At 45.5% G+C, this 57,671-nt stretch carries 34 protein-coding genes (2 of these 34 only partly in view); 22 read left to right on the plus strand and 12 right to left on the minus strand.

The annotated features are described in order from the left end of the window. The 7 genes from FTD44_RS03590 to FTD44_RS03620 form a co-directional block, all read left to right on the plus strand. Positions 1 to 2,010, plus strand: the 3' portion of a protein-coding gene (locus FTD44_RS03590; protein ID WP_222165187.1) for a hypothetical protein. It extends 1,443 nt beyond the left edge of the window; 2,010 of the gene's 3,453 nt are visible here — the last part of the coding sequence; its start codon lies off the left edge, out of view; it ends in the stop codon at positions 2,008 to 2,010. Between the two features lie 38 nt (positions 2,011 to 2,048). After that, positions 2,049 to 3,506, plus strand: a complete 1,458-nt coding sequence (locus FTD44_RS03595; RefSeq protein ID WP_222165188.1) for an MBL fold metallo-hydrolase — start codon at positions 2,049 to 2,051, stop codon at positions 3,504 to 3,506. Positions 3,507 to 3,552: 46 nt separating this feature from the next. Beyond that, complete coding sequence (locus tag FTD44_RS03600) at positions 3,553 to 12,924, plus strand: LysM peptidoglycan-binding domain-containing protein (RefSeq protein WP_222165189.1); 9,372 nt, start codon at positions 3,553 to 3,555, stop codon at positions 12,922 to 12,924. A gap of 176 nt (positions 12,925 to 13,100) precedes the next feature. Further along, positions 13,101 to 13,823 carry a 3-ketoacyl-ACP reductase gene (locus FTD44_RS03605; protein ID WP_222165190.1) on the plus strand — a complete coding sequence of 241 codons (723 nt, stop codon included), beginning with the start codon at positions 13,101 to 13,103 and terminating at the stop codon, positions 13,821 to 13,823. A gap of 142 nt (positions 13,824 to 13,965) precedes the next feature. Further along, on the plus strand, positions 13,966 to 14,409 hold the full coding sequence (locus tag FTD44_RS03610; RefSeq protein WP_222165191.1) for a GNAT family N-acetyltransferase: 444 nt from the start codon (positions 13,966 to 13,968) through the stop codon (positions 14,407 to 14,409). A 208-nt stretch (positions 14,410 to 14,617) separates the two neighbouring features. Further along, a complete protein-coding gene (locus FTD44_RS03615; RefSeq protein WP_222165192.1) occupies positions 14,618 to 15,094 on the plus strand; it encodes a DUF4822 domain-containing protein in 477 nt (158 codons plus the stop codon). A 149-nt stretch (positions 15,095 to 15,243) separates the two neighbouring features. After that, positions 15,244 to 16,104, plus strand: a complete 861-nt coding sequence (locus FTD44_RS03620; RefSeq protein WP_222165193.1) for an AraC family transcriptional regulator — start codon at positions 15,244 to 15,246, stop codon at positions 16,102 to 16,104. A 135-nt stretch (positions 16,105 to 16,239) separates the two neighbouring features. On the opposite strand, the gene FTD44_RS03625 is transcribed toward FTD44_RS03620, so the two are convergent. Continuing rightward, positions 16,240 to 16,608: a DoxX family membrane protein gene (locus tag FTD44_RS03625; RefSeq protein ID WP_222165194.1), complete on the minus strand. Its 369-nt coding sequence runs from the start codon at positions 16,606 to 16,608 to the stop codon at positions 16,240 to 16,242. A 123-nt stretch (positions 16,609 to 16,731) separates the two neighbouring features. Here FTD44_RS03625 and FTD44_RS03630 point away from each other — a divergent pair, with 123 nt between their 5' ends. After that, positions 16,732 to 17,376 carry a sigma-70 family RNA polymerase sigma factor gene (locus FTD44_RS03630; protein ID WP_222165195.1) on the plus strand — a complete coding sequence of 215 codons (645 nt, stop codon included), beginning with the start codon at positions 16,732 to 16,734 and terminating at the stop codon, positions 17,374 to 17,376. Positions 17,377 to 17,398: 22 nt separating this feature from the next. Here the strand turns inward: FTD44_RS03630 and FTD44_RS03635 are convergent, their stop codons facing one another. The 3 genes from FTD44_RS03635 to FTD44_RS03645 all read right to left on the minus strand — a co-directional run bounded on the left by FTD44_RS03635 (position 17,399) and on the right by FTD44_RS03645 (position 22,187). Continuing rightward, a complete protein-coding gene (locus FTD44_RS03635; protein ID WP_246625322.1) occupies positions 17,399 to 18,643 on the minus strand; it encodes an amidohydrolase in 1,245 nt (414 codons plus the stop codon). 25 nt (positions 18,644 to 18,668) lie between these two features. Next, entirely contained in the window at positions 18,669 to 20,003 is a 1,335-nt protein-coding gene (locus FTD44_RS03640) for an amidohydrolase (RefSeq protein WP_222165196.1), read from the minus strand. Positions 20,004 to 20,222: 219 nt separating this feature from the next. Next, a complete protein-coding gene (locus FTD44_RS03645) occupies positions 20,223 to 22,187 on the minus strand; it encodes an FG-GAP-like repeat-containing protein (protein WP_222165197.1) in 1,965 nt (654 codons plus the stop codon). 160 nt (positions 22,188 to 22,347) lie between these two features. Here FTD44_RS03645 and FTD44_RS03650 point away from each other — a divergent pair, with 160 nt between their 5' ends. Further along, the gene (locus FTD44_RS03650) at positions 22,348 to 22,704 is read left to right on the plus strand and encodes a hypothetical protein (protein ID WP_222165198.1); all 357 of its coding nucleotides are present in this window, start codon (positions 22,348 to 22,350) and stop codon (positions 22,702 to 22,704) included. 38 nt (positions 22,705 to 22,742) lie between these two features. Further along, positions 22,743 to 23,108, plus strand: coding sequence for a hypothetical protein (locus FTD44_RS03655; RefSeq protein WP_129022325.1), 366 nt, complete (start codon positions 22,743 to 22,745; stop codon positions 23,106 to 23,108). A gap of 66 nt (positions 23,109 to 23,174) precedes the next feature. Here FTD44_RS03655 and FTD44_RS03660 read toward each other — a convergent pair whose 3' ends face one another. Genes FTD44_RS03660 through FTD44_RS03670 form a run of 3 tightly spaced genes read right to left on the minus strand, consistent with a single transcriptional unit; the run spans position 23,175 to position 24,619 of the window. Next, complete coding sequence (locus FTD44_RS03660) at positions 23,175 to 23,375, minus strand: KTSC domain-containing protein (protein ID WP_222165199.1); 201 nt, start codon at positions 23,373 to 23,375, stop codon at positions 23,175 to 23,177. Positions 23,376 to 23,377: 2 nt separating this feature from the next. Then, positions 23,378 to 24,124 carry a DNA-formamidopyrimidine glycosylase family protein gene (locus FTD44_RS03665; RefSeq protein WP_222165200.1) on the minus strand — a complete coding sequence of 249 codons (747 nt, stop codon included), beginning with the start codon at positions 24,122 to 24,124 and terminating at the stop codon, positions 23,378 to 23,380. 24 nt (positions 24,125 to 24,148) lie between these two features. Then, entirely contained in the window at positions 24,149 to 24,619 is a 471-nt protein-coding gene (locus FTD44_RS03670) for a hypothetical protein (RefSeq protein ID WP_222165201.1), read from the minus strand. A 398-nt stretch (positions 24,620 to 25,017) separates the two neighbouring features. Between FTD44_RS03670 and FTD44_RS03675 the strand changes: the two genes are divergently transcribed. Then, complete coding sequence (locus tag FTD44_RS03675) at positions 25,018 to 25,368, plus strand: DUF7674 family protein (RefSeq protein WP_222165202.1); 351 nt, start codon at positions 25,018 to 25,020, stop codon at positions 25,366 to 25,368. 82 nt (positions 25,369 to 25,450) lie between these two features. Here the strand turns inward: FTD44_RS03675 and FTD44_RS03680 are convergent, their stop codons facing one another. Next, positions 25,451 to 25,771, minus strand: a complete 321-nt coding sequence (locus FTD44_RS03680) for a c-type cytochrome (protein WP_222165203.1) — start codon at positions 25,769 to 25,771, stop codon at positions 25,451 to 25,453. Between the two features lie 202 nt (positions 25,772 to 25,973). Here FTD44_RS03680 and FTD44_RS03685 point away from each other — a divergent pair, with 202 nt between their 5' ends. The 3 genes from FTD44_RS03685 to FTD44_RS03695 all read left to right on the plus strand — a co-directional run bounded on the left by FTD44_RS03685 (position 25,974) and on the right by FTD44_RS03695 (position 30,986). Beyond that, positions 25,974 to 28,874 (plus strand): sensor histidine kinase, encoded by a 2,901-nt coding sequence (locus FTD44_RS03685; protein ID WP_222165204.1) that lies wholly within the window; start codon positions 25,974 to 25,976, stop codon positions 28,872 to 28,874. Further along, a complete protein-coding gene (locus FTD44_RS03690) occupies positions 28,871 to 29,611 on the plus strand; it encodes a LytR/AlgR family response regulator transcription factor (RefSeq protein ID WP_222165205.1) in 741 nt (246 codons plus the stop codon). Before FTD44_RS03685 ends, FTD44_RS03690 begins: the two co-directional genes overlap by 4 nt. A 178-nt stretch (positions 29,612 to 29,789) precedes the next feature. Beyond that, complete coding sequence (locus FTD44_RS03695; RefSeq protein WP_222165206.1) at positions 29,790 to 30,986, plus strand: T9SS type A sorting domain-containing protein; 1,197 nt, start codon at positions 29,790 to 29,792, stop codon at positions 30,984 to 30,986. A gap of 210 nt (positions 30,987 to 31,196) precedes the next feature. Here FTD44_RS03695 and FTD44_RS03700 read toward each other — a convergent pair whose 3' ends face one another. Then, positions 31,197 to 34,862 carry a PA14 domain-containing protein gene (locus FTD44_RS03700; RefSeq protein WP_222165207.1) on the minus strand — a complete coding sequence of 1,222 codons (3,666 nt, stop codon included), beginning with the start codon at positions 34,860 to 34,862 and terminating at the stop codon, positions 31,197 to 31,199. A 1,274-nt stretch (positions 34,863 to 36,136) separates the two neighbouring features. Between FTD44_RS03700 and FTD44_RS03705 the strand changes: the two genes are divergently transcribed. The 3 genes from FTD44_RS03705 (at position 36,137) to FTD44_RS03715 (ending at position 45,861) form a co-directional block, all read left to right on the plus strand. Then, on the plus strand, positions 36,137 to 39,802 hold the full coding sequence (locus FTD44_RS03705) for a beta strand repeat-containing protein (RefSeq protein ID WP_222165208.1): 3,666 nt from the start codon (positions 36,137 to 36,139) through the stop codon (positions 39,800 to 39,802). 95 nt (positions 39,803 to 39,897) lie between these two features. Then, complete coding sequence (locus tag FTD44_RS03710; protein ID WP_222165209.1) at positions 39,898 to 40,617, plus strand: hypothetical protein; 720 nt, start codon at positions 39,898 to 39,900, stop codon at positions 40,615 to 40,617. Between the two features lie 714 nt (positions 40,618 to 41,331). After that, positions 41,332 to 45,861, plus strand: coding sequence for an Ig-like domain-containing protein (locus FTD44_RS03715; protein WP_222165210.1), 4,530 nt, complete (start codon positions 41,332 to 41,334; stop codon positions 45,859 to 45,861). 58 nt (positions 45,862 to 45,919) lie between these two features. On the opposite strand, the gene FTD44_RS03720 is transcribed toward FTD44_RS03715, so the two are convergent. Beyond that, positions 45,920 to 48,859 carry a DNA polymerase III subunit alpha gene (locus tag FTD44_RS03720; protein WP_222165211.1) on the minus strand — a complete coding sequence of 980 codons (2,940 nt, stop codon included), beginning with the start codon at positions 48,857 to 48,859 and terminating at the stop codon, positions 45,920 to 45,922. Continuing rightward, the gene (gene dinB, locus FTD44_RS03725) at positions 48,849 to 50,018 is read right to left on the minus strand and encodes a DNA polymerase IV (RefSeq protein ID WP_222165212.1); all 1,170 of its coding nucleotides are present in this window, start codon (positions 50,016 to 50,018) and stop codon (positions 48,849 to 48,851) included. The genes FTD44_RS03720 and dinB overlap by 11 nt, the downstream gene beginning before the upstream one ends. 67 nt (positions 50,019 to 50,085) lie before the next feature. Here dinB and FTD44_RS03730 point away from each other — a divergent pair, with 67 nt between their 5' ends. Next, positions 50,086 to 50,901 carry an XRE family transcriptional regulator gene (locus tag FTD44_RS03730; protein WP_222165213.1) on the plus strand — a complete coding sequence of 272 codons (816 nt, stop codon included), beginning with the start codon at positions 50,086 to 50,088 and terminating at the stop codon, positions 50,899 to 50,901. A 46-nt stretch (positions 50,902 to 50,947) separates the two neighbouring features. On the opposite strand, the gene FTD44_RS03735 is transcribed toward FTD44_RS03730, so the two are convergent. Further along, positions 50,948 to 51,973 carry an NAD(P)-dependent alcohol dehydrogenase gene (locus FTD44_RS03735; protein ID WP_222165214.1) on the minus strand — a complete coding sequence of 342 codons (1,026 nt, stop codon included), beginning with the start codon at positions 51,971 to 51,973 and terminating at the stop codon, positions 50,948 to 50,950. Positions 51,974 to 52,275: 302 nt separating this feature from the next. On the opposite strand from FTD44_RS03735, the gene FTD44_RS03740 reads away from it, so the two are divergent. The 4 genes in view from FTD44_RS03740 to pdeM are tightly spaced (at most 10 nt apart) and all read left to right on the plus strand, a layout consistent with a single transcriptional unit that may run on beyond the window. Then, positions 52,276 to 53,271: a ligase-associated DNA damage response exonuclease gene (locus FTD44_RS03740; protein WP_222165215.1), complete on the plus strand. Its 996-nt coding sequence runs from the start codon at positions 52,276 to 52,278 to the stop codon at positions 53,269 to 53,271. Between the two features lie 10 nt (positions 53,272 to 53,281). Continuing rightward, positions 53,282 to 54,862 (plus strand): ATP-dependent DNA ligase, encoded by a 1,581-nt coding sequence (locus tag FTD44_RS03745; protein ID WP_222165216.1) that lies wholly within the window; start codon positions 53,282 to 53,284, stop codon positions 54,860 to 54,862. Then, positions 54,862 to 57,324 (plus strand): ligase-associated DNA damage response DEXH box helicase, encoded by a 2,463-nt coding sequence (locus FTD44_RS03750; RefSeq protein WP_317196823.1) that lies wholly within the window; start codon positions 54,862 to 54,864, stop codon positions 57,322 to 57,324. The genes FTD44_RS03745 and FTD44_RS03750 overlap by 1 nt, the downstream gene beginning before the upstream one ends. Next, positions 57,321 to 57,671: the 5' portion of a ligase-associated DNA damage response endonuclease PdeM gene (gene pdeM / locus FTD44_RS03755; protein ID WP_222165217.1), read on the plus strand. 297 nt of this gene lie beyond the right edge of the window; only the first 351 of its 648 coding nucleotides appear in the window; its start codon is at positions 57,321 to 57,323; its stop codon lies beyond the right edge, outside the window. Before FTD44_RS03750 ends, pdeM begins: the two co-directional genes overlap by 4 nt.

Here is a 57,671-nt window from a genome sequence, read left to right on the forward strand (position 1 = left end):
ATCATCAATCCCTGGCGTAAAAAAACAATTGAAACAGCTGCATTACCGCAGCTTATTGCAAATCACCAAAAGCGCAAACAACTCAAAACCGTTCCCGGGAAGCCATCCACCACACCACAGGGATTAATGGTATATGTTGATGAGGGAAGCCAGAGATGGACAGACCTTATCCTGGCAAAAAACTATAAGGGAACTGATCCTAATCCAAAGCCTGAAAACGTACTCACGATGGATTTCACGGACCTGAATCCACGATTGCAGAGTGCCTTCCAGACCAATCAGCAGTTCCTCGTGATCAGCTTTAATAAACCATTGCCGGAATCTCCTGCAGAAGGGATACTGGGCAACTTCAACAACACCATTCAACTGGAGGGCTGGCCCTTTATGCTGAATGTACCGGAAGCCAATACTTATGGTCAATACAACAATGTACTGATATTTAAATTCTGTAGCGGAACGGTAATGGATCGTGTACAGAATCCGGCCTTATGGACCAATAGCAACGATTTCAACGAGACAGGGCAAAACGAGCTGAGCACGCTATCAGACTGGCTTACCGCTTATGTACAGGATGGTGTGAATCGTGGTAAGGATAAGGTTAATCCTGATCCTGACTTTGTCAATTTTGCTAAAATCGCCACTGATCCGGACTGGAATGGTATCCTGGCGCTGAAGACAGACATAAGTCTGTCTAACTTTCCGGAAGCGCTACAGGGGCTGCTTGCAGGCATAGACCTGTCCAAATTTAATGCACATCATTTCGGTATTAATGCCAACCATGTATCTGCGACAATTAATGATACCACAAAGCTGGTAGACATTACGATGGATAACCGGAGCTCTATGTTCTGTCTTATCTATTACGTAGATCCGGCATTTGCACCTTATACCAATGACATCAACGCCTATAAGCAAACACTCGATTTCAACCCCGTCAGCAACTTCGATTTTAAGACCCTGATGCTGAAAGTGCTTTTTGAAAATTCGAAAATAAAAAGTTTTAAAAGTTATATCCAGCTCAGTATTTATGAGCTCTTTGGCAGCCCAACGAAACAAACACCCGGCAGGGATAATATCCTGATCCTGTCTGGTAGTTATGAGGACCATAACGGTGCTCCATCTTATACTTTCAATGGCTTTGATGATGATTTGATACCGGTAGACAACCCGGTATTCGGTGCGGTGGAAGTATCACGCTCCAACTTCAGTACGCTGACACCAACCTTGATCAGCCAGCAGGAGAAGCTGGTATTTGCTCAATTTTCCTTGTGGGGTTATATAAACTTCAGCAATCCATCAGGAATGGACGTACTGTCCTTTGGCTCTCCAGGTACGCCGGCCAAGGCCCAGGAAGGGCTGGCCTATTCTCAGCTGCTGATTAATATGAATTTCAGCCTGGATACACCCGCCATAAAAAAATTCGAGTTCAACATAAGCCAGATCACGTTCGACATTCCTTCCAGCCTGCCCCGTAGGACCAGCCTGTACAATCACTTCCCTATTAAGCTGACCGGTATGGTGAGCGGCGATGCTGACAATCTTCCAGCCAAGCTGAACTTTATTCCGATCGCTACTCCAGACGTAAGTTCATCGGGTATACCCTCGGGTAAATGGTACGGACTTATCTATGACTTAAATCTTGGCACACCCGGTGCCCTGGCAGGTAGTGCGGGTTTTAAATCCAGTATGATGATAGCCTGGTCTGTAAGTGACGGTACAATATTTACCGGAATTAAATTGCCGGGACTCAGCTCCCAGAGCAAATTACTGAGCCTGCAGGGTGTTTTAAAACTGGATATCGGAACGATAAAACTGCTCATGGCCAAAACAGACGACAGCGCCAATGCTACTACGGCATTCCTGCTGATGATGAATAATATCACCCTGAAGTTCTTAAGCAAAACCTTTCCTTCCGGGGGCAATATAGATTTCTATCTCTTCGGCGATCCTGATACCACTACCCAGCCCTCGAGCCTGGGCTGGTACGGTGCATACCAGAAGAAAAGCTAAACGAAATAAATATCAATGCCATAAACCATCTCCCTATTATGAACAATACCGCATTTACGTCAAGGGCCAGTGAGTATAAAAGCAGTATGTGGCTTTTATACATAGCCACTGCGCTGATCCTCTCTATAACAGCTTGTAGTCCGAAGCTATCCAAAACACCGGTAGCTACGCCGCCACAGGCCAGCATTGCTTCCGGTAAATTGATGGTGGGTAGCCCTGCGGTTAAATTAGAAATTCATCATATCAATATCAACAATGGCGATGCCTCTGTGATAAGGATCATTCATGCAGATGGAACAGAGACCAAAGTGCTGATCGATGGGGGTCAAATGTCTGCAGACGAAAGACTGATCCCATATTGTAATGCGATGTTCAAGGATGTCAGTTTCAAATATGTTATCCTTACACACTATCACAATGATCACTACAATGGACTTTTAGCTTTAGGAAACGGTAAGATTCGTGGAGACTATTATATAGACCTTGGCGGATATAACATGGATGGATTTGTGTCTGGCGGAAATTTATCCAAGATTCAACCTGCTGACAATACCTGTCCATGGACAGATACAACCGGCATATTCGGTGGTACCATGAGCGACTATATTACTGCAGTAGGTAAGGCTGCAGATAACTTCGGATTAAAGCGCTACGGTCCTATGACTACTGCATCTGACAAAATCAGTGACCTTATCGGTGTAGTAGTACCCATAGATACTTTTGTGATCGGAACAAAGAAATATCCCATCAGTATGCGGTGTGTAGCCCTATGGGGGTTTACCATGGGTAGCACAGGTACTGCTGTAGACAACTGGAAGAAGGGCGCCAGTAAAAACGATCCATGTATTGCATTTGTGCTGGAATGCGGAGAATTCCGCTATTTCTTCGGAGGAGATATGGGAGGAGATCCATCAGGAAGCTATATAGACCAGGAAACAACACTGGCCGGAGGATTTCAATATTTGTATAAAGGGGCAAAATCGTATTATAATCCGGGAGTGGCTTATGATGGCCATGTCTGCGGCTTTAAAGCCAACCATCATGGAAGCGCCCATAGCAATAACAGTACATTCTTAAATGGCATGAAACCAGGTGTGTGTGTAACCTCTGCCGGAAGTAATGATGGATGGCATCTACCTTCTATTGACTTTTTAAACAGGCTGAATGCAACAACTCCCCTAACCCCCGCTACGGATATACCTACCTATGCTCCATCCTTTACAAAAGCCCAGGGGTTCTTTTTTACCAATCTTTTCAATTTTACTGGTGGAAATAATTCTCTTACTGTTGCTAATGGACTTTTTGCAGCACGCAATAAAACGGGGTATCAATATGGCAATGCAACGGGAAATTTCAAGAGAAGTTATCAGGTAATCGTCGCTTTGAATAACAGCGTGATCGACTTCAGTAAAAAAAGCACCTATGGAGTTGTCTCCGTGGATGATGCTTTTAATGTAAGCCCATTGCTTACCGTAATTGGTTGCCACCAGCGATAATAGCAGCTGGAAAACCATATTTCAAAACCATGAATACAATCGTATTATGAGCCTGCAACAAATCGCTTCTGATCTTAAGAAAAAGGTCAGTAACCAACAACTCTCATTGGACAACAGCATTATCAAGCAAGACAGTTTTGCTTTTGTGCTTTCCTATTTCACTAATAATATCATTAATCTTACAGGTATCAACGATCCTGATAAACAGATTGCGGTAAAGGATAGTATACTGACCATTACAGCCAGTCAATCTCAGTATAACCTGAGCACCAATGTAACCATAACCCTTACGCAAAAGGATGATGACAGCATCCGGAGCGATTATAATACCAACTTTACCAATATTACATTCAGCGGACTAAGCAGCTGGGGTATTATTCCTACTATGGTATTCGATCCCTCTGTGCTGCCCGTGCTGCCTTTCGATACGGTAGGGATGAGCATCAGTTCGGAACAGGGCGTACAAACCTGGACGGCTGCCAATTCCAAAAACACGATGGATCTGATCGGCACTATCGGTCTTAAATTAAGTGGCATCGGGTTTTCCATCTTAAGATCGCCCAACCCGCTGGAAGGTGGATATGATACATCATTTTCACTCAAAGGAACATTCCTTTTGGGTAAATCAAACCTGAGCATTACGGTACAGGTTCCGGTCAGTATAAGTACTCCCAGAGGGCAATGGCTGATCGGCCTCCAATCTACGTCTACACTGGCCGATGGTATTGCTGATCTTACACAGATTGCCTTCGGCAATAACCTGTTTGCTTCTCTACCCCCGGGCTTCCAGGATGCTCTGCAGTTCAGCATTTCAGAACTGATGATCGTTTTCTCTTTAAACACCAAAGAGGTTAAATACATAAAAGTCAGCATTAACAGACCGGAGGACAAACCCTGGCAGGTAGTGGATGGATTTACCATCTTAAGTGCCGGTGCTACATTCAGCCTGGACAAACAGGATACAGGCTTTTCACTCTCGACCTTTATTTTTGGTAAATTCCTGATCGGTAAGCCGGAGTCTTCAACTAAGGTATACCTGAATGTGGAGATGTCTATACCCGGTGGTAGTAATGACTGGGTTGCCACCATCAGCGGATCGATCAATAACAATGGTTTTGATACGGTGTTTTCCTCCCTGCCCACAAACAGCGGACAGCCTATGCCTGCATTCCCTGTCGGCCTTTCGCTGGAGCAGATCACCCTCGACTACCTGACCATTGCTTTTAACCCATCCTCCAAAACACTTACAGCAGTAAGGTTTAGCGTAACCAGTATACTGGAGCTGAATATATTTGACCTGCTGAAAGTACAGAACCCCTATGCGGCACTGGACATTACCAATCCCAGTCTGAGTACACAACGTACCATAACGGGTAAGGTAGGTGGCAGACTGGAAGTGGCGGGTATACCTTTCGATGTACTGGCCAACAAACCAGCCGCAAATACCGGATGGACCTTCTCTGCTGCCATGCCGGCCGGGACATCTATTCCCCTGCTGGACCTGGCTAAAAAATTCCTGCAGACCTTAAATATCACTTCGCTGCCCGACTGGGTCAATAAGGCTTCTTTGGATATTTCAGGAGTAAAGCTTTCTGTATATATGCCTACGGCTGATGCTAAGGATCAGAATAAAAAGTACCATGTAGAAGGTTCTGTAAAATGGGCCATTAATGTAAATAGCTTTGTGCTGCCCACGCTGACGGCGACCGTAGCCATGGATTATACCAACGGCAAAGCTACGGGTAATATAGCCGTAGATGCTATTCTGCTGGGATTACCATTTAAAGTAGGGTACAAATTCGGCACCCCGGATACAGCGGTATACCTGGAGTGGCTGGGCATACAGGCCGATTACAAACACGACAGCACTACCCAGACCGATACCATCAGTATCACCTTCGCCAACATGTCGGTGGGAGAGATCATCACACACCTGATTGCCTCTTTCGAGCCGGGCTTTACATTACCAGCTCCGTGGAATGCCTTAAACTCTATCAACCTGAGTGGCCTCTCGCTCATCTATACTCAGAATAAAACAGATGCGACCAAGAATAAAATCGTCATTGCCTATACTAAAAAGATAGACCTTACTTTTATCCAGATCAACACAGTAACCATCACCAAAGATAATACGGGGGTATTCCTGGGTTTTGACGGCACCTTCCTGGGCATGAAGATCACTTCTGAGTCCACAGACCCTGAAGTACAAAAACTTGCCGGTAAGGGAACAGATGTACGGGATATGGGCAGCATACCGGTACCGGGTATGGGGGCACAGTACTTCGATCTTGAATATCTCGGTCTCGGCCAGCGCGTAGCCTTATATCCATATAAAGACCTGAAGACAGTTGAACAGGCTACAGATGCTTTAAAAAACGTCTTCAAAGCGCCAGTGAAACCTGCACCGGGTCAGCCTCCGATACTGCCTATCAAAGCGAAACCAAAGGATCCTAATCCGCAACCCTCGCTGATCTTCAGTGAGCAGAGCAACTGGCTTATCGCGTCCAGGTTTACCATTATCCAGGCGATAAAACTGGGCATCATTTTTAATGACCCTAACTTATACGGATTGCTGGTACAACTGGACGGGGATAAAATGAAAGCCCTTAACGGCCTCAAATTCCAGATCCTGTACAAAAAAGTAACCGATTCTGTAGGTGTCTATCAGGTAGAGTTAAAACTACCGGACGCTGTACGGGAATTGCAGTTTGGTGCCATCTCTATCACCCTGCCGATCATTGGTATTGATATATACACCAACGGCAGCTTCAAACTTGATTTCGGATTTCCCTATAACATGGACTTCTCCAGATCCCTTACGGTGCAGGCATTCCCCTTTACCGGTTCCGGCGGATTCTACATTGCCTACCTTAATAATGTACCCTCAGACAATGTCCCCAAAACCACGCTGGGTAAGTTTAACCCTGTTATAGAATTCGGTCTGGGCCTGCAATTGGGTATAGGGAAGTCTATTAATAAAGGCATCCTTAAAGCCGGTTTCAGTATTACAGTAGTTGGTATTTTCGAAGGGGTCATTGCATTTTACAGTCCTAATACCGGTACACTGGGCAAAGACGAAACCTATTATAAAGTGTCTGCTACAGTAGGTATTGTAGGCAGGTTGTATGGTGAGATTAATTTTGCCATTATCTCTGCCTCACTGGACATTACAGTCTATGCCTATGTGCAGATGATTGTGGAAGCTTATCGCAAGATACCGATCTACCTGGAAGCCGGTGTATCAGTATCGCTGCGGGTATCGATTAACCTCGGCCTGTTTAAAATACACATCAACCTGCACTTCTCTACTACCGTAAGTGCATCCTTCACGATAGGATCGGACAGCCAGGCACCATGGGATGTATCTGCACCTAAAGACAAGAGACTGCGCCAGCATATTGCCGGTACATTATCGGATCAGCTGTACGCACCAGTCAATCTGAAATGGCAGCCGCTGATATTAACCGCTGCCGAAAAGCAGGATGAGCAGATATCTTTATACTTCTTCCCGCAACTCACGGTTGCCACCGACAACAGCACCCAGGCGGTACAATTTGCCAATATGCTGTACATCGATGCACCGGAAGATGGCAGTACCCAGGATGCTTCTTTAAACAAACTGGTCAAAGGTGTACTGTACTGGTGTATCAATGCGGCAATCAACAGCAGCAAGAGCAATACGACACTGGATGACCTGAGAAAGGCAACGGTTACCAAAGACATTCTAAAGCAATTACATGCTTATCTTTCCGATACAGCAACCAATCCAAGTCCTGTTACCTATACTGATATTGAAGCATTCCTGAAAGCATACTTTACGATCAACCTCATGGATCCGGATGCTGCAGTAGCCAGAAACGCTTCCGGAATGCTGCTTACCGTTAATGCCAGTATCTTCCCTATGTTCCCGCTGCTGGAATTATCCTGGCAGCTGAATGGAAAGGATACTAAGCTCTCTGGCTATACAGTAGATGACACGTACATGAAAGCGGTGGCAGACGAGATCGCAAAACTGCAGGTAAATTACCGGAACAAACTGGAAAAGGATACCGATAGCGCAGAACAACAGGCTCATGGTGCCGCTCATGAACAACTGCTGACTGCCGGAACACAATCCATGCCCACACTTGTATTCCAGGACTATATTCTGCTGGTAGCTAAAGCTGCATTGCAGGATGCGATAGACGAATTTGATAAATATACCTACGCGACAACCAAAAGCCTGAAAGATATAGTCACTTACTTTAACAGGCTCAGCTATACCCCGCCCTCACCAGCCGATCCGGTTAAAAATGAACTGACTCCGGGTATAATTGCTGCGGCTAATAGTGCAGTATTATTCAACAAAGACCGTATTCTCAATATTGCCGGAATCAAGTACCAGGTTAAGCATGGAGATACGGCTAAAATCATTGCTGATCTGTATCAGATCTCTGTAGCGCAATTAAACAATAAACAGAACAACAATATACAAGGGCTGATTGCGGAAAATACTAAGATACAAATAACCGGTTTTGCAGACTACCCGGTTGCAGCAGGACAAACAATTGAACAAATTACCCAGAGCATGACCGCCACTTCTGGTTCCGCGAAGCCCTCAACGGAGCAGGTATGGAATGCTGTCGCTACACAAGCGGTACTGCTGAGCCTGGCCATGCTGCAATTGCCGGACCTGAGTTATACTACCAAAGGCGATGACTCGTTTGAGCAACTGGCTACGCTGTACGGTATCTCTATTGAGGACCTGGCAAATGATACTGCAAATGCCCAGATCGAAAACCTGTTTGCGGCAGCAAGTCTTTCGATTCCGGAACTGGAAGTACTGAATGTAGAAAATGTGGCAGATACTTTTGACACCACAGATAATATCGCCCGTATTTCCGGTATGGCAGCACGCTATTTCCTGCATGGTATGCGCCTGCCAGTGCCCGGCAATATGAATACTGTTTCGGCACTCTATGCACTGACCGGACAACAGTTCAGCCTGCCGGCACTGAAGATCGGAGACAAATTAAGCATCAAGCTGACCAAGACCAGCGATACGGCTGATCCTTGCTGGTTGCAGCTGAATAATTCCTGTACCACGACCAGTCTCAGCATACCTATAAACGATAATACCATAAGCCGTATACAGGATCTGGCCACCATTTCACTGAACCCTGATACTACGCCTAAACCGCCACAGGCGATGCCATTAGGCAAACAAACAGAAGAGACCTTTACACTGAAACCGGGGTTCAGCTGGCAATATCCCGGCAAGTTGACTTTACCGATCGGCACCGCTCCGGTACAACTGGCAGGGCAGCCTTCTATCTGGGGATGCTCCGATGCGCTGATGAGCAGGATGCTTGCCCCTACAGATAAAAGCAATCTTGGTCTTGAAGTGATCAGACTGGTCAGAGAAAGCGCAGAAGGTGGTTTCAAACAGGAGCCGGTGAATTATGCATTCTCAACCGTACTGGAAGTATCGATACAGGAAATCACCGCTTCTGACGGCACACAAACGGGCAATACTTATGAAGTGATTGGCGCCAACGATACCAGTATTGTATTGCTGGAGCGCCTGATACAATACATGAATATTACGGGTAATGATAGTTTCATTCAACAGATACAGGTATTATATCCGCCGGATAATACGGGCAATACCCCGACCGGCATGCAATCTGCGGCCAATGGTAACATCACCCTTGCACTGATACAGGCCAACCTGTCTACGGAAACTAATCCGGCTGTATTCGGGGCACCATTGATGATGCAGGAGGAATCTAAAAATACGCTCAATAGCTTTAAACAATTTATCAGCTATCTATGGCAATGCAGCATTGTACGTACCGGTGGCTACTATCTGTATTACAAAACAGGTACCGGAGATGGTTTGCCCACAACTATTTTCAGTAAAGGCCGCACGGCCAAGATCAGTGTGCTGATTACGTATAAGGACAGCCTGTCTGTAAACTTTGTAAATAGTGTAGTTATTGCTACCCCTATCGATACCTCCAATACTACGGTTTATGTGAAAGCGGATAAATTAAGTACACTGACGGCCCTCACGACACCGGGCAATGCAGGCTTTATTCTGGAGCGCACTAAACCGGATGATTATGTACCGATCAACCCATACCCGATACCAGCAACTCCGGATGCGAAAACACAGGATACCAATTACCTCAATTCCCAGTTCAACCTGGTTGGGTATCGTTTGATAGAGAATGATACGTTTAAAGGAGTGTCTTCTTTACTGCCTGTTGGCCCAACCCACGAACCCGGAGACAAGCAACTCAACAAATTAAAAGCCTTACCAGATAAGGCACTCGCCGAGGAGAACTGGAAATATAACAGTATTATTCCATTGGCCAAAAATGTAAAAGACGCCAAACGCATACAACCGGCAAAGAGTACTTATCCTGCTGCTATAGATGATCCATATGCCGGTATCGGCAGTAGTGTGCAAGCGCGTTTGAACTGGCAGGATATGTTCGGTAATACCATCAATACGCCATTGTCCGACGGTACACATGATATCACTTTAGACAATTTATATACCGATAACCTGTATACCCTGTCCCAATGGCCAAGTGTTACTGCTTACTATTCTTTCCCTGCTACGAACAATGTACCGCAGTTATTGGTCGATATCATCCTGGACCCTTACCGATACACGATTTCGGATAAAGTAACTATGGCGGATGCCATCAGTAATGCGCAGATTGACCTGGTTACTTATCAGAAAATATACTTCCAGCTTATTCAGAAAGACATTAGCATCACACTGGAAAGCAGCATCAACAGTGAAGCGGTGCAACCTGCGTTCGCCGTGCAGGCCAGTATCTTGTCCGGCTATGCCGGAGATATATGGGCGTATCTGAATGCGGTAGTATTGAACCCGGAAACAGCTGTGGCTCCGTCATGCATCTCTTTTAAAAATCCAATAGCACTACAAAATAGCGCGCGGATATTTGAACTGACCGTGAATCTAACGATTAAGCGAACCGCTCATGTAGATCCGTTGTTTGCCGCAGTATTGCCGGTAAGCATTGCGGCTATTGCCTTAAAACCGGTTACCCGGGCAAGCGGTTCCGACTCATCCGACAACAATAAAGTCACTTCACTTACGGCATTTGCTACAGAATTCGAAGGTACATTTAAAGACCTTCCGGCTGCAGGCAATTTCCTTAAAATAGCCACAGGCCTGGACAGGCTGGACAGCGAGGATACGGATAATAAAGTATGGGTAGTGCATTTTGACACGAACGGGCAGGATGGTATCTATTACACCATCGACAATACACAGCAATATTTCTATGCTCCGGTACCATTAGCGAATAACCTGGAAACCTATGACAAAGTAAGCATCAACGAGTACAAATCCGGCGAAAATTACCCTTACGGTACACCACAATTAAAGACATTCTCTGATATTGACCTGGACAACTGGGGCAGAACTTGTCTGGAGGCAATTGACAGCTTCCTCACTGCTGAATATGCGACGCCAGCATTCCTGATTGATAATGGCATCAGCCTGCAAAAAGTACTGGATGCCAAAGAACTGATTGCAGAAGGCATTGCCGGAAATGTTGACATCATCATTCAACCGGAAAACCCGGATGAAAGCAGCAGAAAGCAAGCCAGCGAAAAACTGAAACAACAGGTGCTGATACAGTTATCCAATGCTTACAGGATCAATACGATTGTACAAAATGCAGTGACGGTGAAACATGGATTCGAGGGCAGCAATGAACCGGTAGCCCAGGGACCGTTTGTACCTCAGCTATATGGCTCAATGTCCGGTACCCTGAGCGATACCCTTATTGCCAAACATGCTCTTCTGGGTGCTGCAGAAGTACCCTCTGAAGAGTATACGCTGTCGACTGCAAAAATACCTTTAGGTAATGGCAAGTCCTACCTCACCTATCTGTTCGATGCCAAAGAAGCGGATAAACACAGCAGCTTTAACTTCAGTGATATGACCTATAAGGTGTCCTATATTGAGCATCAGATAGACAAGGTGGACAACATGGGCGATTACCATGCCTCATCCTGGCTCACGATGATTATTCCGCTGGAGTCTTCTATGACCGCAGTAGGGCCGGTGCAGATACCGGTTGCATTGAGAAGTTATCCTACTCCTCCTTCACTTACCGACCAGCAGATCGTTTATGCCGCATCGGGAGGTCCCGATACCCAAACGACTCTTGAACAAGCAGCATTATGGGACTATTCATTCAGTTACCTTCCGCCAAAAGCCGGACAGGACCAGATACATGCGCAGTTGCAATTTAATACCGGCGGGCAGGGCCAGTTGAAGCATCAGTACTTCCAGGATGGAGACGGTAATTATGACCCGACTTTGCTCCCTGCAACATTAGCACAGTTCATTTCCGTTTATCCGGAGATTAAGAAAGATCTTGTTTCGGTATTGCTGCAATCACCGACCGATCCAAAAGCGGCCAAAGCGGTAACTGCCTTTGCTCAGCTGATCAATAATGTTGGTACGGCCTGGAAACAATGGAAACAGGTTAAGGATGGCTTCAGACTAATGCAGCAAAATGCCCTACCCATTCTTACCTATGATTACGACATCATTGAATCTCCCTCAGACAATACACCTGAAGCCAAACTGGTCATCAAAGTATTGCCATCCGGAACCGCACCGGCATTGACAATGGACTTACCCGGATATACAGCCGAAACGGACGGCAGTGGCACATTCTACAAAATGGTCAACAATAAAAAGGTTTATCTTAAATACGCAGATAAAACGACTGTTGCCAATCGCGACCTGAGCCTCTGCAACCAGAGCATACTGGAAGTACAGAATGCCTGGTCTGGTGTTATCCTAACCAGGAATGAAGACCTCGTCAGGAAAACAGATGGTACGTATAAAAAGACAATGGACGCATTTATTTACAAAACGCCACTGGTGAGGTTCTATAATGAACTGGTTCCTCTACTCGTTTGTAATGAAAGTATTTATATTGCTGAAATTACCAATCCCGGTAAACCGCAACAGCTCAACCTTGCCAGGCATCTGCAAAACCTATTCAGAACTTTGCTGAGTAACAGCAATAACCTCAACCAGATGATCAAGGTAGAATGCCTGTATCAATATAACCTGAAAGGGATTGACGATTTTAATCAGATCACAATACCGGTATTACTGGCCACTCCTACATTATTCACTTTAGAAACCGATTGGAATATCGGAACTGAAGGGGAGTACTGTAAGGATAGCAATAGCTTTACCTGTAACATAACGACTACAGTGCTGTCCTGGTTTGCGAACAATCATCCGTCGCGGAATAACGGTTGCCTGAAATGGATTATAGAGCTGTATGACGCTTCCGGAAATAAGCTGCCTATTCTGAAACTGGACAACCTTCTATTGCCAGTTAAATACGTCAGCGAGTTAAGTTGAGTCTATTTCAAAGCGGATAATAATTGACCCGATGCATTTAAAACAAAGCGCTGTTGTGATACAATAGCGCTTTTGTTTGTAAGGCTACGCTTAAAAGGCAAATGTTATGATTGGCAAAATCTATTGGTATACAACGTAAATATTGGGATTTTTGCAGCTTAAAGATTTATCATCATATGCAATCATTACAAGGAAAAACAGCAATTATTACCGGTGCAGGTAAGGGTTTAGGAAAAGCTATGGCTGTAGCCTTAGCTGCTGAGGGCGTCCATTTAGGACTGATCGCCAGAACGGCTTCTGACCTGGAGACACTGTCTGAAAGCTTAAAAGCTATAAACCCTGACATTACCGTAGCCTATGCCACAGCTGATATCGCGCAATATAATGAAGTAAAATCAGCAGTCGCCTCCATTACTGCTGATCTTAAAACCGTAGATATGCTCATCAATAGTGCCGGCATTTTCAAAGCGGGAGGGATATTGGAACTTCCGGTAGAAGAGTGGGAACAGGTCTTCAATGTAAATGTACTGGGCACTTATTATGTAGTACGCGAGGTACTGCCATTTATATTGCAGCAAGGCCAGGGTGATGTGATCAACATTGCCTCCACTGCCGGTACGAAAGGAAATGCTAAACTGAGTGCTTACGGTGCATCGAAAGCAGCCGTAATTAATTTCAGCGAAAGCATGATGCAGGAACTGCGCAAATCGAACATCAGGGTGAGCACATTAAACCCGAGTACCATCGCTACCGACATGGCATTAAATGCAAACCTCACGGACGGTAATGAAGAGAAAGTATTGCAGCCGGAGGACTTTGCATTCCTGGTTGTCAATAATCTAAAACTGCCACAACGCGCTTTTGTTAAGGATCTGGGCCTATGGTCTACCAACCCTTAACAGGCTGCATACATCAGCAATGCCGATCTGAATACAAATAATCTGATAGAGTGTCACTCCTGTTTAGTGGCACTTTTTTTATGCAGTATTGTTAATGCATTTCAAGTTTTAATAATACTTTTAAATGCTAAAACACCAACCCATGCTCATCAGAGAAGCTCATATAAGTGATATACCCTCAATACAAATAGTACGGAATGCAGTTAAGGAAAATATGCTTTCTGATCCGGCATTGGTAACGGACCAGGATTGTGAACTGTTTATAACCCTGCGGGGCAAAGGATGGGTCTGTATTGCAGATGATCAAATCGTAGGGTTTTCTATTGCAGACCTTGTGGAAAATAATGTCTGGGCACTATTTGTACATCCGGACTATGATAAACGAGGCATCGGGAAACAGCTGCATGATATTATGCTGAAATGGTATTTCAGCCAAAGTACTGCAACAATATGGCTGGGTACTGCACCAGGAACACGTGCAGCCTCATTTTACAGAAAGGCCGGCTGGACAGAAGTGGGCACACATGGAAATGGAGAAATTAAGTTTGAGATGCCCTTCGAAAAATGGGAACAAATTAATGCATAAATACATCGTCATAAAAGAGGGACAGGCCGAAATGCCTGTCCCTCTTTTATGATATCCTCAATGCAGTATCAGTACCTCAGTATACATTCTTTAAGATGTACACCTGCAATTGATTTCCCTGTAATAAATTCTTCAAGCAATGGCATGATATCAGCAAAGCAATTGCATATGGTCCGCGTAATTTTATCAGACAATAAATTAATTACATATGAACGTATTAAAGAAGATTTCAATGGTTATCCTGCTGGCTTTATGCAGCACCCTGATCTTTAGCTGCAGCAAAGATGATGCGACACCGGATACTGTATTGACCCCGAGCCAGCTGCTGTCCAGAACCCCGTGGGAGACCACCAATGCCCAAAATAACAACGGACAGGATGTTGCGCTGACGGATGCTAATGTATCCAACTTTGTTGGCTTTGCTTATTTTAAAGAAGATGGTACGTTCACGATGTACAATCTTGATGACACTCCTAAAATGCATGGTGACTGGAGCGTATCGGCCGATGGCAAAACACGTACCATCGTTGCCAAGAATGATGCGGGCACGGTATTGTTTACCCGCGTGGTGGATATTACGGTACTGAACAAAGTAGAATTTACCTACAGGATATATCCTAACAGCAATGACCAGACGGTATACTTCGACATCATTCATACCCCTACCACGCATATCGAGCCATAAGCGGCTGCAACATAGCATACAGTTCCTCCACTGAACTGTTTAATCAGAGGTAATAAATATAAAAACATGAATTAGCGGCATGAATATGCCGGTTAATTCATGTTTTTTCATAAATTTCATACATTAATGGAACGCAAAATATATTGCAGATGATGAAGGTGCATAATCCAAAAGCTTATGTCCCTCTTATAGGGCTCCACGAATTCAGGAAAGGACAATCTGCCGGAAGTGCAGAATTGCTCTATAATGAGCTTGAAGGAGAACGGCATATCGACAAGCCGCATAAACATGATTTCTTTATCATCATCCTGTTTGACCGCGCGGGAGGGGTACATAATATAGATTTCCAAGACTACCCTATCGGTGACAGACAGATCCACCTCTTATTCCCAGACCAGGTGCATAAATGGGATATAGAATTGTCTACAACCGGCTACCAGCTCATGATCGACCGTATTTTCTTCGAGCGCTTTGCCCCTTATTTCCGCTTTGCATATACCAACTATATGAAGCAGCCCGTCATCCCCTTGAGCGATCATACCTTCCAGTTACTGAAGTATGAATTTGCCGCCATCAAAGATGAACTGAATGCTGCAGATCCGCTGCAGGATATCATTATAGCCCGTGCAGCCGTAATTGCATCTGTGGTGAGCAAAGAAGCAGAACAAGTACTGACAGAAGCAAAAATATACCAGTCTAATCCGAGACTAACCCGCTTCAGCATACTCATAGATGAGCATTTCAAAGAGGAGAAACTGGTGGCTTTTTATGCCGCGCAACTCAATATCTCGGCCAACTACCTGAACATTCTCTGTAAGAAAAACCTGGATATATCGGCCACACAGCTGATCCAGCAAAGGGTAATGCTGGAAGCCAAGCGCCTGCTGCAATCTACAGACCTTTCCATTAAAGAGATTGCCTTTGAACTGGGCTTTGTAGACCATGCTTATTTCTCCAATTTTTTCAAAAATCACCTGGGCATAAGTCCTTCCGAATTTCGGGACAAATAAGTGATACTTCCATAAACAAACCGGCGAAAATCGAAATGATTTTCGCCGGTTAAGCAATACAAATTTCAGAACAGTTATCCCAGGCTGTATATAATCTCCCGCTCAAATCAATCTTAGCTGCTCTTCATTGTGTTTTTATTTCTGGTCCTGCATTGTAGTCAGTGAGGCTAAGGTATATGCACCTATGGCCATTACGATATCTCTTACCGCTACGTCGAAGTAGTGACCGCTGAAGATCAGTTGCAGCGCAATACAGAGAAGCCAGACCATAACGATATAGGCACCCAGTTTAGGACGGGTCAGTACCAGTATACCGGCAATGATCTCTATGATCCCGACCAGCCTCATGAATGTTTCCGGTTCAAAAGGGATCATTGATTTTGCCTTGCCTAAATAATCGACCCAGTTGGTCAGCAGGTTCGTAAATTTATCCAGTCCGGCTACAATGGGAACCAGGCCATACGTGCATTTCAAAGTAGTCTGAAGACTTTTAATAGTTGCCATGATGTTTAATGTTGATCTGTCTATTAGAGAAACTACGGGCAAAAAGGTTACAAATTTTTATCCTGTAACTTTAAGTACAGATTTCCCGGAAAAACTGTAACCTTTTAAGGGCTTAATCATCTAATGAACATGACAAGCATGGAGCATCACCTTAACCCGCTTTCAGATGAAGAAATCATTGGCCGGATACTGGCAGGAGAAAAGCGTCTCTTTGAACTGCTGATCCGGAAATACAATCAGCGGCTCTTTCGCATAGGAGTATCTATACTGGAAATAGAGACAGAAGTAGAGGATGCCATGCAGACTGCTTATGTCAGTGCATACCTGCACCTGGCCGATTTTGAAAACAGGTCTGCTTTCGGCACATGGCTCGTCAGGATTATGCTGAATCAGTGTTATGAACAGAAACGCCAGCTGCAGCGCAGACTGGCCAGTCCGGAACAACCAGAGCATTATATCATTATGAATACGCCTTCAAACCAATTGATCAATAAAGAGCTGGGGAATGTGCTGGAGCAGGCCATTGCTCAATTGCCAGACAAATATCGCCTGGTCTTTATACTCCGGGAGATAGAAAACCTATCTGTACAAGAAACCTCTGAAACCCTGGACATTGAAGCGTCTAATGTAAAGGTCCGGCTTAACAGGGCCAAAACGATGCTGCGTGCGCACCTGCACTCCTACATGCAGGAGCATGTGTATGCTTTCCACCTTGATCGCTGCAACAATATGGTCAGCCGTGTATTCAGACATTTATCAATAGGCTAAAGCATACCCGGTAAAGTGCGCACTATTGTTTCCGGTACAGCTTCCCTTTATGTGCAAATGCCATAACCGGCGACACACGTGATACTGCTTCTGCAGAGCAACTGGCATCAATCAGTACAAATTCAGCACCAGTATTGACTACAGGCCATTGTTTTTTTCCATTATCATCGAGCGGCAATACATTATTCGTCGCAAAGCGTAATGTCCTGGATAATTCAAATTCTGTTCTCCATCCATACATATCGGCCATCAGGTTGGCCTTCTGTAACATATTACCCGAACCGAAGGTGCTCCAGTAGTCCTGAACATTATCATTGCCGACCAGTACCTCTACGCCGTGTTTTACCAGTGCAGGAATAGGCATTACTAATGCACCGAAAGGTACAGAAGACACAATACCCACCTTAGCTGCCGCTAACTTTTCTGCAATGCGCTGTACTTCACTTGCAGGAAGCTGGGCCAGCACAAAGGCATGACTGATGAAGGTGCGCCCCTGCAATTGAGGATGCTGCACGGCCTGCTCCGCAAGATACTCAATGGTCCGTATGCCTTCTTTTCCACCATCATGCAGGTGGATATCAATTCCTTTATGGTAATCTACGGCCAGCTGTACCGTAAAGTCCAGTACTTTTTCAATATCACGATCTATACCATATGGATCTACCCCACCGATAAACTGTACACTGTCCAGCTGTGCTGCCTCGCGAAGCAGTGCTGCAGATTCTGTATAGAATACCCCATGCTGCGGGAAGGCAACCAATTCGGCACTGAAGCGTTCCTTTTTCAGATCCAGTGCTCTTTGCAGATTTTCAAGGGAACGCATACCCGATGTGGGCTCTATATTGAAATGGGTTCTGGCAAATGTGGTCCCATATGATTGCAACAGGTCGATCAGCTGCGCTCCTCTTTCAGTAGAGGTCTTCAGTAGTTCAGGAATGAGCTCCTGCTCGTAGGCAATCATGTCCAGAACGGTTCTTTTCTTTGGTGAAAGTGCCTGCCAGGGCAGGCCGTACAAAGTCTTATCCAGGTGCACGTGCATATCACTGAATGCCGGTAACATCAGGAAACCTTTGGCATCTATAGCATTTGCGGGCGGCGTGTCAGTAGCATAAATGTTTGCGATTTTGCCGTCTTTAATATCTATGCAGAACAGCCCGGTTTGTGTACTCTGTGCACCTTTCTCATCCGAAACAAACCCTGTTTCCAGGCGTACATTCTTTAAGGTATAATGGCCCTGTACCGGCTCGGCATATGTAGTATGTATCATCTCAGCTATCTTTATTTTAATCGTATCAGAAAACAATATTACCCTGGTATATCAATGAGGTAACGGGAGAGATCCTGGAAATGGCTTCTGCCGAACAGCTTGCATCCAGGAATACCAGGTCGGCAGCATCTCCGGCTTTAGGCCATTGCTGCACGCCTTTATCATCCAGAGGCAAAGGTCCCGCTGTGGCCAGTTTCAGCATCCTGGACAGGCCAAATTCGGTGGTTTTGCCATACACCTGGGCGGCGGTATTTACTTTCTGCAATACACTGCCGCTACCGAAAGTATTCCAGTGATCGACGATGCTGTCATTGCCTGTCATTACTTTCACATTATGCTCCAGCAAAGTCGGAATAGGCATGATGAGTCCGGCAAAAGGAATGGTGGACACGATGCCGATCTGTGCTGCGCCCAGCTTTTCGGCCATCTCCTGCTGCTTTGCCTGATCCAGTTTGCCGAGTACGAAACAGTGGCTCAGATAGGTTTTTCCTTTCAATACAGGATTTTCATTAACCTTATTGATCAGGTATTCTACCGTTTTCAATCCGGATGCACCGGTTTCGTGCAGGTGAATATCAATGCCTTTATTATAATCCAGGGCCAGCTGTACGGTAAAGTCCATCGTTTTTTCGATGGCGCCATCAACGGTGAAAGGGTCTACCCCACCGATGAAGTCAACACCTGCCTGTGCCGCCTCTTTCATATATGGGGCAGAGTCTGTATAATACACACCATGTTGCGGAAAGGCTACCAGTTCGGCCCCGAATACCTGCTTCTTATTGTCCAGTGCCATCTGCAAATGACGCAGCGAATCCAGTTTGGACGTGGGTTCTATATTTACATGACTTCTGGCAAAGGCGGTGCCTTTTGATTGCAGGAGCCCGATCAGTTTTTCTGCCTTATGTGCGGAGTCTTTCAGCATTCCGGGTAGTATCTGCTGCTCCAGGGCAATCATTCCTTTAAGCCCTCCTGTTCTCCTCTCTACTGCACGCCAGGCATCACCGTAAAAGGTCTTATCAAGGTGAATGTGCATATCCTTAAATGCAGGCAGCATCAGCATTCCCCTGGCATCTATTGCCTGAGCATCGGCCTGGTTTGATCGTACATTTTTGATTTTACCGTGGTCTACATCTACCATAAATAGTTCGGTCTTTGTGGCGATTACATCACCATCATGGTATACAAATCCAGTCTCCAGCCGAACATTCTTCAGGGTGTATTTTTTATTTTTATGCGCATGACCACCTTTTTTCAGTCCGGCATCTTCAACAAAGAGCATGCCCGGCAGGAAAGTAGCCCCGGCCAGCATCCATGCTGATTTCCTGATAAATTCTTTGCGCGTTACGGTCGATTGTTCCATGTAGAATCCAGATTAATAATTCCGGTACAGCCACTGCAATTCATAGCTATAACCATTTACAAAAGTACTGGCTTCCTATGCCCTAACCTGTGTACAATTACGGACATTGCTTGTAAAATTTATAACAGGAGCAGAAACTGATCATTATACCGTGATCAATAAAAGGGCCTCCGGCATATGTGCAGGAGGCCCTTTTATTATTTTCAATATCTATCTGAATTATTGCTTCACAATTGTACTGCTGCGCTGTGCTGCACCGGTATTGAATTGCAGGAAATAAGTACCGGAAGGTAAGGCCTGCATATCTACTGTTGTTTTGCCCACCGGCAAAGTGTAGCTGCGCACCAATCTTCCGCTGATGTCGTACAGGCATGCTGTACCAGGCATGGAGTTTACAAGCATCACCTTATCCGTAACAGGATTAGGATACACTTCAAACTGCAGAGCAGATTTGATGGTTGCGGTTACGATTTCGCTGTAGGCATATGATCCATCAGCTGTAACCATTTTGATACGGTAAAATAATTTTCCGTTCACACCTTCATCTGTATAAGTATACTGATGTGTACCGATACGGGATGCGGTAGTATAAATGGTCTGGAAAATATTGCCATCAAGGCTGCGCTGCAATTCCATTTTATCTGTAGCATTATCCCCTACTGCAGTCCAGCTGATGTCGCAGTTGCCCTGCTCTGTAGCTGTTGCTTTAATGCCCATCAGTTTAATAGCCAGTATTGTGCTACCCGTAGTAAAGGTCAGGAAAGACGGACTGGTTTCCGGCTCTCTTGTCCGGGTAAGGGGATCTAGACTACCCATGATGATACCATCATTATCGCGCAGGGCCTGACGATCAAAGGTTACATAATATGCTGTGTTCGCAGCAAGAATCGTTACAGGGTTGATGGTGATCGTAGCAGTACCATTGCCCGTTACGAGGGCACCCGTTACCGGTATGGTTTCTACAATACTATTGTCGCTCAGTTTACGAATATAGATATTCCCGGAACCTTTAAACATTGCTTCGCTGAAGTTGAGCACAATATTTGCATTGCGATCTACGGCCAGTGCGCCATTTGCAGGAACGGTACTGGTTACTGCAGGAGCAGCACCGGTATTAGTCAGGTAAACATCATTGCCTGTACCGGCTACGCGCACCCATACATCCAGATCGCCATCAGCATCAATATCAGAGACAGAAGCGCTTACCGTCAATGCAAAGTTGGCAATACCGCTTGAGGCATATGCAGAGAAAGGATGAGTGGCCGGAGTAGAAAAAGTGCCTCCATCGTTCTGTACGTAAACCAACGGTGTACCCACAGCAGTAGTATACAGGACATCAGGATAGCCATCTCCATTGAAATCCGCTACTGACGCTGCCCCTACACCTCCTGATGCTGTAAATTCCAGACCGGCGGGTAAAGTAGTACTCACATAAGTTCCGGCGTCATTGCGCAGGTATATATCATTACCGGCATTGATGACCCTGAACCATACATCCAGATCGCCATCAGCATCGAAATCTGCAACACTGGATGAACTGGTGAACGCAAAAGCGCCAGGACTAGAGGCCACAAAGTTTACAAACGGGTTGCCACTGCCAGGGGTACTAAAACTGCCGGAACCATTATTCAGCAGGTAGATGATTGCCGCACCCGCACCTGTGGTATAAGCAATATCCACTTTCCCGTCTCCGCTGAAGTCGGCTACGGCAACAGCCTGAACACTGCTGGCGGTAAATTCCATGCCGGAAGGCACTGCGGCACTTACATAAGTTCCGGCATCGTTGCGCAGGTATATATCATTGCTGGCACCGGAAACCCGGAACCAGATATCGAGATCGCCGTCACCATCAAAGTCAGCGGTAGTAGAACTTGCACTTAATGCAAAACCAGCGGGCGTACTCGCGGTAAAGTTTGCAAAAGGATTGGGCGTTGGTGTACTGAAGGTACCGGAGCCATTATTCTGCAGGTAGACGAGTCCGGCAGCTATACCCGAATGATACAGGATATCTGCCGCTCCATCTCCGTTGAAATCTGCAACGGTATAAATACCGGCACTACCCGAGTTATACTCTAAACCGGCGGGTAATGTTCCGGTGCTGTAATTACTTTGTGCTGAAGCTGCTCCTGCGGTGCACAAGGCACCGGAAAGCAAAAAGAGGAAGTGTAAAGGATTATGTTTCATATTAAGGTGAATTATTCTAAATTCAAAAATAGAAATAAAATATTGATGAACATTCACTTATGTAAACAAAATAAAAAAATAATCTATTCCTAAATCTTGTTTTACATTTTTTATTTCCTACATTTGAGTATTAACAAAAAACTCCTCTAAATTGTTCTTTATGAAAAAACTGTTATTAGCCGCACTGGCACTGATGGGCACTGGTATTGCTGCTGAAGCCAATATGCTGACTGTAAATAACCTCACACCTTGTACTTATACGATCAGTTTATCTGGCGGTTCCGGTACGATTATTCCACCGGGTACCAGCACCTTCTACTCTTTTGGTACAGTACATATTACTGCAATCAAAATTATGTGGGGCGGTGGTGTTACACAGGTAAATGTAGGATTCGGTAGCCCTTACCATAACAGTATAGGCCAGCCAACACCAACATGTCTGGCTCCGGGAGGTTTCTATACCGCAAGCTGGGCTCAAGCGAGCGCCACTGCAGATGCATCTATGGTTATCTTCTAAATCATTTTAAACCTCATTTAATCCTCAAATATTCCTTTATGAAAAAACTATTACTGGGTGCATTTGCCCTGATCGCAACAGCAGGTATCGCTAATGCCAATACCTTAACTGTAACTAACCTGACTGGTTGTCCTTATACACTGAGTATTTCCGGATACGGTTATGCAACTATCGGTACAGGAACATATGTATTCAACTCTTTAAGCGGTACAAACATTGACGCTGCTAAAGTACTTTATGTATTCGCCAGCGGTGCCAATACCGGTCTGGGTGTCGGACTCACTTCACCTTACGCAAACACTGCAGGACAGCCTACTCCTCCATGTCTTACTGCTGCATATTTCACAGCAAGCTGGTCTCAGGGTTCTGCTACCGCTAATGCCTCACTGGTTATTTTCAACTAAGCTGATATATCGGTTAATGAAGCGCTCCTGTGTATACGGGAGCGCTTTTATTATACCGGATATGCTTTACCCGCATATTTTCCGATACCGGTAATGCGGCTTGATATATTTATTCAGAAAAGTTCCTTTTGAAAAAGCATTTTGCATGCGTTCATATACTTCCTGCGGCACCTGCATATACTCATACACCGCACCGGAAAGATATACGACTACCAGAGATTTCCTGGTGGCATCATAATGAAAGCTGCTCACGACTGTTGAGGGCATACTCAATTGTGTTTATCATACAACTGCTGATCTGTTGTACAGAAGAAACTCCGGCGATGTGTTTTGCCGGTATATTTCTTCGTAAGTGTAGTACCGCATTTGGGGCAAGTCTTCCTGGTATGCACCAGCCAGTGCTGCTTCAATACAAAATCACGTTTCCAGTTCAAAAAATCAAAACTGTATTGCCGGGCTTCTTTAATAAGTAAAGTCAGTTTTTTATCGGGCAGTTCGCTCACGATACTTTCGGGATGTACCCCTATCCGGAAGAGCACTTCATTCTTAATAATATTGCCCACTCCGGCAAAAATATCCTGGTTCAGCAAAGCATCGCAAACCATAGTATTCTGTAGCGCTTTCAGCTTTTTGCGGGCCTGAGCGGGAAGCCAGTTGTCACTCAATACATCTGCCTCCCAGGGAAGGGTATCCAGGAATGCAAGGTCATGCAACTTAACAGAGCAGGTATAAAAGTATATGCTCCCCTCCTTAAATTGAAGGCAAAGTCTAAGGCTTTTATCGGATTTGGTCTTCTCATTAACGCTATAGGAACCGAATAAGAGCAGATGTATGCGTACAACAATAACTTCACAAACCAGGAACAGCTGCTTGCCCAGTGATTTAATTTCAGAAAGCTTTTTGCCTTGTAACCACTGCAATTCGATCCTGGCATTACCGCTGACTGATATTATTTTCTGTCCGGCAAAAGGCAATAGTTCTTCTTTCATTAATAATATGGACGGTCCTTCAGGCATATATTTAGGGTTAAAACAGGTGCACTAATTCAACACAAAGTCTGCTTTGGCCCACTCTTCCGTTTCATTATGGAGATTGGTACGAAGCGGCGCAAAATCTTTGAGCGAGATGGCAATGGTACTGTCATCAATATTGCCGAACCGGGTTACTGCTCCTTCGCTGGTAGTACTGATCAGCATAAGGTTATAGGTAAACAGGTACTTCAGTTCCAGCAGTTGTATATAATCATCCAGCCGTTTCAGGTAATTCATGATATACAGCTCAGCTTCAATATCAATGCGCAGGATGAGTAAATGTTCCAGCGGTGTATAGATCTCCCGGATATCAATATCCGTGAAAGGGGTACCACTTATATTGCTCAGCCCGGATAATTCATGATTCACAGACTGATTGATCAAGATCAGGTTTGCAAACAGGTATTTCCGGAACAGCTGAGGATTACAGATATTACCCGGGTCATGCAGTGCATAAGACAAAGCTATTTCTCGTATCATATGGATGTCAATTAATCAAAAGTATAATCAGCAGCTACATTGCTCTATAGTGCCTTAAACTAGAGATCAATTTATGCGCCAATTGCTTTATGATCAAGCCTGCTCTTGATCCAGAGCTAAAATCCACGATTTACTGGGGAATTCCCCAAATGGCATACCCAGCCTGTAACGCTTCTGCTCAAATCAACATGCCTCATGAATGAAACATCAGGATACAAATGCTCCCTATTGCGCCTACCCTGCCATTCTGATAATATGCATCTCATTCTGATAGGCCATTTAAAGAGATTGTTTCAAAAATAAAACACATAACAAATTGACTATAAACAACTTAATTAAACACTAAAAATACAGGCACACTTCTGGCACAGATCATAACCAAACAAAAATCCTTAGTTATGATTCATAAGAACGAAGCTGCAATTGCCATCATAAACATTATGCCCGAGGCGGAACAGGATATGCAGACGGCCCTGAACAAAGGTGCTTTTGCAGTGGTACAATTATTCACCCAAAAGATTAAACAACTGGTGGCAGATGAACGCCTGGCACTAGCGGAACAGGCGATGAAAATAATGGATAAGATATACGGACAGGGCGATCAACTCTTACAACTGGCTGTGGAAAACACATTTATATTCTCTCTTCGCAGCATTGCAGCACGCACAAAAAATCCCTGCTTCTGGGGTGCCGTACCCATGGGCCTATACACAGCTTACATACACCAGGTGTACCGGTCCAATATTTAAGATCCGTTACTTAAACCAAAATAAAAAGGAACAGACGGTACTGTCTGTTCCTTTTTTCTATATCGTTTTTGGTCTTTATGGTTTATGAGTCTTTTGAATGTGCAATCAGGTAAGCCCTTACCAGCTTGCCTTCATCATCGGTGAGCTTCGCTCTCGGGATCATTCTTTTAACGGTCTTGTTCCACTGTTCAGGCGTTTTCGACTCCGGTTGTTTCAGTTTATGACACTTCGCACAATTATTGATGAATAAGGTCTCTCCCTTTGCAATCTGATCCTGGGAGTATTGTGCTTTTATCTGCTCTTTACTTTCTACCGGCAGAGATCGTATAACCTGGCTTGCTTTTGGATAACATCCTACAATCGTAAGCGATACCATACAGCCAAGTATTATGGATTTGGGCATGTTCATAATAATTATGAGTTGATTCACCTAAAAGTAATCTTTGTCACAAGATTGTCATAGCGAAAGTACTAAACTTAACAAATAATTAAATGAGAGCACTCCCGCAGATTCAGGACGCTTTGAAAAAATACATTTCCAATACCAGAGAAATAAGCAATAATACTTAACTTGTCTGATATGCTTCCCGAATAACGGACAACCTATGCTGAGGATATGCTTTACTATTTTTCTTTTGGTATTACTGCAGCACCCAACGTCTGCACAGATACGCAGCTACCTGCGTTTCACTACTGACAAGGGCCTTGCGGGAGACAATATTTATTGCCTGCAACAGGACAAAGACGGATTCGTATGGATCGCTACCGCCACAGGTGTAAGCCGCTTCGACGGCACGGCTTTCAAAACGTTTACCACAAAGGATGGCTTGCCCGCCAACGAAGTACCCTGGCTGTTTATAGACAAGCGCAACCGCGTATGGATGGGGGCTTTTAATAATGAAATATGTTATTACTACCAGGGAGCAATCCATAACAGCAGCAACGATACACTGCTTAAACAAATCCGGCAACTGTCCCGGCATAAGCGTAATGCAGTGTATACCATGCATGAAAACATCTATGAGTTTGACGGCGTCTCTTTTGCCGAAGATGCGGCAGGTAATATGGTGATCAAGAGTAAAGACGAAATTTTCTACGTCGATACACAACATCATGTTCGCAAATACAATATGCCTTATAGCGGTCCTGCATTTTTCAAACCGGTACAGCTCAATAATACTTTACCAATCGGCATCATTGATACTTCCCTCTGGAAATTTAAAGTGACGCAACATCGTACAGATATAGTATATCCTGGCTTTATGGTACTGGATGCCCACACGGTTATCACCTCTGAAAGAAGCTGGCTAAACCGGTGCCTGGTTTTACATTCCGAAAAAGGCACAGAACGGATTAGCTCACCATACATGAATTCATTTGATGTGCTGAGCGATTCGAACCTGCTGCTCAATGGCATAAAAGGTAGTGTATTCTTTGACCTGAAGACACGAAAAACCACAGATACCTTACTTTCCGGTATTAATGTAAATGTGAGTATTATTGATAGAGACTCCAGTATATGGCTGGGTACAAACGGTGGCGGATTATATTATTTTCCACACCGGGCAGGCACGTATATACAACAGCCGGGCGCAGACAAAATTTCCTTACAAGTATACCAGTTTTATGCATACAAGGATGAATTATGGATGGGTTCTAATAACTGGCAATTCTGGAAACTGAATCCCAACAAGGCTTCCATAGTCAGACAGGGAACAATAAAGGAGATGAATCCTTTGCTGATTTTACCCCCGGAAGGCAATCTGCTGCACAGTCCGGAAAGTGGCCTGCTCTCCATTTTCAGAAATCAGAAAGGTGTATTGAAGGCTCATCACAATGCGAAATCTATTATGAATGTAAAGGATACTATGATTGTAGCCTATCATAATAAGATCGATCGTTTTTTGTTTCCGGGAACAGTACTGGATTCTGTAGGCTCCAATGAGCGCATTACCTGCGCCTATTACCTGAACGGACAGTATTATGCCGGTACACTCAAAGGACTCTATAAAAGGACCAAAGGTCATACTCATGATCATATTACCGAGCTGAAACCGATCATTACAGATGCAGTCAACTCTATGGCATACAGCTATAAGAATGGCCTGCTATGGGTATCTACTCCGGAAAACGGGATTTACTGTATCAGAAATGATCAGGTGATACAGCATTTCAATAAAGAAAAAGGATTGTCCAGTTCTATCTGTAACTGCTTGTTTACAGACGGTTCTAAGGTGTATGTGGGTACTATAGATGGCCTGAACATCATTGACCCTGACCAGGGGTTTTCCGTAAACCGCTATTATACACTGGACGGTTTGCCATCTAATAATATAAACTGCGTTTATGCCCGGGATGGTAAAGTCTGGCTGGGTACTGCCGAAGGGCTTTCTGTGATTGAGCCCGGAGGAGCAGCCCGCAACCATTTCTTCAATCTGATCATGGATCAGGTGATGGTTTCCGGACAACAGATCACAACGGACAACAATGCTGTACTGGCCCCGGACGAAAACAATATTCGTTTTAATTACTCCGGCATCACCTTCCTGTCTATGCACCAGGTGCAATATACCTATCGCTTATTGGGACTGGATGAGCAATGGCAGACAACTGATCAGCGTTACCTCCAGTATCCGTCTCTGCCTTCTGGTAAGTACACATTTGAGTTATATGCTACTGATCGTTTCGGAGTCAGGAGTAATAGGATTATTTTTTCCTTTACCATAAAACAGCAGTGGTGGGAATACGGCTGGCTTCAGGCAATGGCGGCCATTACCTTGCTCGGTCTGGCTTTTATCATCACATGGCAGCGCATGCGTAAAATACAACGGAGGAAGCAGGAGAAAATAGAACTGAAAGAAAAGATACTGGAGCTGGAGCAGCTGGCACTCCGGGCCCGTATGAATCCTCATTTTATCTTCAACAGCCTTAATTCTTTTTACCAGTATGTGATAGATCAGGACCTCGAAGGTGCGAGCAAATTTATGAGTGATTTTTCCAAACTCATCAGGCAGTTGTTTGAGACGGCCTCTTTCTATGAGATTGCATTGTATAAAGAAATTGATTTTCTGAGCACCTACATGGAACTGGAGCGGACCAAACTCCGTAAAATATTTTCGTATACGGTTTCTGTACAACCGGATATTTATACAGAAGAGCTCATCATTCCCTCTTTCGTCATACAGCCTTTCCTCGAAAATGCAATAAGGCATGGCATACAAAACAGAGGTGATGCACTGGGACAGATTTCACTGCGCATTACACTCGCCGGAAATATCCTGCGGCTGGAGATTGAAGATAACGGACCGGGGCGGGCTTACAGTTGGGCACTGAAAAACAGAAATGGGTCCCTGCATCAGTCCAAAGGCATAAATCTTATTACCGAACGTATTGATCTTTATAATAAGATACATCAATCCAATGTACGGTTTGACATCATTGATTATACAGAACCGACAAGTGGCACACTGGTTATTATTTCCTTTCCTCTAAAAAATTCAATATGATACAAGCATTGCTGGTCGATGATGAACCTAAAAATTCTGAAATCCTTTCTGAAATCCTGCGGCGTTACTGCCCTTCTGTATCTGTGGCAGGCATATGCGCCGATATTATGGAAGCCGAAAAAATGCTGTCTGAAGTACAACCGCAGCTGATATTCCTGGACGTGCAAATGCCCGGTGGCAGCGGGTTTGATCTGCTGGACAAAATCAGGCATCAGCGTATTGAAGTAATTTTTGTTACTGCTCATAATGATTTCATGCTGCAAGCGATACGCTACAGCGCCCTGGACTATATCCTGAAACCGATCGCCATACCGGAAATAATAGATGCGGTATCCCGTGCTGCAGAACGCCTGGCCGGCAAACAGATGATGCAACAATTGGAATTATTACTTTCCAATATGCAGAAGGCTGCACCGGACCAGAAAATTGCCATCCCGCATATGGAAGGATACCTGTTTGTGCAGATATCAGATATTATGCGCATGGAGGCCAGGGGTGCGTATACCGAGATATTCGGCAACAACGGAAAGTCCTGGCTGGTTTCGAAAAACATCGGGGAATATGAACAGATTCTTCCCGATGCTCTGTTCATACGGGTGCATCATGCACACCTGGTCAACCTGCAGTATGTAAAGGCCTACCATAAGGGAAGGGGTGGTTACATAGAGATGGAAAACGGCAGTACCATCGAGGTTTCGGTCAGAAGAAAGGATGCTTTCCTGGACCGGTTCCGGTAAATAAATTAAATTTCACACACTTGTAAATAAATAGTACACACTTATCATTTCTCGCTAGGTCCTGATCACTCAGGACCTTTTTTTTGTATACAATAAAGGTGGTTACCGAAAAACCTGTAACAGAGTAGGTATAACTAAAATTTTTTATCGGCTTTTCCCGTATAAAACCGATGTTATTATGAAAAAACTATATAGTTTACTTGCCGGCCTTTTCTTCGCCGGAACCAGTCTTTACGCACAGCCTTGTGCTAATTTCAATAACCCTACTACTCCGGGAGCCAATTGGGTGGCAACAGGTGTGACGGCATCATTTGGCGATACCAACCCACTGGATGGTACAACTTGTGTACGTTTACGCGATCTGCCCGGATATTCGCGTTATACCAATAGTGTAGATTTTACCAATATCGGCCAGAAATTTCCGGGACAGTGTATCTGCTTTGATTTCTTCCTTCTGGATGATGGTGGTTATGGAGGTGTTTATCATCCCTTCATTATCCTGAGCGATGGTACAAATGAAATTATGTTTACCGCCAGCACCGGTGTAACTAAAGGCAATGGATGGATACATGTTTGTGCTCCCATCACTTTCTGTACGGGAAGCACAATGCCGAGCAACAGTGATGGCAGCTGGTCTATGCTGACTCCGGGAATGACTTGTGCCGATTTTAATAATGTACTGAGTAATGCAAAGACACTGAGCGTAACTCCGGACATTACCTCTTCTCCTACAGAGATCGTGCTGTTTGATAATATCTGTGTGGAACGTTGCGGTGGCTGTAATACAGACTTCGAACTGAAAACATCATTCAGCTCTGTAAGCAATGATGCTACTGCAAATGTGAGCTTACTCAATATGGACCCATACTCAACTTATAAAGTAAGCTGGGGTGATGGTGGAGCATTCACAACACCATATGTATCTCATCTGTATACTACTCCGGGATCTTATACCGTATGTGTAATGCAGCAGAGTCCGGGAGAATTAGGTATTGCTTGTTCATCCTGCATCACCTTCTGCTATAGCGGAGCGGACCGTAAGCAAGATGCCAAAACAACCAAAACGACTGCTATACCGGACCTTAAAGCTATTGCGGAAGCAGAAATGAAGACTGCAAATAATGATCTGTACAGAATTTATCCTAACCCTGCAGATGGCTATACTACGGTACAACTGGACCTGGATGCTAAAGCCACTGTATCGATTAAGGTAAAAGATATGATGGGCAAAGTACTGAATGAAGTAAAAGGTAATTATAACGAGGGTCGCCAGCAAATACGCCTCAATACTGAGCATCTGACACCAGGTGCATACAATGTAGAGATCACCGTTGGTGAAAAAATAACCGTTCAGAAACTTGCTATTTCAAAATAACATATCGTGTTGACAATAAAAGCGCCCTGTATCACAGGGCGCTTTTATCATGTAGTCCTATGTAGTCCTGTCGATAACAGTATCTCCTTAAATAAGGGAGACAGTAAAATGATTGAAAAGGCGATATGTTTATTACCAACAGGATCAGATAAAAAATGCTGCACCAAACCGGTGCAGCATTTTTTATAATCAAAACAAAGCAATGATGGATTACCTGTTTAGTACTATTTTTTGTTTTGGAAGGCTCCAGCCACCTTTTGTATCCTGTACAGAAAGGAAGTATACCCCAGCAGATAGATTTTCCGGTATAGACAACAACACGGTATTGCTACCTGCAATCGCATTGCACTCTTTGCTATATACCACTTGTCCTAACTGGTTATACAGATGTATAGTTACCGTGCGCGGCTGGTTGAGGTTAAAGGCAAGTCTGACCTGATCACCAGAACTGATCGGATTAGGACTGACACTGAAGTGCTCTGCTACTCTGGATAGGTTTACAACACGTACATCGCTGTATTCTTTAAACCTGTCACGGTCTACTGTTTTCAGGCGATAGTAGTTATTGCCCTGCAGTGGTGTGTGGTGTATGACCTGATAATGGCGCGGAGCACCGAGAGCAGGTATTGTGGCTACGGTTTCAAACACAGCCTGATTTGCAGACCATTCGATTTCGTAGTAATCCGCATTGATTTCAGAATGTACATCCCAACCTAACAGCACTGTTCCTTCACTTGTTTTTTCAGCCGTAAAATGATCCATTTCCACAGGCAATGGTACCGGATGATCAAAATCTTCTACTTCTCCGTTGCTGTAGATATTATCGTAACCTGCAAATTCAATCGGTTGATCGGATACGATCAGGCGCATTTTGTAATTGCTGGAAGAGCCTGTTAACGGCGGTGTAACTGTTATGTTTTGAATAGATGGTACACCCGCTGCAGTCACTACACCATTACCATGGTAGAAAGCATATGCTCCTGAAGGATCTACATCATTTGTAAAATCACCGTCATTGTTCCAATCGATCCACAGGCCATAGTATACTGTTTTGCCCGGCGTATTGCTATTCAGCGCAATCGTCATAGGTACAGGTACACCGCCCAGGAGTATGGAATTAGGATTACCCAGACCATCATCATAGGTATCGGCATTGACACCAGCCGCCGGTGACTGTTCCGCACTGATGCCCATACCTGCCCAAACAGCGTCCGGAGCAGAAGGTACGCCTGTGCCGGAAGGACAACCTTTGATACCCGCCTGGGCCGAAGGCCATGGTGCTGTCAGATCGGAGTAGTCATAAGCTCCTGCCTGACCCACTTCAACATCTGCATAGGATTCACAACCATTAGAACCGAGTAAACGATAATGGCCCGGTGTAGTCACATTAAGGGTTGGACCAGTGCCCACCTGAGCGCCGGTAGCTACATTATACCAGGTATAGGTCAGTCCCGCAGGTGCTGCGCCTCCCGGCATAAATAATGCCGTAGCTGGAATAGCCGTTTTAGTGATCGAAGGCCCCTGATAAGACACGCCCAAAGCAGCACTACCGGCATCAGGTCCTTTGAAATAATCTACTTCTATACTATGATATCCTGCAGTGAGGTTCAACACAGCCGAAGACAGTTCTGTCAAGGCATGCGTACCGTCATTAGAGATTACCAGAGAGCCGTCGATATACAGGTTACTACCATCATAACTGTTCAGGAAGAAGGTATACGCACCTGCAGTAGTGATATTGAGATAGCCGCTATACTGTACCCCTATATTTTTGGTGGCGGCCGTTACACCGCTGAGTCCTGCCAGGTTCATCTGTCCGGTCGTTCCAGTGGCCTTAGGCATCTGGTTGTAGAAACCGGTCACTACGCTATCAAAATCAGCACTGGCATACAAAGAAGGTGCTCTATAATTAGCAAAGGTCTTGTATTGTAATCCCTGTACATAATTTGTTGCTGATAAGGTGACAGATGGCGTCGCACAGCTGAGCATTACAGGATTAGTTCCTATTGTAAAGTTCGGTACGGAAGAACCACTGTTAACCGTAACATTTACGGTATCAGATACCGCACAACCGTATTTATCGTAGTACGTACAGATATAGGCACCGGCCTCTGCAGTAGTGGCACTATTGATCGTGAAATTGGCCGCTGTACTGCTAAAACCATTCGGTCCGGTCCAGCGGATACTGTCTGCGACTGCCCCTCCGGCAGCTGAGGAAGAGATGACAATAGAAGATCCGGCACAGGCTACCAACGGATATGGAGTAGCATTCACATCCGTGATCGGAGCATTAACATATACACTGTCGGTATAAGAACAGCCATTAGCAGCATTAACCGTTACCTTATACCAACCGGCATTACCAGCATTTACAACAGGCAACAACGGTTGCTCTGCCATGCTGTTAAAACCATTAGGACCGGTCCAGGCATAGGACGAAATCGAAGCATTATATGCCAGCGCACGACTGTCCAGGCGTACGGAATCGGTACCACAAGTGTGTACTGCTTTCGGGAAGGTGGAGATATCGCCAAAATCGGAGAAGTTGCTGAAATCTCCGCCACCGCCGGCATTACTATATATATTCTGATAGAAAGAGAACTTGCCGAGGGTATTCGTTATGGTTATAGTAGTTCCCGGGGTAAAAACACCGGTAACGTTTTTACGGCAGTACTTCCAGCCGGGATAGCCAGGTACATCTATGAAATCAGCGGCAGTTAATATACCAGCATTACCATTCACCAGGAAACCGCTTTCCGCTCCTGCAGGAACTACTGCATTAAAGTACGTTGTAGTGGCACTCACAGGATATTGGAATGATACAATAGAAGAACCGTTACAAGGCTTAACCGGTGTCAGCACGGCACTTCCCAATTCCGTAGTACTTCCTCCCAGCTGACAGGCCATTATGGGATTGTCGGAATGAATATAAGCCGCGTTCTTACCTGCCGGAAGAATGTACTTAACCATCTGTCCTTTATTCACAACAAGTGTAGTGGTGGTGGTCCCGTCAAATACCGTGATCGTGGTCCCGTCCTGCGTTCCGGTCAGGAAAATCGTTTCCGGACTAGTAAGATTGGTCCTGATGTCTACATAGTCGGTACCAAGCTTTGAGATAGGGACCAGTTGATCGCCTCCATTATCAGCCGCAAGCCCGTTGCGCATTAAATCGTCGATATAGGTAACGGCAACCAGGTTACTCGAGGTGATGGTAGATCCTCCAAGGTGCACCCCATTAAAAATGGTATTGGCCGCCTGGTAACTCTGGCCCTTATTCAGGGTGATCGTAAAGGGAACATTCGCACCATGTCCTACTATCGCTTCTGAAGGTGTAATGGTTACGACTGTATTATCTTCAGTAGCGGTAATGACGAACTGGCTTGTTGAACCCGGATAAGATGCCTGAATTTGAGCATATAGATTTTGGCCCGGAACAATAAAGGAAGTGCCCAGTGCATTAGGACCTTTCAAGGGAATGGAGCCATAGTTATTACCTGCTTCATCGGCATAATAGCCTACCATTTCTCCCCAGACCCGAACGCGCAAGCCCCGGTTCAGCACTGCATTGGCAGGAGCGGTCTCAATCTGGGAGATGAATGATGTCATATCAATGGTTTGCGAAACACCGGGAGCCAGTGTGCCGCTGATCGGCGCAAATGTGGGGTCTGCGGGCATGTCAATAACATAGCAATTGCTGGACGCTCCTGCACCGGTAAGGTGAATTTTTTGTGGCGTTTTATACCCGGTGGTCCATACGGGCACTCCAAACCAGAAATCAAAATCTTCCGGTGTGGTCGTAGGACATTGTCCGAAGCTACTCTGGCCTCCGAACAAGCCCGCGAATAATACGCTGGCAAAGGCAATTTTTTTGATCATGAGTGTGTTAGTTTTAGTGATAAAAAATACAAGTTCATATTTACATACAATTCCTATAGGATGTCTTGTCTTAAGCGGATCAAAGATAGAAGTAGTATAGTATGACTTCAGCCAAACTGTATGTAAGCAAAATGTTATTATGTTTTTTTTGAATATAAATAATACAACTCAATTGCTCATGAATTATAGTTAATCGCATATAAGGAATTAAAGAATCGTTAATGGTATGAACCCTACACTTTTCTTAATTCCTTACACATTATTTTTTTTACCATAAAAGTATTTGGCTACAAATGAGGATTGTATATGTACCTTCTGCTATGGCAGAGCCGATGATAAGTAAGAGCTAAAAGCAAATAAAGTGATTACTGCATAGGGTCTTAAAGCCTATTGCAGCAGCACTGAAGACTGTAAACAATGATCTGTACAGAATATATCTTAACCCTGCAGATGGCTATGATATAAACATACCCGGATGCTAAGCAGTGGTATCGATTAAGGAAGAAGATATAATGGGCAAAGTAATGAATAGGGGAAAAAGCAATGATGATGAAGGCTGCCAGCAGATTTGTATCAGTACGCAGCACCTGAAACCTGTTGGATACAATGTAGAGATGAGCATCAGCGAAAAATATCCGTTCAAAAGCTTGCTATTTCAAAATAAAATTGTAAATTATTACTACAGCTGTGTAATAATTGTACTACAAGAGCATCCTCTTCCCGGGATGCTCTTTTTATATCATTTGGCTTCAAATGCAGTACCAACAAGATTTTACAGCATTTTTACCCTTGTAGTAACACATTACGAAAATCTGCACTTTTTATAGACCAATAGAAAATCCCTATTCCATAAGTTGCTCAGAATCAAATAAAAGGAATAGCTTTGCACCCAACCACCTATACCGGAAAAAGCCAATTAAGATTTAATTGAGTAATATTTCCCACTTTCTAACAAAGTAGCCTGAAAATACCCGCAAAGGCAGGTAATATTAAGGCGACTGTAGTGCAAACATACCATAACTGTTCTGTGTACTGTTCCAGTATACGAATAGCATGACTATGTTATCACACCTGGCATGCCCAAAAGGAAGGTTCAGCATTTACCTGATTCGACCTGGTCTTGATTCCGGAGCAGTAATTACTTTCTGAAAGACAAAATATCTGTTTTGAGCGGCAGATATGGTGATAGAAAAGATACATCTACATGTATTTTAATTGCAGTTTATACAAACGCATATCTATTTATAAAAAAGTTTTTTATCACTAAAAGAGTTATGAAGAGAGCACTTTTACAATTTTCAGGCTCTGCCATATTACTGGCAGGAGCCCTGGTCTTCGGTACCGCTGAGACGGCCTGGACCCAAGCCCCAACTTCCTTAAGTTATCCGGCTACAAACGTATTTATTGCCAATGTAAGCAATGTGTACCTGGCACCCAACCTCGCGGGAAATGCAGCCAGCTATACCATTTCTCCGGCATTACCTGCAGGTTTAAGCTTCAACACCAATACCGGTGTAATCAGCGGAACCCCTACTGCAGCCAGTGCAGCAACAAGCTACACAGTTACTGCAATCGGTACCAATGCATCGCAGACCACGTCTACGACTACCAGCATCCAGGTTACCAACAACTATTTCAACAATAACTATGCTGTAGTAAGCTTTACCAACACTTCGGTGATCAATGGTACTACCGGCGCGGCTATTACGAACCTGAGCACTCCGGGTACCGGTACTGCTGCAGGCGATGTGATAGTATACCGTGGCGTAGCTACATTAAGCGGACAAGCAATTGACTGTATCGTAAAAACGGTATCGGTTACTTCCGGAACAACCTTCTCTGCTTACGATCAGGAAGCTCCATCGGGTAGTAACTACAGCAGCAATGATCCTAAATTCTTCTCACCACAAGTATCTTTCCCATCCAGTGCAAGCGGTGGTGGTAGTATCCAGTATAACTTCCAGTTTATTCTTGGTGGTTCTTACAGCACTACAACCAAAACAGGTACAAATGTTGTATTACAGAATGTAAAAATCAATACATACGATATCGATGGTAATGGAACTTCTGGTTCTAACCAATATAACGAATTCGGTGGCTTCACTACAAGTGAAGTAGGTAGCGCGACCACGCTTGAGCCGGCAGTATATAATGCTACTACAGGCCTTACTACATACAGATCTTCTATCTCTAGCAACTCGCCAGTAGTAACCGACGATCCTACCCGTGCCCGCGTAACGTATAACAACATCAGTGATTTCAGTGTACGTGTAGGTGGTGCAGGTACTGCATACTTCTTCATCGATTTCAGTGCAGGACCAGCATTTTCTACTGCTGTAGAAACAGACGTACCAAGCGTAGACCTGAATACAGGCCAAATCGGTGTAAACAATTTCGGTACCGGTTGTGGTACTAATATGAACTTTACCGCAAGCGGCCAGACTAACATTACACCGACTACCGGTTCTAACCTGAGCAGAATGCAGGTAAGCTTCCCTACTGCGGAAATCCTGAATGGTACTAACGAGCGCCTGATTGTAAACGGTGCGACCAGTGGTGGTACCCTGGCATTAAGTTCAGATATCGCTGCAACTACTGTAGCATTAGGTGGTGTTACCTATAATGTTGTTTCTACCACTGCAAGTGGTGTACGCACAATCGTATTCGACAAAACGAACTTTACTATTGCACAGGCAGAAGCCTTACTGGATGCCCTGCAATATAATAACAATGCAACGACACCGTCTTCCGGTTCCCGTAACTTTACGGTAAATGTACGTAACAGTGCTTTCCAGAGCCCTAACGCAATCATGACCGCTACCCTGAACTGTGTATCGATCAGCGGTAATGTATTCCATGATGTAAATGCGCTGGTAGATAATACCGTTAATGCAACCGGTACTGCAGGACAATTTACAGCAGGCAGCCTGTATGTGGTACGTGTAAATCCTACCAACAACCAGGTTATTGATGCACAACCAATCGCAGCAGGCGGTGCTTATTCTTTCGGTACAGTAACTCCTGGTAACTATAACCTGTATGTAAGCACAACTAACCCTACAGCAGGTACTACCTTCACCGCAGCTACATTCCCTACTAACTATATCGCAACTGGTGAAAACTTAGGCGCTACAGCTGGTACTGATGGCCTGACCGATGGTAAACTGACGGTAACAATCGGTTCTCAGAATATTACTAACGCAAACTTTGGTTTACAGATTCCTCCTACTACAAGCAACAGCACAATCAACAATATCGCCAACCCTGGTGGTTTCAATGGTTATGTTATCCCTAACGGTACTTTCGTAACTAATGATGCTGATGGTGTGATTGACAGTATTATCATCAACAGCTTCCCTACCGGTGCTAACTATATCAAAATCGGTTCTACTGTATATACCAATGGTGGTAACTGTCCTCCGCAGTCAAGCTGCGTTGCATGGCCTGCTGGTGGTGTAGTGGTTCCTTTTGCTTCTGGTAACCCGGTTCCTGCAATCTCTGTAGATCCTACACAGGAAGGTACTGCTTCTGTAGTAATCAACTTCTCTGCATGGGATAATGGCCGCAGCCTGAGCAATGCAAGCAATGTAACCCTGAACTTTATCGGTACTTCTTATTATAACGTAAGCGGTAATGTATGGAACGATGCAAACGGTAACGGACAAAGAGGTGGTACAGAAAACCTGGTGGCTCCTGTTGATGCCGGACAAACTTTATATGCTGTACTGGTTCAGGAAAACAATACTTACTCTGGTGCTCCAACGATCCTGGCTTCTGCCGCAGTAAATGCGACTACCGGCTATAGCTTCACTAACGTACCTGGCGGTAATGACTATACCATCCGTATCGTAGCCCGTACAACGGCTCCGGTATCCGGTGCTGCAGCAACAACTGTTCCTGCTAACCTGGCTACTAAATGGACTGGTGTAAGCACTAATGCTAACGGAACGATCACAAGCGGTCTGAATACAAACAACCTGGGTATTTCACTGCCAGCTTTAAATGCAACCAAAATCAACCAGAACTTCGGTATCGAACAAGCTCCTGATGCAACAAATGTAAACACAACTATTCCAGCCCCTTCAGTAGGAACACTGCTGACACTGAATGGTACTAATCCTTCTTTACCGGTTCCTCCGGCTACAGACCAGGAAGATGGTACATTGGCTTCAGGTGCAACATTCACTGTAGTTTCTTTACCTCAGTTCACTACCCTGAAATATAACAATGCTAACGTTACTGTAGGTCAGCGTATCGACAACTTTAACCCTTCACTGTTACAGATCCAGATCACCAGCAGTACTGTAGGTAAAACAGGAACTTCATTCCAGTTCAACTACCGCGATGCCGCTAACGTACCTGGTCCGAATAATGCTACATATACTATTACCTGGAACACTCCGCTTCCGGTACAGATGGGTGCTTTCAATGTGACTAAAACAGGCGAACAAGTAAACCTGAACTGGATCACTTACACTGAAACACAAAACCGTGGCTTCTCTGTAGAACGCAGTGAGAATGGCCGTGACTGGAATACTTTAGGTTTCGTAGCTTCTGCTGCTGAAAACGGTAACAGCAATGCTAAACTGTCTTACAGCTTCGATGATAAAACACCAGTAAACGGTGTAAACTATTACCGACTGAAACAAACTGATGCTGATGGCAACTATGCTTACAGCGAAGTGAAAAAGATCAGCTTTACTACTGAAAATACAGTAAGTGTATATCCTAACCCTGCAGTTGATTATGTTTATGTAAATGTTGCAGACTGGACAAAAGTAACAACAGTAACTATTCTTGATGTTCAGGGCCGCGTGCTGATGAGCAGCAATAATGCAAGCCAGGGTATCTCTTTATCCGGTTTAGCAAAAGGTAGTTACATACTGCAGGTGAAACAAAGCAACGGACAAACATCCAGCTTCAAATTCATCAAATCATAGTCTTTTCTGATTTCTCATAATTCTTAAGGGTGTTGCCTTCGTGGCGACACCCTTTTTTTATGTCCTATATAAAGGCATTTACTTATTTTTGAAATATGTATTTCAGACGCAGCCTTATCAGTACCACTATTGTTATGTGCACCTTAATTTCCTGTTCTCAGGCACAGGATCGAAAAACCATTGATCAGATATTTTATGAAGTCAGTGGCCCCGTAAAGACGATGACAGAGCGGCAAGACATGACGCATATGGCTGCTTATTCAAAAGATACTTCCTACAGTATATACTACTTCAGTCCCAAAGGAGATCTGAGCAAAATTGAGTTTTACAATTCTTTTCATGAAGACAAACCTGGTGTAGCCACTATCGGAAACATCACCTACTTCAAAAAGCAACAAGGCGACAAACGATTTTACACTAAAATCCAGGCAGATAATAAGTTCGCAACAGAATTCTACACCCTGCAAAAGGTGAATGCGACTACGCTGAAATACTGCCTCAGTGCAGCAATGGGTAAGGATACCATGACAAAAGTGTTCACCCTGAACAAGCATAACCGCTTCACACAATCTGTTTCTTCCGGCAGAGTCTACCGCTTTGCAGCTACTAAAAAGCTGGATTACTTTTATGATGAACAGGGCAAACCGGAAAGAATTATAGTTACCGATACGGAAACAAAACAATCTGTTGAAGCGACCTTGAAAAATGTCACTTACGATCAATATGGTAATATGTTGCAGGGCACCTATACAGACCCGGACAATAAGACTGTATATACGATCAATCGTTCCTATACCTATTACACGGCTCCCTGAAATGTGTACAGCCTGCTTAAGTTAATTATAGTTAATCCGTAAAATCATACCTCAAAAACTTCCTAATTTTACGTCTGCCGTATGAGTGTGGACGGGCTTATTAATATAGCGAAACTTTTACATAAGACGCTTATTTATATGTTAATAATCAGGTAAAATACCAACTATCATATCATATACGGCGTCTTACTTCATGAGCAATCAAAAGGAAGATGAGATGAGATCAGCAAAGCGAGAATATATAAGTAACCATTGCAGACAAAGAGCATATGAACAGATCGTAAAGCGACTGTAGATACTTCTGTATCCGACAACAACAAACCTACCATGCACTTTACATACTCGCCGCAGGCAGTATGACTGTCCATAACCGATCCCACCCATGTTGCGCATACACCGGCATAACATGAAGCTTAAATGAAACAGTAGCAGGATGTTTTTCCTGTCCGGGCAATAATATATTGAGGCGGGCCCTCTCTATTGCCTGTGCAAGCACCTTAAAGACAAAACAAAATCAGAAACTCAGTATCTGATATACTTCTTCAGGAGTATATCGGACGGAGTATTCATGTCCAAAAATAAATTACATAAACTGATAACGGGGGGAAGCCGAAAACCATTTTAGAGTAGGCAAATTGTCATTTATCTTCTATGAATTATTTACGTTTACGGTGCTTAAGAAGTATACAATACATACTGCTATTGTACTTCAGCATGATTAGTGTGCAGCTGCAGGCGCAGACTGTGCAGATCGGGACCGGGACAGACGTTCCGGCGAACACGCTCTACAGTCCTTTGTACCGGTATACTGCCACCTCTACCACAAATGGCAGCAGGAGCAATATTATCTATACCCAGGCAGAGCTTGCAGCTGCAGGGATCACCACAGGTGCGGTCATTACAGAGATTGCATTTAATAAAGTAAATACTGCAAACTTCGTTACCCCGGCGGGATACACCGTATACATGGGTAATACCACAAACAATCCTCCGCTAAGTACAACCACTACATGGGCTTCTATTATGACATCTCATGTACAGGTATATACCAATGCGGCTTATAACATACCTTCTGCACCAGGCTGGGTACCAATTACCCTGACCACTCCGTTTACCTATACCGGAGGATCACTGGAGATTGCGACACAAACAACAATGGTGGGTAATGGCGGAGCCACAGATAAATTCCAGTGGGAATATACTTCTGGCCTGGCCGGTTCTGTGATTGGTGTTGCCTCTGCAACAGGCGCGACGCTGAACGGTACTGTGGCCGGTTATAAACATCGTCCGAATATTAAAATCACATTTAATGCAGGTACCGCCTGTGTCAATCCGGCTACGCCTGGCACCGCCAGCAGCAATGCTACCGGAACCATTTGTCCGAATACACAGGTCAGCCTTTCCCTAACCGGTAACAGTACAGGGAGCGGCATCACCTTTCAATGGCAGAGTTCTCCGGATAATATTACCTATACAAACATTGGTACACCACAACCCGGTTCTGCACTGAATGTAAACCCTGCAGCCACTACCTGGTACCGTTGTGCAGTAGTATGCTCCAATGGCACTCCTGCTTACTCCAATGCGATTCAGGTAAATGTAAATCCCGGACTGAACGGCACCTATACGATTAATAATGCCAACCCTACGGGTGGTACCAACTTCAATAGCTTTACCGATGCTGCTACTGCACTGAGCTGTGGTATTACCGGACCGGTAACCATCAATGTGGTAGCAGGTTCCGGACCTTATACAGAATATTTCTACCTGAACAATATTCCGGGATCCAGCGCCACCAATACCGTCCGCATCAATGGTAATGGTGCTACACTGCAATACAATAATACAGCAACAGAACGCCACCTGGTTATCCTCAATGGTACTAAATACCTGAGACTGGATAGCCTTAAATGCCTTGCCCAGAATGCGACATACGGTATAGGCCTTGCCATCACCGGTGGTGCTGAAAATGATAGTGTAACCAATTGTACTTTTGACATCAGCTCGGTAACCAGCACCGCACTGGCCAATTCAGCGGGTCTCATATTTACCGGTTCGCTGACCTCTTCTACAGGCGCAGGTGTCAATGGTAGTAATTGCTATATTTATAATAATAAGATTTTAGGAAATACAGCTGCAGGTGGTCCTTATTATGGAATGACGATTGCCGGCACCAGCAATAACAACATCATTAAGAACAACCTCGTACAGAACCACCATTTCTACGGTATCTATACCAATGGCGGAGAGAATAACCTGATCGAAGGCAATGAACTGAACCGTGCTACAAAAACAGATGTAACTACTTTCTATGGTATCTATACCACTGGTACTACACCAGGTTTGAAGCTCAGCGCTAATAAGATACATACTCCGGGCGGTACAGTGGTCGGATCTATCTCTGCTGTATATATGATATACCTTGGGGGTGATGGTACTGCGGCCAATCCTGTTTTAGTATCCAACAACCTTATGTATAATGTTAACCAGGGTGGCCTGATCTATGCAATCTATGTCACAACCGGTACTTATAACAAAGTATACCACAATACTGTGGACATCGCAGACATCAGGACCGGCACATCGAACAATGCGGGTATTTATGCCATCGGAACCAATACCGGTACCACATTCTACAACAATAATATCTCCATTACCGGTGGTACTACCGGCACTAAATATGGCACTTATTTCAATACTGCCCTTAGTCTTGAAGATGCACAGAAAAATAATATCTACCTCAATTCTTCGCAGACAGGAGACCAGGTATATTCTTTCCTGACTACAGACTTCCCGACACAGACTGCATTCCATGCTTCATTCCCTGCGTATGAAGTAGGATCGCCAACGGTAAATCCGGGTTATGTAAATCCAGCAGCGGGTAACTTTGCCCCATCAAATTATGCCGTAATAGGAACCGGTAAAAACGTATTTGCAGACGTGGATGCAGACATCAATGGTACTGCACGTTCTGCAGCACCAACTATTGGCGCGGTTGAAGTACCACCGACCAATACCAATGATGCAGCAATGGTAAGCATGCTGCACCCTGAGGGTCATATGTGTGCTACCACAACACCGCTGGAAGTTGTACTGCGCAATGCAGGTACGAATAATATTACGACCATGCAGGTAAACTGGAGCCTGAACGGTGTTACCCAAACACCATTCACCTACAACAATACCTTAGTTCCAAGTACCGCTACAGGTCAGTTTATGGATACGGTAGTGATCGGAAATGCGAGCCTTGCAGCCGGTCTTAATACGATCCGCGTATGGACTTCCATGCCTAACGGAGTGGCTGATGCCAACCCGCTTAATGATACACTGCTGACGACATTTACTACGGTTGATTTTGTAGCCAGCACATTATCAGATACGATTTGTCCTACCGGATCTACGATCATCAACCTTGCTCCTGCTACCGGTTATGCAGCCGGTGCACTTGAGTGGCAATCGTCTCCAGATGGTGCTACATGGACCAGCATTACCAATGCCAATGCAGTAGATTATGTAGTATCTGCAATACCGGTTACCACACATTACCGGGTTAAGATCACTAACAATAATGTGGTTTGTTATTCTAATACACAAACGATTGAGATCAAAGATGTAAATATCCTTACAACCACTGCAGCAGAACGATGCGGACCGGGAACCCTTATCCTGGGCGCTACTGCTAATGCCGGTACACAGATCAAATGGTATGATGTGGCAACAGGCGGTACGCCATTAGGCACCGGAAACCAGTTTACCACACCTTTTATAAATATGACCAGGACTTATTATGTGACCTCTGCTACTGCAGGTGGCATGGGTACAGTTGGACCTGTAAGCCCTGCTGCCGTAGGCACTGCAGGTGGTGGTACGGCTTCTGCCTATACTACTTATCACATGGCCTTCAATGTACTGGCACCGACTACCCTGCTGTCTGTTGACATTTATCCTACAGCAGCTATCGGCTCCAGCAGCAGCATCGTGATCCAGAACAGTACCAATGTGGTGATTGCGACTATACCTTACACAACTACAGTTACCGGCGGCAACACAGCACAGACTATTCCGCTGAATATTACCCTGCCTGCCGGTACGGCATATAAAATGGGACAGCAAAATCCTATTGCTTTATACCGTAATACCAGTGGGGCATCTTATCCGTATACATCCAATGTGATCAATATCATCAGCAATAACTTTGATCCTGGTTACTTCTACTATTTCTACAACTGGAAATTCTCCTCTGACTGTGAGAGCAGCCGTATACCTGTTGTGGCTACGGTTAATGAAAATCCTTTGGTAGACCTGGGTGATGACATTGATACCTGTATCAATGCAGGTACAACCCTGACCCTGGATCCAGGCACTCAGCCTGCAGGCAGCACCTTTGCATGGGACGACAACTCTAATGCCCCTACCCGTGAAGTAAGCCAGGACGGTGCTTATGCAGTTACAGTTATGAACACAGAAGGCTGTACCGCCAGAGATACTGTACATGTAAACTTCAAATTACGCCCGGTAGTAAATCTCAGCGCCAGCGACACCTCAATCTGTATCGGGGCTACTACTTCCCTGGATGCAGGCCCTGACGGAGAGAACGGAGGAGACTACTACTGGACTACCGGTGCCACGACAAGACTGCTTTCTGTAAACCATGCCGGTACATACACTGTATTTGTAACCAGCAACGAAGGCTGTCTGACCAGCGATACGGTAACAGTTGTAGAGAACGGTTATGCACCTACGGTAAACGGTATCCTGGCCCTGGCCAACAGTCCTATGGGCTTTGATTTCTCTGCGGTAAATCCACAGAATGTACTCACGTATGAATGGGATTTCGGAGATGGTACTGCAGTAAGTAACCTGGCTACACCAAGCCACACTTACGCTACCGGTGGAGTATATACAATAAGATTAAAAATCAACAGTACCTGTGCTGAAATTACGGACAGCTCTACGGTATACATCGTAGGTACCGGCACCCGTGATCTGAGCCTGGACAAAGATGCCATCAAACTGTATCCAAATCCGGCACAGCATGACCTGGTTATAGAAACCGGCAACGATCAGTTATTTGTGCAGAAGATGATCATCTATAACAGCCTTGGACAGGAAGTATATCGCCGCGACAATCTTAAAGAAGCTTCATACAAAATATCTGTAGAAGACTTTGTATCGGGCACATACATGATCCATATTCAAACGAATAAAGGAAGTACTTCCCGTAAATTTAATGTGATAAAATAGTGGAGTAAAAAGTGCAGATTAATGATAAAGGCAGCCTTAGCGGCTGCCTTTTCTTTTTTTATTCACTTCGTGGATCGGCTTTCAGCGGCATCTTCGCACAGCGGAATATTTCCAGTGCAGGATATCCGAAATCCAATACGACCTTTCCTTCCAGCAAATACAAACCGGCTCCTCTTAACGGATAATGGCCCAATGTCTGCGGAAAATGAACGGTATCAAAAAAGGTGCCTTCCTCATCAAAGAAAGTACCGAATTTCATATAACTCTTCTGACGCGTCTGTACTGTTTTATCAGCCACAAAATCTCCCACGATGCGGATCGTTTTCCCTTCAAAGGCCACCAGTTCTGCTGCACGGCAATCGCCCCGGTAAGGAGAGCGGGCCAGGTCAAACATACTGCCCGATACGGTAAAGCCCATCAACTCCAGCTCATCATAATAATCTTCCAGCACAGAACTTTCCAGCTGGGGCAATACAGGCTTTCGGCTCAGCGACTCAAACAGTACCATTCCTTTCTGCTGCTCTTTCTGGCTGCCGCTCAGTAACAGATGTGCTTCCCAAAGCAGTTCCTTCTTTCCCGCATCCAGAAAACGAAATGCACCTGTACGGATCAGTACCACCAGCTGATCCAGCCAGGCACCGGTTCTGAGTACAAAATTATCCAGACTCGTATACGGTCCGTTCTGGATTCTTTCCTCCGGGATCTTCCGGGCCAGCCGCGCCTCCAGGTTCAGCAAGCCATCAAAACCCAGGTAAATATCTTTATCATAAATCGTGGTATTGAACACACTCTTATTCACACAAGGCAGGCATATATTGGCTCCTGCCCGACGGGCTTCGGTTACATACACTTTACGGTTATAAAAACCACCATAGTTGTTCAGTACACTCACCATAAACTCCAGCGGATGATAGGTCTTCAGGAATAAACTCTGGTAACTCTCTACCGCGAAAGAAGCACTGTGCGCTTTATTGAAAGAGAAGCCTGCAAAGCTTTCCATCTGTTTCCATATCGTCAGGCTGGTTGCTTCCTCGTATCCTTTTGCACTACAGTTTTCAAAAAAACGTTCCCTTATTTTAACCACCTCATCCCAGTGCCGGTATTTACCAGACATCATCCTGCGCAGTACATCGGCATCAGCCATGTCCAGCCCCCCGTATGCATTGGCAATCTTCATCACATCTTCCTGGTATACCATTACTCCGTACGTTTCTTCCAGTTGTTCTTTAAATACCGGGTGCGGGTACTGCACCGCTCCGGGATCATGATGACGCTTAATATACTCGGCCATCATACCCGAAGAGGCTACGCCCGGCCGGATGATGGATGAGGCTGCAACCAGCGTCAGGTAATTATCACATTGTAGCTTGGAAAGCAACTGCCGCATAGCGGGACTCTCTATATAAAAGCAACCGATGGTATTGGCACTTTTTAACTGCGCTACAATTTCAGGATCAGTAAAAAAGCGTTTAGGATCATCGGTACTGATGATTACTCCTTTGTTCTGCCGCACCAGTTCCCGGCAATCTTTAATGTGACCAAGCCCGCGCTGGCTGAGGATATCGAATTTTTCGAAACCTATATCCTCAGCCACGTACATATCGTATTGTACAGTGGGTAAGCCTTTGGGTGGATAGTCCAGGGCAGAATAGCAGGTCAGCGGCTGCTCCGAGATCAGTACACCGGAAGCATGAATCGTACGCTGATTCGGGAAGTCGGCCATACGGTTGTACACACTCAGTATGGTATTCGTAATCTCATTTTTGTTCAGCATATGCTCCGGCTCCATCACCAACCGGTCTATATCTCCCTTGGGCAGGCCATATACTTTTCCCAGCTCACGCAGGATACTGCGCGAGCGAAAGGTACTCATGGCGCCCATCAGGGCCACATGCCCTTCCGGATATTTGGTAAACATGTATTTATAAATCTCATCCCGCTCATTCCAGCAGAAATCAATATCAAAGTCCGGCGGATTCTTACGCTTCGGATTCAGAAACCGTTCAAAGGGCAGGTGCAGGGCGATCGGGTCCACATCGGTAATGCCCAGACAATAAGCCACTGCAGAATTAGCGCCAGAGCCCCGTCCAACATAGTGAAAACCCCGGCTGCGCGCATGATGGCAGATATCGTTTGTAATCAGGAAATAAGCCCCGTAATACTGTCCTTCGATAATCTCCAGTTCCCGTTTGATCCGTTCCTGTGCAAGCATATCAGAAGCACCATAACGCCGCTCCATTCCTTCCATAGCATATTTCAGTAGCAACTCCTTATCGGCATAGCGGTCTCCGGTAAAGGATTCTTTATTTTTGATTTGCTTAAAGTCCATCTCAAAAGAGCATTGCCACAACAGCCGGTTTGTATTGGCGAGGAGTAGCGGCAGTTCTTTATATAATTCCCATAGTTCATTTTTATGGATCAGGACTTCTTTTGCACTGGCTACCTGCTCCGGCTCCAGCTGGGAGATGAGGATATTATTATCGATCGCGCGCAGCTGGCGGTGCAGCATGTAATCACCTGAAGCAAAGGTGACCGGTGCCAGGATTACATATCGCTCATGATGACTCTTAGGCTCCAGCACAATGCGGTTACGCTCTTCGGGACGGATGCCGATATATTCATACTCTCGCAGGTCTTTAACGGCAATACTTCCGTAAGGATAGATGATGAATACTTCATTGAATTCCGGGGCCCGTTCCGGCAGGCGTATATTCAGTTTATTAGCCTCGGTACGAAAGGCATTGATCTCTTGAAAACCGGATGTATTGCGGGCTACAGCGATGTACAGCAACTGATCTCCGTTACGGAATTCCATTCCGGCCAGCACATGCAATCCTTTATCTTTCCCCTTGATGATAAAATCGGCCACACCACTGCTGTTATTAATATCGGTCAGCACGGCACTGTCATACCCGGCTGCAATGATTCTATCGACCAGTTCATCAAGGCTGAATGTACCATAGCGCAGGCTGAAATTGCTATGCAGATTAATGAGCATATTTCGGATTTTTAAGATCAGGAACACAGATGCCTTTCTGGATATAATCCGTGCCAAAGCGCTTACGGACCTGGTCCATAGCCTGCATCAGGTGAATCTCTTCCATCGTATCATTAAAGATATCGATCTGGTAACTGCCCGTGATGAGGTTACTAAGCTTGACTCCGATCAGGCGAATGAGCATACGTCGGCTATATAGTTTTTTAAACAGCTCCAGTACTTTTTCTGCGATATGCTTATCGGAATTGGTATACGGGATCTTCACCTGCTGGGTATGGGTATCGAAATTAGAGTAGCGGATTTTGAGGGTTATACAGCCTGCTAATTTTCCATCCCTCCTCAGTTCAAATGCCAGGGCATCGACCATACCGGCCAGGGTTTTCCGCAGGCGATCCATGTCAATGGTATCTGCCTCAAAGGTATTTTCTTTACTCATCGACTTCTGATCACGGAAAGGCACAACCATGCTATTGTCCATACCATTGGCCTTGTTCCAGATCGTCACCCCGTTCTCGCCCAGCACCTGTCGCAGGGTAAAGACCTCCATCTGCTGCAGGGTATGTATTTTAGAGATGCCCATATTACGCAGGGCCGTATAAGACTTCTCTCCCACCATAGGAATTTTGCGAATGGAAAGCGGCGCCAGGAAGTGTTTTTCCATCCCATCCGCTACCTGCCTTTCCCCGCAGGGTTTAGCCTCTCCGGTAGCGATCTTGCTTACGGTTTTATTGACCGACAGGCCAAAGCTGATGGGCAGACCTGTTTCTTTCATAATACGGGCACGCAGTTCCTGCGTCCATTTCCAGCAGCCGAAAAAACGGTCCATACCCGATATGTCGAGGTAATGCTCATCGATACTGGCCTTCTCCACTACCGGCGCACACTCCTCAATGATCTCAGTGACCGTATTGGAAAATGTACTGTAGAGATCATGATCACCCCGTACCAGTATGGCATCGGGACATAACTGCCGTGCCAGCTTCATAGGCATAGCAGAGTGTATCCCGAATTGACGGGCCTCATAACTACAGGAGGCCACCACAGCCCGGTCACCTGCTCCCCCGATCAGTACCGGCTTACCCTCAAGGTCACTATTGAGCAACCGCTCTACAGATACAAAAAAGGTATCCAGGTCACAGTGTACAATATGTCTGTCCATCACATATCAATTTTATTTGCTACATTTGTTACTATTAATAACAATACTACGATACCAATAATAACAAATGAATCATACAACGCAAAATATATTTTTCAACACCAACCTGAAATATCTGCGGGAACGCAAGAAACTGAACCAGGAAAAACTGGCACAGATCCTTGCTATTACCCGCTCTAAGCTGGCCGCACTGGAGGCCGGAACGACCAAGGCGCCACCACCCGAAGACTATGTTAATATTTCTGCATTCTTCCATATCAGTATAGATACCCTGCTGAAGATTGACCTCCGCAAACTGGGAGAATTTAAGGTAAGGGAGCTGGAAGCGGGAAATGATATTTATATCAAAGGCGGAAACCTGCGGGTACTGGCGGTATCGGTTGATCGCGCAGATCATGAAAACGTGGAGTACGTACCGATCAAAGCGCGTGCCGGCTATGCTTCCGGAGGCTACAGCGATCAGGAATATATAGCAGAATTGCCCAAATACAATATTCCAAATCTGCCCAGGACCGGCACCTATCGCACCTTCCCGATTACAGGTGACTCTATGCTGCCCTTTCCGGACGGCACCGATATTACCGGGCGTTTTGTACAGGACTGGCATACACTCAAACCGGGCACACTGGCTATAGTGGTATTGAGCGGTACGCAGGATATTGTCTTTAAATCCATCACCATGAGCGAAGAGGGTAATCTGGAATTCCGCTCCCTGAACGAGTTATATGAACCCTATATTGTTCCTGCAGGTGAGGTAAGGGAGATATGGGAATACTATGCGTATACAACCAGGGAGGTCCCCAAAGGCACAGCAGACATGGATCGCGTACTGAATGCCCTGGAAGAGATCAAATCGATAGTGCTTACCAAAACAAAGCGCTGATGAAATTCATCAGCGCTTTTATCAAAATCCAAAACACAATTTTCATTTAAGGAATCAGCACAGCACGTCCTTTGATCTGACCGTTGCGCAGCTTATCGTATACGGCTACGGCCTCATCCAGTTTGTAGCGCTCTACTTCAATATGAATTTTTTGCTGACGGGCCAGGCCTACGACCTCTATCAGTTCGGCACGGGAACCCCAGTAAGGATTGGTCATACTCACCCCGAAAGGCATACCCATCATATTGTACTCGTAATGTCCACCACCCAGGCCGACAATCGTCAGGTCACCATCCAGGCCTACAATTTTAGTACCCAGCTCGATAGTCGATGTGGCACCCACAAAATCAATGACTGCTTTCGCTTTCTGAATGCCTGTGATCTTCTGTATTTGCTCTGCCGCATCGCTGTCTTTGGAGTTTACGGTATAAGATGCACCCAGTTCTTTGGCAAAATCCAGGCGCTCCTGGGTAATGTCGCAGGCGATAATGGTAGAACCGGTCATCTCTCTTAAGATCTGTAAAGCCACATGGCCTAAGCCTCCTACACCAATCACGACAACAAACTCATCCGGCATTAATTTAGGTAAAGAACGTTTGATCGCAGAATATGGTGTCAGCGCCGCATCGGTAAGCGGAGCCGCAATTACGGGATCCAGGTCATGGATGGGCACCAGCAGCCGGGAAGAGGGAACCAGCATATAGTCCGCCATACCGCCATTCAAGCCCAGTCCGCCGCCAAAAGCCATTTCAGACTGGTGGTCACAATAGTTTTCTTTAGATTGCTGGCAAGGCTTACAGTGTCCGCAGCCCCATGGACCATAGACCAGCACTGCATCTCCTTTCTTGTAATCTTTTACTGCCGGGCCGACTTCTTCTACCCAACCTGCATTTTCATGCCCGAGGGTAAAGACTGTGCCGGAAACAATTCCTTCATCAATAATGTGCAGGTCTGAGTGACAAACACCCGCTCCTCCGATCTTCAGCAACACTTCATCTCCAGTCGGGGTAGGCTTTTCCAGGTCATTAACAACACGGACATCTTTATGTCCGAAATAGCGTACTGCTTTCATAAAAAATAATATTATAAGTGATGAAATACGATCATTTACTTTTCATCATCCAACCTATAGAACTCATATACCGGGCGGCACAAATGGACAAAGTGAGGTTTAAGCAGCTTGTCTTTAAAGGTACAAAATTCATTTGTTTACTAATGTTAAAATCGGTGTATACCAGCCATTTATACCGAAATAGTTTAGATCATTAGCCATCGTATGCCGGTATCTTTTTATCATAATTTTAAGTGCCGGATTCCTATCACCATGAGAAATAATAAGTACATTCATGGCAACAATTAATCCGACACCACTATATGCTGCAATTCACGCCTAAAGGTATATTGTGTGTTCCCGGAGGCTTCTACATCGACCCCTGGAAACCGGTTGATCTGGCTGTCATCACACACGGACATTCAGACCATGCCCGCTGGGGCATGAAAAAATACCTCTGCCATCACTACACTGTACCGATCCTAAAAAGCCGTCTGGGCACTGATATTGCTGTGCAAGGCATCGCTTACGGCGAACCGGTAACCATCAATGGTGTACAAGTATCTCTGCACCCTGCAGGGCACATCATCGGTTCGGCCCAGGTACGCATGGAATACAAGGGATATGTGGTGGTGGTCTCCGGCGATTACAAGGTGCAGGATGATGGCCTGTCCGACCCGCTGGAGATCCTGCGTTGCCATGAGTTTGTTACAGAAAGCACTTTCGGATTACCCATTTACAACTGGCAGAGCGTAGCAGCTCAGCATACTCAGTTGCAGGAATGGGTAGCCGGTAACAGGGCCAATGGCAAGACTTCGGTATTCATTGGTTACTCACTGGGCAAGGCACAGCGTATTATGAAAGCATTGGAGGGTGTAGCGCCTATACATGTACATTACTCCATTGCGGTACTAAACCAGGCTTACGAAAGTGCAGGCATCCATTTACCGGATTATACAGTCGCCGATCTGCAGGAGGATGTCAAACACCTGGCACAGGATATTGTCATCCTGCCCCCATCCTTACTGGATGCGCAGGTAACCCGCAAAATACCGGATATGGCTAATGCGATCTGCTCCGGCTGGATGCAGGTGCGCGGGGCACGCCGCTGGCGCAGTGCCGATGCGGGTTTCGCGATCAGCGATCATGCCGACTGGCCCGGCCTGCTCGATACGGTTAAAGCAACCGGGGCGGAGAAAGTATATGTAACCCACGGCCAAACGGCTGTATTTACTAAATACCTCAACGAAACCGGGATCGCAGCGGAAGAAGTCACTACCCGCTTCGGAGAAGAAAAGGAATCTGTTGAACCTTCATAACCGGCCTGCTATGAAAACTTTTGCAACACTGATCAATGCACTTGACAGTACAAACAAGACCAATCTTAAGCTGGAAGCGCTGATGCATTTCCTGGCAGAGGCAGAGGAGGGTGATAAAATGTGGCTACTCGCGCTTTTCACCGGTAAGCGGCCCAAACGTAATGTCAATACAGCTTTGATGCGACAGTGGGCTATGGAGATTGCCGGTATACCGGAATGGCTCTTTCTGGAGTCTTACAGCTCTGTCGGTGATCTGGGAGAAACTATATCCCTGATTTTACCCGCACCGGAGCAGTATACCGAACGCTCTTTATCGGAATGGATGCAGCAGATTGCCACGCTGGGCAAGGCAACAGAAGCAGAGAAGAAAACCTTTGTAACAGAGGCCTGGCGCAGCCTTACACATACCGAACGATTTATTTTCAACAAATTACTGGGCGGTAGTTTTCGCCTGGGTGTATCGGCCCAGACCCTGATCAATGCCCTGGCCCGGTATTATAACATGGAGGCCAATGCCGTTACCCATAGCATTATGGGCGACTGGCAGATGGGAACAGTAACGTTCGATGAGCTGGTACAGGGCGCTTATACCGATACACAATTATCCAAGCCTTATCCCTTCTGCCTGGCCTATCCGCTGGAGAAAGAACCGGAAGAACTGGGGCCTGTACAGGACTGGCAGGTAGAGTATAAATGGGATGGCATCCGCGGGCAATTGATCAGAAGAAATGATGAAGTATTTATCTGGTCTCGGGGCGAGGAACTGATCACAGAGCAGTTCCCGGAGATCAAAGCAGCCCTCTTGCAATGGCCGGTCAATGTTGTGCTGGATGGGGAATTACTGGTATTCAAAGACGGACAGGTCCTCAATTTCAGCGCACTGCAACAGCGGCTGAACCGGAAAAATATCAGTGCTAAAATGCTGCAGGAATTGCCGGTTGTATGTTTCGTTTATGATCTGCTGGAGCTGGATGGGAAAGACTTACGCAGCCTGCCCATAAAAGAACGGCGGTCCATGCTGGAAGCGTTGTTGCGACAGTATCCCGGCGGACCATTAATGCTATGCCATACGATCGCAGCAGCCGACTGGGAAGTACTGAAATCTATACGCCAGGAATCACGTTCGGTCAACAGCGAGGGCCTGATGCTGAAACATAAAGATTCGCCGTACCATACCGGCAGAAAGAAAGGAGACTGGTGGAAATGGAAGATAGATCCATACACCATAGATGCCGTGCTGATTTATGCCCAGAAAGGAAGCGGCCGCAGAAGTGCATACTATACCGATTATACTTTTGCTGTACGCAAAGGTGATGAGCTGGTCTCTATTGCCAAAGCCTATTCCGGACTTACAGATAAGGAGATACAGGAAGTGAACCGCTACATCAACCAGCACGCGATTGAAAAATTCGGGCCGGTGCGTACGGTAAAACCGGAACTGGTATTTGAGATTGCATTTGAAGGCATCAGCTTCAGCAACCGGCACAAATCCGGTGTGGCCCTGCGTTTCCCCAGGATTGCCCGATGGCGGAAAGACAAGACCGCCGCAGAGATTGATGATATAGAAGAAATCAAAAAAATGATCCGTTAGTGAGCAAACGCTTAATCCATACACAGGGCTACAGCATCGTGGCCGAATGGATGCAGGCCAAAGGCAATACTGCATTCAGCTTCCAGAAGGAGGCCTGGCAGGCGTATGCCGATGGGTATAGTGGTATGATTGTGGCGCCAACCGGATTCGGCAAAACCTTCTCGGTATTCCTGGGTGTGCTCATCGATTTCATGAATCACCCGGAGGCGTATAAAGACGGACTGAAACTCTTATGGGTTACTCCTTTGCGGGCATTGGCCAAGGACCTTTCCCGCGCGATGCAGGAGGCTATAAATGAGATAGGGCTGGACTGGACGGTAGAGGTGCGCAACGGAGACACGGACATTAAGCAAAAAGCAAGACAGAGCCGCATGATGCCGGATATACTGATCGTAACTCCCGAAAGCCTGCACCTGCTGCTGGCACAGAAGGGCCGCGAGCGTTTCTTCAAAACCCTGAAATGTATTGCTGTTGATGAATGGCATGAATTGCTGGGTGGTAAAAGAGGGGTTATGACGGAACTGGCACTGGCCTATCTCAGACATGTTTATCCGGACATCCGCACCTGGGGCATCACTGCTACTATAGGCAACCTGGATGAGGCGATGGAGGTATTGCTGCCACATACCGATCGCAAAAAGAAGATTACGGCCAAAGAAAAGAAGAAGATAAAAATTATACCGGTATTCCCGGATGAGGTAGAGGTACTGCCCTGGGCGGGGCATCTCGGAGCAAGGCTGGTATACCAGGTGGTACCGATCATCAACCAAAGCCGCTCCACCATTATATTTACCAATACCCGCAGCCAGAGCGAGGCCTGGTACCAGCTACTACTGGATGCCTATCCCGATTTTGCGGGACTGCTGGCCCTGCACCACAGCTCGATAGAAGGCCAACTAAGACAATGGATCGAAGATAGTTTGAGTAGCGGATACCTGAAGGCTGTAGTGTCTACATCCTCCCTCGACCTTGGTGTAGATTTCAAACCGGTAGATACCGTGGTGCAGATTGGCTCCAGCAAAGGGGTTGCGCGGTTTATGCAAAGGGCCGGCCGTAGTGGCCACTCCCCTTTTGAAGTATCGACTATCTATTTTGCACCGACGCATTCGCTGGAATTGATTGAAGCAGCAGCACTCAAAGAGGCCGTCAAAACGCAGACAATTGAGCACAGAGATCCTATGGTGCTGACCTTTGATGTGCTGGTACAATTTCTCATTACACTGGCCCTGGGCGGTGGTTTTAAGGAAGAGGATTTATTTCCGGTTATCCAACAAACCTTCGCTTTTTCTGAGATGACAGAAAGCGAATGGCGCTGGTGTATTGATTTCATCACTACTGGCGGTACTATTGGTGCAAACTATGAGGAGTATCATAAAGTGGTCCGGCGAGAAGATAATATGCTGGTGGTAACCAGCCGGCGTATTGCGATGCTACACCGGATGAATATCGGTGTGATTGTGAGTGACGCAATGATGCGGGTGAAATTCGTATCTGGTGGCTATGTCGGCATGATCGAAGAATATTTTATTTCCAAACTGAAAGCCGGCGATAAGTTCCGGCTGGCGGGCCGGGTGCTGGAACTGGTGCGCTCTAAGGAAATGACGGTATATGTACGGTCCTCTTCCGGCAAGGCCATTACGCCCAGCTGGCTGGGGGGCCGATTGCCCTTAAGCTCTAACCTGAGCTACTTCCTGAGACAGAAACTGGCACTGGCCCGCAATCCTGATCGCAGCGAAAAAGAGCTAAGATTCCTGAAACCCTTGTTTGACAAACAAAGCGCACTGTCGCACATCCCGGCCGAAAATGAGTTCCTGGTCGAGTCCATTAAGACAAGAGAAGGTTTTCATTTATTCATGTACCCTTTCGAGGGGCGTCTGATCCATGAGGTGATGGCCGCACTGGTGGCTTACCGCATCAGCCGCTACTACCCGATCAGCTTTTCTATGGCGATGAACGATTACGGATTTGAATTGTTTTCCGATTCGGAAATCAAACTGGATGAGGATCAGCTAAGGGAGATACTGAGTACCGATCACCTGATGGACGATGTGTTTACCAGCATTAATGCGACGGAAATGGCCCGGCGCAAATTCAGGGATATTGCAGTGATCTCCGGCCTAGTAATACAAACCTATCCCGGTGCACAGAAAAGCAATAAATCATTACAATCCTCTTCCGGTCTCATGTTCAATGTGTTTGAAGAGCACGATCCCGGCAATCTCTTATTGCGACAGGCTTATATGGAAGTATTTAACCAGCACCTGGAGGAGCATCGGCTCATTGCTACATTCAAACGGATCAATAAGAGTACCATTATTTATAAAAGTATGAACAGTTACTCTCCGCTCAGCTTTCCCATAAAGGTAGACAGCCTGCGCCAGTCCCTGACCAGCGAAGACCTCAATACCCGTATACAGAAGCTGCAACAGAGCGGGGTACGCAGCCCGAAAAAAAGAAGATGAGACTGATAGAGCAAAGCATTCCTGTATTGCAGGAGCAATTTATTTTAACCAACCAGGCAGCACTTTTCTGGGAGCGGCAAAAGGCACTGATCCTGTCGGACCTGCACTTGGGCAAGGCGGCACACTTTCGCCGTAATGGTATTGCCATGCCGGTACAGCTGGCCCTGCAGGATCTGGAGCGGCTGGATACCCTGATTCATCATTTTGCGGCAGAGCAGGTAATCGTTGTGGGCGACCTGGTACATGCCGGGGCCAATAAAGAGGTACCGCTGTTTACGGCATTGACGCATAAACACGAGCAGGTATCCTTTACCCTTGTCCGTGGTAACCATGACCGCCTATCTGAA

Source organism: Edaphocola aurantiacus (assembly GCF_019797745.1).
Lineage (GTDB): Bacteria > Bacteroidota > Bacteroidia > Chitinophagales > Chitinophagaceae > Edaphocola > Edaphocola aurantiacus.

Coding starts and splice junctions, on each gene's coding strand:
- FTD44_RS03595 (WP_222165188.1), top strand. CDS start 2,049: ATGAACAATACCGCATTTACGTCAAGGGCCAGTGAGTATAAAAGCAGT.
- FTD44_RS03600 (WP_222165189.1), top strand. CDS start 3,553: ATGAGCCTGCAACAAATCGCTTCTGATCTTAAGAAAAAGGTCAGTAAC.
- FTD44_RS03605 (WP_222165190.1), top strand. CDS start 13,101: ATGCAATCATTACAAGGAAAAACAGCAATTATTACCGGTGCAGGTAAG.
- FTD44_RS03610 (WP_222165191.1), top strand. CDS start 13,966: ATGCTCATCAGAGAAGCTCATATAAGTGATATACCCTCAATACAAATA.
- FTD44_RS03615 (WP_222165192.1), top strand. CDS start 14,618: ATGAACGTATTAAAGAAGATTTCAATGGTTATCCTGCTGGCTTTATGC.
- FTD44_RS03620 (WP_222165193.1), top strand. CDS start 15,244: ATGATGAAGGTGCATAATCCAAAAGCTTATGTCCCTCTTATAGGGCTC.
- FTD44_RS03625 (WP_222165194.1), bottom strand. CDS start 16,608: ATGGCAACTATTAAAAGTCTTCAGACTACTTTGAAATGCACGTATGGC.
- FTD44_RS03630 (WP_222165195.1), top strand. CDS start 16,732: ATGAACATGACAAGCATGGAGCATCACCTTAACCCGCTTTCAGATGAA.
- FTD44_RS03635 (WP_246625322.1), bottom strand. CDS start 18,643: ATGATACATACTACATATGCCGAGCCGGTACAGGGCCATTATACCTTA.
- FTD44_RS03640 (WP_222165196.1), bottom strand. CDS start 20,003: ATGGAACAATCGACCGTAACGCGCAAAGAATTTATCAGGAAATCAGCA.
- FTD44_RS03645 (WP_222165197.1), bottom strand. CDS start 22,187: ATGAAACATAATCCTTTACACTTCCTCTTTTTGCTTTCCGGTGCCTTG.
- FTD44_RS03650 (WP_222165198.1), top strand. CDS start 22,348: ATGAAAAAACTGTTATTAGCCGCACTGGCACTGATGGGCACTGGTATT.
- FTD44_RS03655 (WP_129022325.1), top strand. CDS start 22,743: ATGAAAAAACTATTACTGGGTGCATTTGCCCTGATCGCAACAGCAGGT.
- FTD44_RS03660 (WP_222165199.1), bottom strand. CDS start 23,375: ATGCCCTCAACAGTCGTGAGCAGCTTTCATTATGATGCCACCAGGAAA.
- FTD44_RS03665 (WP_222165200.1), bottom strand. CDS start 24,124: ATGCCTGAAGGACCGTCCATATTATTAATGAAAGAAGAACTATTGCCT.
- FTD44_RS03670 (WP_222165201.1), bottom strand. CDS start 24,619: ATGATACGAGAAATAGCTTTGTCTTATGCACTGCATGACCCGGGTAAT.
- FTD44_RS03675 (WP_222165202.1), top strand. CDS start 25,018: ATGATTCATAAGAACGAAGCTGCAATTGCCATCATAAACATTATGCCC.
- FTD44_RS03680 (WP_222165203.1), bottom strand. CDS start 25,771: ATGCCCAAATCCATAATACTTGGCTGTATGGTATCGCTTACGATTGTA.
- FTD44_RS03685 (WP_222165204.1), top strand. CDS start 25,974: ATGCTGAGGATATGCTTTACTATTTTTCTTTTGGTATTACTGCAGCAC.
- FTD44_RS03690 (WP_222165205.1), top strand. CDS start 28,871: ATGATACAAGCATTGCTGGTCGATGATGAACCTAAAAATTCTGAAATC.
- FTD44_RS03695 (WP_222165206.1), top strand. CDS start 29,790: ATGAAAAAACTATATAGTTTACTTGCCGGCCTTTTCTTCGCCGGAACC.
- FTD44_RS03700 (WP_222165207.1), bottom strand. CDS start 34,862: ATGATCAAAAAAATTGCCTTTGCCAGCGTATTATTCGCGGGCTTGTTC.
- FTD44_RS03705 (WP_222165208.1), top strand. CDS start 36,137: ATGAAGAGAGCACTTTTACAATTTTCAGGCTCTGCCATATTACTGGCA.
- FTD44_RS03710 (WP_222165209.1), top strand. CDS start 39,898: ATGTATTTCAGACGCAGCCTTATCAGTACCACTATTGTTATGTGCACC.
- FTD44_RS03715 (WP_222165210.1), top strand. CDS start 41,332: ATGATTAGTGTGCAGCTGCAGGCGCAGACTGTGCAGATCGGGACCGGG.
- FTD44_RS03720 (WP_222165211.1), bottom strand. CDS start 48,859: ATGCTCATTAATCTGCATAGCAATTTCAGCCTGCGCTATGGTACATTC.
- dinB (WP_222165212.1), bottom strand. CDS start 50,018: ATGGACAGACATATTGTACACTGTGACCTGGATACCTTTTTTGTATCT.
- FTD44_RS03730 (WP_222165213.1), top strand. CDS start 50,086: ATGAATCATACAACGCAAAATATATTTTTCAACACCAACCTGAAATAT.
- FTD44_RS03735 (WP_222165214.1), bottom strand. CDS start 51,973: ATGAAAGCAGTACGCTATTTCGGACATAAAGATGTCCGTGTTGTTAAT.
- FTD44_RS03740 (WP_222165215.1), top strand. CDS start 52,276: ATGCTGCAATTCACGCCTAAAGGTATATTGTGTGTTCCCGGAGGCTTC.
- FTD44_RS03745 (WP_222165216.1), top strand. CDS start 53,282: ATGAAAACTTTTGCAACACTGATCAATGCACTTGACAGTACAAACAAG.